General features: G+C 69.3%; 49 protein-coding genes, 2 tRNA genes and 1 rRNA gene. 19 read left to right on the top strand and 33 right to left on the bottom strand.

Annotation, left to right across the window (positions count from 1 at the left end; all coding sequences use genetic code 11):
* Positions 1-94: ribosomal RNA gene (gene rrf, locus G472_RS37535) — 5S ribosomal RNA — on the top strand; the annotation flags it as partial.
* A gap of 195 nt (positions 95-289) precedes the next feature.
* On the opposite strand, the gene G472_RS0122720 is transcribed toward rrf, so the two are convergent.
* Positions 290-366, bottom strand: a tRNA-Arg gene (locus G472_RS0122720).
* Positions 367-449: 83 nt separating this feature from the next.
* Positions 450-1,658, bottom strand: coding sequence for a D-alanine--D-alanine ligase (locus tag G472_RS0122715; RefSeq protein WP_029010208.1), 1,209 nt, complete (start codon positions 1,656-1,658; stop codon positions 450-452).
* A 184-nt stretch (positions 1,659-1,842) separates the two neighbouring features.
* Between G472_RS0122715 and G472_RS35065 the strand changes: the two genes are divergently transcribed.
* Together G472_RS35065 and G472_RS0122705 are read left to right on the top strand one after the other, a co-directional pair.
* Positions 1,843-2,628, top strand: coding sequence for an alpha/beta fold hydrolase (locus tag G472_RS35065; RefSeq protein ID WP_051341161.1), 786 nt, complete (start codon positions 1,843-1,845; stop codon positions 2,626-2,628).
* A complete protein-coding gene (locus G472_RS0122705; protein ID WP_029010207.1) occupies positions 2,625-4,247 on the top strand; it encodes a Mur ligase family protein in 1,623 nt (540 codons plus the stop codon). The genes G472_RS35065 and G472_RS0122705 overlap by 4 nt, the downstream gene beginning before the upstream one ends.
* Before the next feature lie 117 nt (positions 4,248-4,364).
* On the opposite strand, the gene glmS is transcribed toward G472_RS0122705, so the two are convergent.
* A complete protein-coding gene (gene glmS, locus G472_RS0122700) occupies positions 4,365-6,191 on the bottom strand; it encodes a glutamine--fructose-6-phosphate transaminase (isomerizing) (RefSeq protein WP_029010206.1) in 1,827 nt (608 codons plus the stop codon).
* A 51-nt stretch (positions 6,192-6,242) separates the two neighbouring features.
* Positions 6,243-7,595 (bottom strand): bifunctional UDP-N-acetylglucosamine diphosphorylase/glucosamine-1-phosphate N-acetyltransferase GlmU, encoded by a 1,353-nt coding sequence (gene glmU, locus G472_RS0122695; RefSeq protein ID WP_029010205.1) that lies wholly within the window; start codon positions 7,593-7,595, stop codon positions 6,243-6,245.
* Between the two features lie 247 nt (positions 7,596-7,842).
* On the opposite strand from glmU, the gene gph reads away from it, so the two are divergent.
* Positions 7,843-8,553, top strand: a complete 711-nt coding sequence (gene gph / locus G472_RS0122690) for a phosphoglycolate phosphatase (RefSeq protein ID WP_029010204.1) — start codon at positions 7,843-7,845, stop codon at positions 8,551-8,553.
* Between the two features lie 80 nt (positions 8,554-8,633).
* Positions 8,634-8,708, top strand: a tRNA-Val gene (locus G472_RS0122685).
* 308 nt (positions 8,709-9,016) lie between these two features.
* Here G472_RS0122685 and G472_RS0122680 read toward each other — a convergent pair.
* The gene (locus tag G472_RS0122680; RefSeq protein WP_029010203.1) at positions 9,017-9,313 is read right to left on the bottom strand and encodes a hypothetical protein; all 297 of its coding nucleotides are present in this window, start codon (positions 9,311-9,313) and stop codon (positions 9,017-9,019) included.
* A 423-nt stretch (positions 9,314-9,736) separates the two neighbouring features.
* Between G472_RS0122680 and G472_RS35060 the strand changes: the two genes are divergently transcribed.
* The gene (locus G472_RS35060; protein WP_051341160.1) at positions 9,737-10,255 is read left to right on the top strand and encodes a hypothetical protein; all 519 of its coding nucleotides are present in this window, start codon (positions 9,737-9,739) and stop codon (positions 10,253-10,255) included.
* 24 nt (positions 10,256-10,279) lie between these two features.
* Here the strand turns inward: G472_RS35060 and G472_RS0122670 are convergent, their stop codons facing one another.
* Together G472_RS0122670 and G472_RS0122665 are read right to left on the bottom strand one after the other, a co-directional pair.
* Positions 10,280-11,965, bottom strand: coding sequence for a methyl-accepting chemotaxis protein (locus G472_RS0122670; RefSeq protein ID WP_029010202.1), 1,686 nt, complete (start codon positions 11,963-11,965; stop codon positions 10,280-10,282).
* A gap of 345 nt (positions 11,966-12,310) precedes the next feature.
* Entirely contained in the window at positions 12,311-12,907 is a 597-nt protein-coding gene (locus tag G472_RS0122665) for a GNAT family N-acetyltransferase (RefSeq protein WP_029010201.1), read from the bottom strand.
* A 262-nt stretch (positions 12,908-13,169) separates the two neighbouring features.
* Between G472_RS0122665 and G472_RS35055 the strand changes: the two genes are divergently transcribed.
* The gene (locus G472_RS35055; protein ID WP_245593561.1) at positions 13,170-13,535 is read left to right on the top strand and encodes a hypothetical protein; all 366 of its coding nucleotides are present in this window, start codon (positions 13,170-13,172) and stop codon (positions 13,533-13,535) included.
* A gap of 3 nt (positions 13,536-13,538) precedes the next feature.
* Here the strand turns inward: G472_RS35055 and pssA are convergent, their stop codons facing one another.
* Together pssA and G472_RS0122650 are read right to left on the bottom strand one after the other, a co-directional pair.
* Complete coding sequence (pssA, locus tag G472_RS0122655) at positions 13,539-14,483, bottom strand: CDP-diacylglycerol--serine O-phosphatidyltransferase (RefSeq protein WP_029010200.1); 945 nt, start codon at positions 14,481-14,483, stop codon at positions 13,539-13,541.
* The gene (locus G472_RS0122650; RefSeq protein ID WP_029010199.1) at positions 14,480-15,178 is read right to left on the bottom strand and encodes a phosphatidylserine decarboxylase; all 699 of its coding nucleotides are present in this window, start codon (positions 15,176-15,178) and stop codon (positions 14,480-14,482) included. Before G472_RS0122650 ends, pssA begins: the two co-directional genes overlap by 4 nt.
* Positions 15,179-15,305: 127 nt before the next feature.
* Here G472_RS0122650 and G472_RS0122645 point away from each other — a divergent pair, with 127 nt between their 5' ends.
* A complete protein-coding gene (locus tag G472_RS0122645) occupies positions 15,306-15,797 on the top strand; it encodes a hypothetical protein (protein ID WP_029010198.1) in 492 nt (163 codons plus the stop codon).
* Positions 15,798-16,033: 236 nt separating this feature from the next.
* Here the strand turns inward: G472_RS0122645 and G472_RS0122635 are convergent, their stop codons facing one another.
* The 3 genes from G472_RS0122635 to G472_RS0122625 all read right to left on the bottom strand — a co-directional run bounded on the left by G472_RS0122635 (position 16,034) and on the right by G472_RS0122625 (position 18,946).
* Complete coding sequence (locus G472_RS0122635) at positions 16,034-17,131, bottom strand: LysM peptidoglycan-binding domain-containing protein (RefSeq protein WP_245593560.1); 1,098 nt, start codon at positions 17,129-17,131, stop codon at positions 16,034-16,036.
* 406 nt (positions 17,132-17,537) lie between these two features.
* Positions 17,538-18,473 (bottom strand): c-type cytochrome, encoded by a 936-nt coding sequence (locus tag G472_RS0122630; RefSeq protein WP_211100238.1) that lies wholly within the window; start codon positions 18,471-18,473, stop codon positions 17,538-17,540.
* A 5-nt stretch (positions 18,474-18,478) separates the two neighbouring features.
* Positions 18,479-18,946 carry a c-type cytochrome gene (locus G472_RS0122625; protein ID WP_029010195.1) on the bottom strand — a complete coding sequence of 156 codons (468 nt, stop codon included), beginning with the start codon at positions 18,944-18,946 and terminating at the stop codon, positions 18,479-18,481.
* A gap of 159 nt (positions 18,947-19,105) precedes the next feature.
* On the opposite strand from G472_RS0122625, the gene G472_RS0122620 reads away from it, so the two are divergent.
* The 3 genes from G472_RS0122620 (at position 19,106) to G472_RS0122610 (ending at position 21,650) form a co-directional block, all read left to right on the top strand.
* Positions 19,106-19,690, top strand: a complete 585-nt coding sequence (locus tag G472_RS0122620; protein WP_029010194.1) for an LOG family protein — start codon at positions 19,106-19,108, stop codon at positions 19,688-19,690.
* A gap of 218 nt (positions 19,691-19,908) precedes the next feature.
* The gene (locus G472_RS0122615; RefSeq protein ID WP_029010193.1) at positions 19,909-21,132 is read left to right on the top strand and encodes an NADP-dependent isocitrate dehydrogenase; all 1,224 of its coding nucleotides are present in this window, start codon (positions 19,909-19,911) and stop codon (positions 21,130-21,132) included.
* Between the two features lie 137 nt (positions 21,133-21,269).
* The gene (locus G472_RS0122610; RefSeq protein ID WP_029010192.1) at positions 21,270-21,650 is read left to right on the top strand and encodes an oxidoreductase; all 381 of its coding nucleotides are present in this window, start codon (positions 21,270-21,272) and stop codon (positions 21,648-21,650) included.
* On the opposite strand, the gene G472_RS0122605 is transcribed toward G472_RS0122610, so the two are convergent.
* On the bottom strand, positions 21,625-22,590 hold the full coding sequence (locus tag G472_RS0122605; RefSeq protein WP_029010191.1) for a carbohydrate kinase family protein: 966 nt from the start codon (positions 22,588-22,590) through the stop codon (positions 21,625-21,627). The genes G472_RS0122610 and G472_RS0122605 overlap by 26 nt on opposite strands.
* 92 nt (positions 22,591-22,682) lie before the next feature.
* On the opposite strand from G472_RS0122605, the gene G472_RS0122600 reads away from it, so the two are divergent.
* Positions 22,683-23,579 (top strand): ROK family protein, encoded by an 897-nt coding sequence (locus G472_RS0122600; RefSeq protein ID WP_029010190.1) that lies wholly within the window; start codon positions 22,683-22,685, stop codon positions 23,577-23,579.
* A gap of 13 nt (positions 23,580-23,592) precedes the next feature.
* Here the strand turns inward: G472_RS0122600 and G472_RS0122595 are convergent, their stop codons facing one another.
* The 7 genes from G472_RS0122595 to G472_RS0122565 form a co-directional block, all read right to left on the bottom strand.
* Positions 23,593-24,258 (bottom strand): HAD family hydrolase, encoded by a 666-nt coding sequence (locus tag G472_RS0122595; protein WP_029010189.1) that lies wholly within the window; start codon positions 24,256-24,258, stop codon positions 23,593-23,595.
* A gap of 60 nt (positions 24,259-24,318) precedes the next feature.
* Complete coding sequence (locus tag G472_RS0122590; RefSeq protein ID WP_029010188.1) at positions 24,319-25,092, bottom strand: SDR family NAD(P)-dependent oxidoreductase; 774 nt, start codon at positions 25,090-25,092, stop codon at positions 24,319-24,321.
* Between the two features lie 23 nt (positions 25,093-25,115).
* Positions 25,116-26,255: an ABC transporter ATP-binding protein gene (locus G472_RS35050; protein WP_035693460.1), complete on the bottom strand. Its 1,140-nt coding sequence runs from the start codon at positions 26,253-26,255 to the stop codon at positions 25,116-25,118.
* 27 nt (positions 26,256-26,282) lie between these two features.
* The gene (locus G472_RS0122580) at positions 26,283-27,101 is read right to left on the bottom strand and encodes a carbohydrate ABC transporter permease (protein WP_035693458.1); all 819 of its coding nucleotides are present in this window, start codon (positions 27,099-27,101) and stop codon (positions 26,283-26,285) included.
* 12 nt (positions 27,102-27,113) lie between these two features.
* Entirely contained in the window at positions 27,114-28,037 is a 924-nt protein-coding gene (locus tag G472_RS0122575) for a carbohydrate ABC transporter permease (RefSeq protein ID WP_029010186.1), read from the bottom strand.
* Positions 28,038-28,152: 115 nt separating this feature from the next.
* Positions 28,153-29,457 carry an ABC transporter substrate-binding protein gene (locus G472_RS0122570; protein ID WP_051341162.1) on the bottom strand — a complete coding sequence of 435 codons (1,305 nt, stop codon included), beginning with the start codon at positions 29,455-29,457 and terminating at the stop codon, positions 28,153-28,155.
* Positions 29,458-29,715: 258 nt separating this feature from the next.
* Positions 29,716-30,675, bottom strand: coding sequence for a sugar-binding transcriptional regulator (locus tag G472_RS0122565; protein WP_029010184.1), 960 nt, complete (start codon positions 30,673-30,675; stop codon positions 29,716-29,718).
* Positions 30,676-30,820: 145 nt separating this feature from the next.
* On the opposite strand from G472_RS0122565, the gene G472_RS0122560 reads away from it, so the two are divergent.
* Entirely contained in the window at positions 30,821-31,447 is a 627-nt protein-coding gene (locus G472_RS0122560) for an exopolysaccharide biosynthesis protein (protein WP_029010183.1), read from the top strand.
* An 83-nt stretch (positions 31,448-31,530) separates the two neighbouring features.
* Here the strand turns inward: G472_RS0122560 and G472_RS0122555 are convergent, their stop codons facing one another.
* Positions 31,531-31,896: a GcrA family cell cycle regulator gene (locus G472_RS0122555; protein WP_029010182.1), complete on the bottom strand. Its 366-nt coding sequence runs from the start codon at positions 31,894-31,896 to the stop codon at positions 31,531-31,533.
* 344 nt (positions 31,897-32,240) lie between these two features.
* Positions 32,241-33,704: an NADP-dependent isocitrate dehydrogenase gene (locus tag G472_RS0122550; RefSeq protein ID WP_029010181.1), complete on the bottom strand. Its 1,464-nt coding sequence runs from the start codon at positions 33,702-33,704 to the stop codon at positions 32,241-32,243.
* A 236-nt stretch (positions 33,705-33,940) separates the two neighbouring features.
* Here G472_RS0122550 and uvrB point away from each other — a divergent pair, with 236 nt between their 5' ends.
* The 3 genes from uvrB to G472_RS38335 all read left to right on the top strand — a co-directional run bounded on the left by uvrB (position 33,941) and on the right by G472_RS38335 (position 39,494).
* Positions 33,941-36,097 (top strand): excinuclease ABC subunit UvrB, encoded by a 2,157-nt coding sequence (gene uvrB, locus G472_RS0122545; protein WP_029010180.1) that lies wholly within the window; start codon positions 33,941-33,943, stop codon positions 36,095-36,097.
* A 573-nt stretch (positions 36,098-36,670) separates the two neighbouring features.
* Positions 36,671-38,836: a DEAD/DEAH box helicase gene (locus G472_RS38340; RefSeq protein WP_169732847.1), complete on the top strand. Its 2,166-nt coding sequence runs from the start codon at positions 36,671-36,673 to the stop codon at positions 38,834-38,836.
* Positions 38,823-39,494: a DUF2290 domain-containing protein gene (locus tag G472_RS38335; RefSeq protein WP_084536852.1), complete on the top strand. Its 672-nt coding sequence runs from the start codon at positions 38,823-38,825 to the stop codon at positions 39,492-39,494. Before G472_RS38340 ends, G472_RS38335 begins: the two co-directional genes overlap by 14 nt.
* Before the next feature lie 176 nt (positions 39,495-39,670).
* Here G472_RS38335 and fghA read toward each other — a convergent pair whose 3' ends face one another.
* Both fghA and G472_RS0122535 read right to left on the bottom strand, forming a co-directional pair.
* Positions 39,671-40,519: an S-formylglutathione hydrolase gene (fghA, locus tag G472_RS0122540; protein WP_029010179.1), complete on the bottom strand. Its 849-nt coding sequence runs from the start codon at positions 40,517-40,519 to the stop codon at positions 39,671-39,673.
* A 14-nt stretch (positions 40,520-40,533) separates the two neighbouring features.
* Complete coding sequence (locus G472_RS0122535; protein ID WP_211100239.1) at positions 40,534-41,649, bottom strand: S-(hydroxymethyl)glutathione dehydrogenase/class III alcohol dehydrogenase; 1,116 nt, start codon at positions 41,647-41,649, stop codon at positions 40,534-40,536.
* 180 nt (positions 41,650-41,829) lie between these two features.
* Between G472_RS0122535 and G472_RS0122530 the strand changes: the two genes are divergently transcribed.
* Complete coding sequence (locus tag G472_RS0122530; protein ID WP_029010177.1) at positions 41,830-42,918, top strand: alkene reductase; 1,089 nt, start codon at positions 41,830-41,832, stop codon at positions 42,916-42,918.
* Between the two features lie 7 nt (positions 42,919-42,925).
* Here G472_RS0122530 and G472_RS0122525 read toward each other — a convergent pair whose 3' ends face one another.
* Complete coding sequence (locus tag G472_RS0122525; protein ID WP_029010176.1) at positions 42,926-44,161, bottom strand: multidrug effflux MFS transporter; 1,236 nt, start codon at positions 44,159-44,161, stop codon at positions 42,926-42,928.
* Positions 44,162-44,351: 190 nt separating this feature from the next.
* Between G472_RS0122525 and G472_RS0122520 the strand changes: the two genes are divergently transcribed.
* A complete protein-coding gene (locus tag G472_RS0122520; RefSeq protein ID WP_029010175.1) occupies positions 44,352-45,626 on the top strand; it encodes a CynX/NimT family MFS transporter in 1,275 nt (424 codons plus the stop codon).
* A 62-nt stretch (positions 45,627-45,688) separates the two neighbouring features.
* Here G472_RS0122520 and G472_RS0122515 read toward each other — a convergent pair whose 3' ends face one another.
* The 4 genes from G472_RS0122515 to G472_RS35045 form a co-directional block, all read right to left on the bottom strand.
* The gene (locus tag G472_RS0122515; protein ID WP_029010174.1) at positions 45,689-46,318 is read right to left on the bottom strand and encodes a hypothetical protein; all 630 of its coding nucleotides are present in this window, start codon (positions 46,316-46,318) and stop codon (positions 45,689-45,691) included.
* Positions 46,315-47,100, bottom strand: a complete 786-nt coding sequence (locus G472_RS0122510) for a hypothetical protein (RefSeq protein WP_029010173.1) — start codon at positions 47,098-47,100, stop codon at positions 46,315-46,317. The genes G472_RS0122515 and G472_RS0122510 overlap by 4 nt, the downstream gene beginning before the upstream one ends.
* 22 nt (positions 47,101-47,122) lie before the next feature.
* A complete protein-coding gene (locus G472_RS0122505; RefSeq protein ID WP_029010172.1) occupies positions 47,123-47,542 on the bottom strand; it encodes a hypothetical protein in 420 nt (139 codons plus the stop codon).
* Positions 47,543-47,987: 445 nt separating this feature from the next.
* Positions 47,988-48,911 (bottom strand): amino acid ABC transporter substrate-binding protein, encoded by a 924-nt coding sequence (locus G472_RS35045; RefSeq protein WP_169732846.1) that lies wholly within the window; start codon positions 48,909-48,911, stop codon positions 47,988-47,990.
* Positions 48,912-49,107: 196 nt separating this feature from the next.
* Here G472_RS35045 and G472_RS37530 point away from each other — a divergent pair, with 196 nt between their 5' ends.
* Positions 49,108-50,970: a GGDEF domain-containing protein gene (locus tag G472_RS37530; protein WP_156927224.1), complete on the top strand. Its 1,863-nt coding sequence runs from the start codon at positions 49,108-49,110 to the stop codon at positions 50,968-50,970.
* Between the two features lie 28 nt (positions 50,971-50,998).
* Here the strand turns inward: G472_RS37530 and G472_RS0122490 are convergent, their stop codons facing one another.
* The 4 genes from G472_RS0122490 to G472_RS37525 all read right to left on the bottom strand — a co-directional run.
* Positions 50,999-51,265 carry a hypothetical protein gene (locus tag G472_RS0122490; RefSeq protein WP_156927223.1) on the bottom strand — a complete coding sequence of 89 codons (267 nt, stop codon included), beginning with the start codon at positions 51,263-51,265 and terminating at the stop codon, positions 50,999-51,001.
* A gap of 168 nt (positions 51,266-51,433) precedes the next feature.
* The gene (locus G472_RS35035; protein WP_084536851.1) at positions 51,434-52,351 is read right to left on the bottom strand and encodes a formate/nitrite transporter family protein; all 918 of its coding nucleotides are present in this window, start codon (positions 52,349-52,351) and stop codon (positions 51,434-51,436) included.
* A gap of 48 nt (positions 52,352-52,399) precedes the next feature.
* Positions 52,400-53,125: a pyruvate formate-lyase-activating protein gene (gene pflA, locus G472_RS0122480; protein WP_245593559.1), complete on the bottom strand. Its 726-nt coding sequence runs from the start codon at positions 53,123-53,125 to the stop codon at positions 52,400-52,402.
* Between the two features lie 58 nt (positions 53,126-53,183).
* On the bottom strand, positions 53,184-53,717 hold a 534-nt coding region (locus tag G472_RS37525), incomplete at its 5' end, for a glycine radical domain-containing protein (RefSeq protein WP_156927222.1).

Here is a 53,717-nt window from a genome sequence, read left to right as displayed (position 1 = left end):
CCTGCACCCGATCCCATCCCGAACTCGGCCGTGAAATCCCTCAGCGCCAATGGTACTGCGTCTTAAGACGTGGGAGAGTAGGTCGCCGCCGGGTCACCACGGCGCCCACACCGAAACGATCACCCCTCTTCAGAACCACCCGCAACGCCCGCACCGTCACCGGTGCGGGCGTTGCCGTGCGTGCGGAGTCATGCAAACGGAGTGGCTGGCCGTCACGCACCGTAGGTCTTCTGCTTGCCGGAAAAACAAAAGGCCCCGGCTGACGAAGCAGCGGAGCCTTTGAGAAGAATGGCGGACCCGACGAGATTCGAACTCATGACCTCTGCCTTCGGAGGGCAGCGCTCTATCCAGCTGAGCTACGGGTCCCCGTTCCAGCGGAAGCGCACCATAGCGCAATGCTTCCGCCGGAGCAAACACCGATTTGCGCCCGCGGCGCGATTTCTGTCCCCTCAGGGCCGGCGGAACAGGCGGGCGTCGGACGGCACCGGATCGGCCGGGAGCTGCGCCGCCTGCTGCAGCGTCACCGCCTCCTCGACCAACAGGGTGAGGAGTTGGGTGAACAGGATCGGCTCCTCCGCCGCCTCCCACAGAAAATAGCCCAGCGAGCCCGGACAGGGGTTCGCCTCGTTCAGCCAGACTTCGCCGGTCTCGCCGTTGGACAGGAAGTCGATGCGCGGCGCACCGCTGCCGCCCAGCAGGGTGAAGGCGGCGGTGGCGGCGTCGCGGATGCGCGTCTCCAGGTTGCCGGGCAGGTCGGGGTTGATGTCGCGGGTCAGCGACAGCATGCCTTCGCTGGCCGCGGCGCCGGGTGTCTTGCCGCCGCCGCCCTTGCCGCCGCCCGACAGGTACTTCTGCTTGAAGTCCAGCAGCTCCTCGGCGCGCTTGGGCCGTTCAATGGCCGACGTGCGCAGCCGTCCGCCCAGCGCGCAGACGCTGACGTTGTATTCCACCAGGTTGGGCACGAACGGCTCCAGCATGGCGGCGGAATCGAGGCGGAAGATGGCGGGCAGCACCGCCTCCAGTTCCTCCACCGCGGTGATGCGGGCCACCCCGATGGAACTGCCGAGGTGTACGGGCTTGACGATGCAGGGCAGGCCGATGCGCTCCACCGCCTCGGCCAGCACGGCACGGGGCAGCAGCAGGCCGGTGCCCGGGCGCTTCAGCTCCACGAACGGCAGCAGCGGAATCCCGGCCGACGCCAGCAGGCGCTTGGTGGCGATCTTGTCCATCAGCACCGCGGACGCCATCGGCCGCATACCCGTGTAGGGCACGCCGACCACGTCGAGGAAGCCCTGGAGTCGCCCGTCCTCGCCGCCGCCGCCGTGCAGAACCGGCAGCGCCACGTCGAACGGGATGTCGCGCGGCCGGCTCAGCAGGCCGCCGCCCGCCGGGCGCAGCACCGGCCGGCCGCCGGGCGGCGTCACCGGAACGGAGACCCGTTGCAGTTTGGCTCGTGTCGCCGCGTCGGGGATGTAGGTGGCGCGCTCCGCCAGTTCCTTGCCGGCCAGCCATTCGCCGTCGGCGGCGATGTAGACGGGGAAGCCCTCGAATCGCTCCCCGTCCAGGGCCCGCAGGGCCTGGAGGCCCGAGACGACGCTGACGTCGTGTTCCGGCGAGCAGCCACCGAAGATCACCGCCACCCTGGTCCTGTCCGCCATTCCCGTCTCTCCCGTTTGCCCGTCCGGCTGCAATATCCCATGCGCTTGCGGGGGGTCAACGCCCGCGGGGAAGCCGGCCCCGCCGATCCGCCCGTGCCAGTGGACGGGCGCGGCGATTTTGCCTATCACTGTCGCGCCCGGACCGCAGGCGGGCCGGCGGGGGACCATCGCAGGACCGGAACGCATGACGTCCATGCCGCGCTTCGAGGCTGGCGGAGCCACCTTTCACTACGCCGCGCTCGGTGTGCCGCCGGGGGAGGGGACGACCCACCTGGTGTGGGCACACGGCTGGGGGCAGGACCACCGCGCCTTCCTGGCGCTTGCCGCCCAGATGGAGCGGGCCGGCGCCCACACGCTCCTGGACTTCCCCGGTTTCGGCGCCTCGCCGCGCCCGCCGGCGGACTGGGGGACCGAGGACTACGCCGATGCCGTCGCCGGGTGGCTGGCCACCCTGCCGCGCGGCCGGCGGATCTGGATCGGCCATTCCTTCGGCTGCCGCGTCGGGCTCCAGCTCGCCGCCCGCCACCCCGGCCTCGTTGACGGGCTGTTCCTGGTGGCCGCGGCCGGGCTGCGCCGCCACCGGTCGCCGGCGCAGCGCCTGCGCATGACGGCCAGGGTCACCGCCTACAAGCTGCTGGGACGCCTGGCGGCGCTGGGACTGCCGGTGGAGGGCTGGCGCTCCCGTTTCGGCAGCGCCGATTACCGCGCCGCCGGTGCCATGCGGCCGATCCTGGTGAAGGTGGTGCGCGAGGACCTGTCGGCGGTCGCCGCCCGTGTGACCTGCCCGGTCCAGCTCGTCTACGGTTCGGACGACGACGACACGCCGCCCGAACTGGGCCACCGCTTCGTCGACCTGATCCCCGGCGCCCGGCTGGCGGTGCTGGACGGCTTCGACCATCACACCATCCTGGGTGAGGGGCGCCACCAGCTCCTCTTTCGGCTCAACCAATTCCTGAAGGCCGCGCCGTGAGCCTCGCTCCCATCGTTTCCGTTGCCCTTCTGGCGGCCGCCCTGGCGTTCGCCTGGTTCCGCAGCCTGACCTACCTGCACATCTTCCAGCAGGAGGAGTACGACGGCAGCCGCTTCCTGCCCTGGCTGGTGCGCACCCGCTCGTTCGACCGCACCCTATCGGCGGTCCTGGCGGTGCTCGGGCTGGCGGAACTGCTGGTGGCCGGCGGCCCCTCCCCGGCCTTCGCGGGTGCCGCGGCGCTGGCCTTCGCGTTCTTCGCGGCGCGCGAGCCGGCACGGCTGAAGGCGTCGAAGAAGAAGCTGGTCATGACCAGCCGCGCCAAGCGCGTGGTGGGCGGCGCCTTTGCCCTGACGGCGGTGGTCGTGGTGGTGTGCGCGCTGACCGCCATGCCGGTGCCGGTGTGGGTTCTGGTGGTGCAGGCGGTGCCGCTGACGCTGGTGCTGTCCAACCTGGCGCTGACGCCCGTGGAGCGCTCCATCCAGAACCGCTACTGGACGGAGGCGCACGAGAAGCTGACGCGGCTGGCGCCCACGGTGATCGGCGTCACCGGCTCCTTCGGCAAGACCTCGGTCAAGCACATCCTCGGCCACATCCTGGAGATGGCGGCACCGACCCTGATCACGCCCGGCAGCATCAACACCCCCATGGGCATCAGCCGCATCGTGCGCGAGCGGCTGACCCCGCGCCACCGCTACTTCGTGGTGGAGATGGGGGCCTACGGGCCCGGCTCCATCGCCCGCCTGTGCCGCCTGGCCCCGCCGGACACCGCCGTCGTCACCGCCATCGGCATGGCGCATTACGAGCGCTTCAAGACCCTGGACGCGGTGGCCGAGACGAAGTTCGAACTGGCCGATGCCGCCGTCGCCCGCGGCGGCAAGGTGATCGTCCCCGATCAGGTGCTGGAGTTCGCCCACACCCGCGCTTTCGCCGGCCGCCATCCGGACTCCATGATCGTCTGCGGCGCCGGCACCGGTCCTGGCCCGGGGAGCGGCCCCGACGCCCTGACCATCACCGCCATCCGCCAGGAGGCCGAGGGCACGGTGGTGGAGGTGCTGTGGCGGGGCACGCCCCACACCCTGCGCGCGCCCATTTACGGCGCCCACCACGGCACCAACATCGCCCTGGCCTTCGCCACCGCCTGCGCGCTGGGCATGGAGCCGGAGACGGTGGTGACCGCCCTGCGCACCACGCCGCAGATCGCCCACCGGCTGGAGGTGAAGCGCCCCGGCGACGGCTCGATCATCATCGACGACGCCTACAACTCCAACCCCATCGGCTTCGCCGGCGCCCTGCCGTTGCTGACCCTGCTGCGCCGCGCCGGCGGCCGCCGCATCCTGGTGACCCCCGGCATGGTGGAACTGGGCGCCGCCCACGAGTCCGAACACGCCCGCCTCGGCACGCTCGCCGCCGAACATGTGGACGTGCTGCTGCCGGTGCGGCCGGAGCGCATCCCCACCTTCGTGGACGCTTTCCGGACGGCCGCGCCGGCCGCCGCGGTGCACGCGTGCGCGACCTTCGCCGAGGCGCAGGACTGGATGCGGGCGAACGTCGCGGCCGGCGACGTGGTGCTGCTGGAAAACGACCTGCCGGACCTGTACGAGCGCAAGCTGGTGCTGTAGGCGAGTGGGCCCGACCCGACAGATCAATTCAAAGCATTGAACTATCGGGTTTCACGGCCGGAAAGCCGCTGGAACGGATCTTTTTCCGGCCGTATCACACCGCGTCCCGGCCCAACCTCACTCCACCGTCACGCTCTTGGCCAGGTTGCGCGGCTGGTCCACGTCGGTGCCCTTCAGCACGGCGGTGTGGTAGGCCAGGAGCTGCACCGGGATGGCGTAGAGCAGCGGGGCGACCAGCGGGTCGCAGGCCGGCAGTTCCACCGACCAGCGGACCTTGTCGGCCAGCTTGTCGATGCCCTTGCGGTCGGCGATCAGCAGCACCTTGCCGGAGCGCGCGCAGACCTCCTGCACGTTGGACACCACCTTCTCGAACAGGTGGTCGGACGGCACCAGCACGATGACGGGGACGTTGTCGTCGATCAGGGCGATGGGGCCGTGCTTCAGCTCGCCGGCGGCGTAGCCTTCGGCGTGGATGTAGCTGATCTCCTTCAGCTTCAGCGCCCCTTCCAGGGCCAGCGGGTACATGGCGCCGCGGCCGAGGTAGAGGACGTCGCGGGCCTCCGACACCTCGTGGGCCAGTTCGCGCAGCCGCTCGTCATGGGCCAGCACGTCGGCGGCGCGGGCGGGCACCTCGCGCAGGGCGTGGGCGATGGCCTGCAGGCGGTCGGGCGGGATGGCGCCGCGGGCGCGGCCGACGCTCACCGCCAGGCAGGCGAGGGTGGTGAGCTGGGTGGTGAACGCCTTGGTCGAGGCGACGCCGATCTCCGGCCCGGCCATTGTGTAGAGCACCGCGTGGCTTTCCCGCGCGATCGTGCTCTCCGGCACGTTGACGATGGACAGGATGTGCTGGCCCTGCCGCTTGCAGTAGCGCAGCGCCTCCAGCGTATCCAGCGTCTCGCCGGACTGGGAGATGAACAGGGCCACGCCGCCCTCGGGCATCGGCGCCTCGCGGTAGCGGAACTCCGACGCGATGTCGATCTCCACCGGCACGCGGGCCAGCGTCTCGAACCAGTACTTGGCGACCAGCCCGGCGTAGAAGGCGGTGCCGCAGGCGACGATGGTGATGCGCGGTGCCGCGGCGATGTCGAAGGGGAACTCGGGCAGGGTGAACTGCGACGTTTCGGGGTTGACGTAGGCGTTCAGCGTGTCGCCGATCACCTGCGGCTGCTCGTAGATCTCCTTCAGCATGTAATGGCGGTAGCCGTCCTTGCCGATCAGGGCGCCGGACACCGCCGTGGTCTTCACCGGGCGGTCGACCACCGCGTCGGTGGCGTCGTGGACGGTGCAGCCGGTGCGGGTCACCTCGACCCAGTCGCCGTCCTCCAGGTAACAGATGCGGTTGGTCAGCGGCGCCAGCGCGAAGGCGTCGGAGGCCAGGTACATCTCGCCGTCGCCGTAGCCCACGGCCAGCGGCGTGCCGTGGCGGGCGCCGATCATCAGCTCATGCTCGCCCGCGAAGATCAGCACCAGGGCGAAGGCGCCTTCGAACCGCTTGAAGGCGGCGCAGGCGGCCTCCACCGGCGTCATCTCGTGCCGGTCCAGGTAATAGGTGACGAGGTGGGCGATGACCTCGGTGTCGGTGGCGCTCTCGAACACATAGCCGTGGCCGATCAGCTCGGCCTTCAGCTCGGCGTAGTTCTCGATGATGCCGTTGTGGACGACCGCGACGCGCCCGGTGGCGTGGGGATGGGCGTTGTTCTCGGTCGGGCCGCCATGGGTGGCCCAGCGGGTGTGGCCGATGCCCACCGTGCCGGGCAGCGGGTCGTCCCGCAGCCGCATGTCCAGGTTGATCAGCTTGCCTTCCGCCCGCCGCCGCTCGATGCGGCCGTTCACCAGCGTCGCCACGCCCGCGCTGTCATAGCCGCGGTATTCCAGGCGGCGCAGACCTTCGACCAGGCGGGGGGAAGCCTCGTGAACGCCGATGATGCCGATGATGCCGCACATGTCGAACCGTTCTCCTGAAGGTGTCGCGGGTGGACGGAGGTCCGGACGGGCCTACGCCTTGTTCGCCTTCTCGTTGCGCTTGCGCTCGCGGAACGCGGCGGCCCGGCCGGGATAGGACTGCTGGCGGCCGCGGGCCACCGCCAGGGAATCGCCGGGCACGTCCTCGGTGACCACGCTGCCGGCGCCGACGATGGCGCCGTCGCCGATGGTGACCGGGGCCACCAGCGCGCTGTTGGAGCCGATGAAGGCCCCCGCCCCGATGTCGGTGCGGTGCTTGTCGAAGCCGTCGTAGTTGCAGGTGATGGTGCCGGCGCCCACGTTGGCCCTGGCGCCCACCCGGGCGTCGCCGATGTAGGTCAGGTGGTTGACCTTGGCGCCGGCCTCGATGCGGGCGTTCTTGACCTCGACGAAGTTGCCGATGTGGGCGTCCGGCCCGATCTCCGTCCCCGGCCGCAGGCGGGCGTAGGGGCCGACCAGCGCGCCGGAGTCGACGCGCACCTGCTCCAGATGGCAGAAGGGCTTGATCTCCACCCGGTCGCCCACCACGACGCCGGGACCGAACACCACGCAGGGGCCCACCACCACGTCGCGCCCCAGGCGCGTGTCGTAGGAGAAGGTGACCGTGTCCGGGTCCACCAGCGTGGCGCCGTTGTCCATGGCCGCCTTGCGCAGGCGGCGCTGCAGGATGCGCTCCACCTCCGCCAGTTCGGCGCGGGAGTTGACGCCGATCACCTCGGCCGGCGCACCCTCCACCACCGCGCAGCGCATGGCCTCGGAGCGGGCGATCTGCACCACGTCGGTCAGGTAATACTCGCCCTTGGCGTTGGCGTTGCCGACGCGGCCGATCAGCCCGGCCATGCGCGTGCCGTCGAAGGCCATCAGGCCGGCGTTGCACAGGGTGACGGCGCGCTCCTCGGGGGTGGCGTCCAGGTATTCGACGATCTTCTCCAGCCCGCCGCGGGCGTTCAGGATCAGGCGGCCGTAGGCGCCGGGGTCCTCGGGGCGCATGCCCAGCACCACCACCGCGGGGTCGCCCGCCTGGCGGCGCGCGTTGACCATGGCGCGCAGCGTGTCGGGGGTGACCAGCGGCGTGTCGCCGTACAGCACCAGCACATCGCCGCGGAAGCCTTCCAGAAGCCCGAAGGCGGCGCGCACGGCGTCGGCGGTGCCGCGCTGCTGCTCCTGCACGGCGGTGGGGTAGGGGGCGACGGCGGCGGCGACGTCATCCATGCCGGGGCCCACCACCACCACCACATGGTCGGGGTCCAGCTCGGCGACGGCGGCCAGGACGTGTCCGATCATCGGCCGCCCGGCGACGCGGTGCAGCACCTTGGGCATGTCGGACTTCATGCGCGTGCCCTTGCCGGCAGCAAGGATGACGCAGGCGAGCGGTCGTTGGGTCATGCGTGTCCCTGGTTTGACGTCGAGCGGCGCGCGGATAAGTGCCACAGTCCGTCGGCCTTCCCCAAGTCAACTTTTATGACAGGCCGTCACAGGCGAAGCCCCGCGGCACGGCCCTGTCCCGGAGGTATGGAGCGGCCCGGTGCACCGCAACACTTTCGGTCGGCGTACCGCCCCCGGTGCTTCTCCTTTGCGCCGGTTCTGCGCTACCACGGCACGATCCGCACCACGTCCCGGAGCCGCCTCCGCCATGACCGCCACCCTGCCGCCCGGCCTGCCCGCCATCCTGGTGTTCGACCTGGACGGCACCCTCATCGACAGCGCCCCCGACATCGCCCGCGCCGTCAACGCCACCCTGGCCGGCCATGGCCGCCGCGCGCTGTCGGTGGCGGAGGTGCGGGGCATGGTCGGCGACGGCTCGGCCAGTCTGCTGCGCCAGGCGTTCGCCGCCACCGGCGCCCCCCTGGACGAAGGCGGGGTGCAGGAGGCGCTGGCCCGCTACCTCGACATCTATTTCGCCCAGTCGGCGGAGCCGTCGTGCCTTTACCCCGGCGTGGCGCCGACGCTGGGTGCCCTGCACGCGGCCGGCATCGCTCTGGGCCTGTGCACCAACAAGCCGGAGCGGATCGCCCGCAAGCTCCTGGACCTGCTGGACCTCGCCCGCCTGTTCGGGGCGGTGGCCGGCGGCGACACCCTGCCGGTGCGCAAGCCCGACGGCCGCCCCCTTGCCCGGGTCATCGACGCCCTGGGCGGCGGCCCGGCCGCCATGGTGGGTGACAACGCCAACGACGTGAAGGCGGCGCGCGCCGTCGGCATCCCCGTGGTGGCCGTCAGCTACGGCTACCCGCGCATGGCCGTGGCCGATCTCGGTGCCGATCTGGTGATCGACCGCTTCGCCGATCTGCCGGCCGCCCTGGCCCGCCTGGGGACCCGGCCGGACAGCCCGCCGGCGGGCCGGTGAGGGGTGTGCGGGGCGGCCGATTTTTCGGTGTTGACAGCCGCCCCGCGACCCCTTAAATACGCCGCTCACCGCACGACGGCGGGCGCGTAGCTCAGCGGGAGAGCACTCCCTTCACACGGGAGGGGTCACAGGTTCAATCCCTGTCGCGCCCACCATCCTTCCCCAAGGATGTAAAGGACTCGGCTGGCACCGGCATCGCGTCGGTCATCCGGAACGTTCCAGGAACGCCCGGCCCGGTTGACACGTGGCTGGCACGCGTCGATCCGTCTCCGTTCCGTGCCGCGAATCGGTTTCGTCCCGGTGTTCTTCAAGCCAACGGGCCGCCGGCAGCACGTTCTCGCGATTGTCCGATCAGGAATGACCCACCCGACGCATCGCGGCCGGACGGGCGGTTGCCGTCCGGCTTCGCAACGCCTGCGGGGCGGCCTTGCGGCTGCGCCCCCGGGGTCGGCACGAGCCGCCGTCAGTTCGGGATCTGGGAAACCTTGATCGGCGCGGCGGGGGTGGGGAAGAGGCGGGACACGTCGACGTGGACGGTGAAGACCGGCGGCACCAGAAGCGCCGGGTGCAGCGGCCCTGCGACGGCCCGCTCCTTGCGGGTCGGCACCATCAGGCGGGACCCGTCGGCGTGCGCGGCGTAGATCGGGGCGGACAGCAGCGCCGGGTGCAGCGGGGTGGCGGCAGGGGTGCCGTCGGCAATGGCGGCGGTGGCTGCGGACAGGGTGATGGTTGCGGCAAGCGCGCAAAGCAGCGTTTTCATGGCGGTCCTGCGAGTGTCGTATGGCGCGGGCGCGGGATGGCGAAGCCGGCGATCACGGCATCAGGGCATGGAATGACCATGGAGTGATGACGAGCGCGCCCCGGCCCGAAAGCAAGACCGGACGATACTGCCCCTCACCTCACCGCGCAATCAAATGATGGCGCGGTCGACTGCGATATTGTCTCACATGCAGTCAAGGAAATGCTGAATTTGTTGGGCGGCCAATCATATTTGTTGTTGATGTCGCCTTCTGTCGGTGGTCATGATTGTCTGTGATTGGTCGTGTCCCGTCCGCTGTGTTGCCGGGCGCCTCCGCCGTCGGGGACATTGGTCCCGCGGCGGCGTTCCTCTATGGTGCGGGTTCGCACGCCCTATCGCCGCCGGTCCTTTCATGGCGCCGGTCACCAACAGAGGACTCCGCCGATGTCCGCCGCCGCATCCCGGTTCGCATCCGATTGCAGCCGGTGCCAGGCCCTGTGCTGCGTCGCCCTGACGTTCCGCAAGGGGGACGCCTTTCCCATCGACAAGGCGCCGGGGGAACCCTGCCCGAACCTCGACCCCGCGGGATTCCGCTGCCGGGTGTGGGCGGAGCGGCGCGGGCTCGGCTTCAACGCCTGCGCCCCGTACGAGTGTTTCGGCGCCGGCCCGGCGGTGTCGGCGGTGATGGCGGCCCGCGGACACGCCTGGCCGGACCTCGATCCCGCCACCGCGGCGGCGTACCAGGACGACATGCGCAGGCTCATGCGCGTCAGCGTCCTGCTCGCCTATCTCGACACCGGCCGCATCGCCGACCCGGCCCTGCGCGCCGAACTGGAGGCGATCCGGACCGACTATGAGCGCACGGGCACGCTCGCGTCCCGCGACCGCATCCAGCGGGTGTTGATCGACCACCGGGGCACGGTAGGGCGCATCCTCACCGCCATCGGCTATTCCGGCGGCTGACGGACGGACGCGCCCCGGCGGTCATCAGCCGGCGCGCACGCGGGTGAGGAAACGCCCCACCTCCTCGTTGAGGACGCCCGCCTGAAGGGAGAGCCGGCGGACCGATTCCAGCACCTCGTAGGCGGTGGTGGAACTGCCGGCCGCCGCCGTGCTCACACCGGATATGTTGGTCGAGCTGTCCTGCACGCCCCGTGCGGCCTGCTGGACGTTGCGGCTGATCTCCCGGGTGGCCGCCGCCTGTTCCTCCACCGCCGAGGCGATGGACGTGGCGACCTCGTTCACCTGGTTGATGACGCGGGTCACATCCTTGATCTCCTGCACCGCCTCGCCGGTCACCGACTGGATGGTGGCGACCCGGCCGGCAATGTCCTCGGTGGCTTTGGCGGTCTGGTTGGCCAGCGCCTTCACCTCGCTGGCCACCACCGCGAAGCCCTTGCCGGCCTCGCCGGCCCGTGCCGCCTCGATCGTGGCGTTCAGCGCCAGAAGGTTGGTCTGGCTGGCGATGGAGTTGATGAGTTGCACCACCTCGCCGATGCGCTCCACCGCCGTGGCCAGTCCTTCCACCTTGCCGTTGGCCCGCTCGGCGATGCTCAGGGCGTCGCGGGCGATCTGCGAGGCGGTGCCGACCTGCCGGCCGATTTCGCCGATGGAGCTGTCCAGCTCCTCGGTCGCCGCGGCGACGGTCTGGACGTTGGCCGAGGTCTGCTCGGTGGCGGCGGCGGCGTTGCCGGCGAGCTGACCGGTCCGGTCGGCGGCACGCGTCATCTCCTGCGCCCGCGCGTCCATCGCGTCGGCCTCCTTGCCGACCGTGCGGATCACGCCGCCCACGGACTGCTCGAAGCCGTCCGCCAGGTCCAGCATGGCCCGCCGCTTGTCCTCCTCGGCACGGCGTGCCAGCGCCGCCTGCTCCGCCTCCAGTCGGATCTTCGCTTCGGCGTTCTCCTTGAACACCCGGACCGCCCGTCCCATGGCCCCCAGCTCGTCGCCACGGTCGGCCTCGGGGAAGGTGACCGCCAGGTCACCGGAGGCCAGCGCCCGCATCTTCTCGGCCAGACCGTGGAGCGTGCGGCTGATGCTTCGGCCGGTCAGGGCGAGCAGGACGATGGCGGGCAGCCCCAGGACCGCGAGAATGCCCAGAAGAGTCCAAAGCTGCGCCAGGAACGCTTCCCGGATGTCCTCGATCAGGACCCCCGTGCTGATGAACATGCCCCAGGGTTCGAAGTTCTTCACGTATGACAGCTTCGGCGTCGTCTCGGTGCTGCCGGACGTGCGTGGCCAATCATAGATATGGGTGCCTTCGCCTTGCGTCCGGGCAATGGTCAGGAAGGCGTCGGTGACCGATCGGCCGCTGGCGTCCCTGGTTCCCGATACGTCCTTGCCGATCAGCGCCTCGTTGATGTGGACGAACATCACGGCGTTATGGGTGACCGCGAAGACGTACTCGTTCCCGTCGTAGCGCATGCCCCGCACGGCTTCCCGAAAGCGGTTCTGCGCCTCCTCCCGGGTGATCCGGCCGGCTGCGGCATCGGCTTCGTACCGGGACGCCATGCTGTGCGCCGCCTCGACCATGAACCGCAGCGTGGCAACCCGGTCCCCGTGCATTCGGTGGTAATTCATGTACAGTCCAGCACCGGCAATGGTGGCGAACGCCACCGTCGATATGAAAACCAGGGACCAGAGCTTGGCGCGGATCGAAAGGAATCGTGACATGGTAGTCCTCCTTGCTCCGGACATCTGTCTGCCGGGTAGCAGGGATAGGATGCATGAGAACTGCATAATGTCTATATGGAGAAAGCAAAGGGCCGTATCCATTGAAGGATATTGGGTTTTTATATTACTAGATTAGATTTTTATGTTATTTGGGGTGTGTGCGAATCGATGCGATCGGCTCCGACCAAAGGCGGAGAGCGTCGCCGCGCAACGTCTGTGACCAAGCCATAAGACGGCGGTGGCGGTGTATCTTTCGATGCACCGATTCCTCCGGCAAAGGACGCAATCCCCGTGGGGCGTCCGCCGGTCGACGGGCGGCATCAGTCGTAGGACGGTGCGGCGGAATTACGCAGCCGGCACGGGCCGACGCAGCAGCAGGCTGCCGCCCCGGTGGGGCAGGCGGGGGTGCCAGGGAATGGCCGCCGCCGCCGCCTCGGTGAAGCCCTCGGCGGCGTAGAGGGCGCGGGCCGCGGCGTTGTCGGCCCACACATGCAGGGTCACCCGGTCGTACCCCCCGTCGCGGGCACGGTCGTAGACCCGCGCCAGCAGGTGCCGCGCCAGCCCTTGCCGGCGCAGGTCCGGGGCGATGGCGAGCGCGGAGAGAAAGTAGCTGTCCCAGTCCTGGGTGGAGTCGAAGGCCGCGAGGTGGGCGATGCGGTCGGCGGGGATGAAGCTGCGGTCGGCGTCGCGCATCCAGTGGGTGGGGTGGGCGTGGGCCACGCCGATGACGCGCCCGGCGCTCTCGGCCACCACCATCTGCCGGTGGGAGAAGGAGCCGCTGCGCCCGGCGATGCCGGGGACCAGCATGTCCACCGTCTCGGCGCCCGGCACCAGCCCGCCGAGCAGGAATTCGTACACCCCGCCGCCGGCCATCAGGATCAGCGGCGCGATCTCCGGCGCATCATGGGCTTCGGCGGGGCGGAGGAAGGGATCGGAGGACATGACGGTTCCGGCGGTTGCTGGTCGGACCAATGTGGCGCACCCCGCCGCGGGAGCCAAGCGGCCATGCGCCGCATGCACCGCACGCCCCCTTGCAGCGCCGTTGACCGGGCCGGACCGGCTCGTTTAGGGTTGCGTCCATGATCGGACACCGCTTTCCGGCGCATCGGCGAATTATCGGCCCGGTCCTCGTGTGAGGGCCGGGACCCTGTCGTGACGGCCGCCCGTGCCGTCCCCGCCGAACGCTGATCCGGAGAGGACCATCATGTCCCCGAACGCCTTGTCCGTGAACCCCATGTCCGTGAAAGCCCTGCCCGCGCAGGCCGTGTCGCCCCTCGTTCCCGCCGCCGAGTCGCGGCCGGTCGATCCCGGTCGCTCCGTCACCTTTACCCTGCGCGCCGACGCCGATCCCGGCACCCTGCCACGGGTGCTGGAACTGTTCGCCAAGCGCGGGCTGGTGCCCGCCGCCCTGCGCAGCGACCGTCTCGCCGATGGCGAGACGCTGGCGGTCGAGGTGGAGGTGACCGGCATGGCGCGGGCCGAGTCCGACCACGTCGCCAACTGCCTGCGCCGCCTGCCGGTGGTGATGCAGGTGCTGACCGGCGAGCGCCGGCTGGACGCGGTGGCCTGACCCTCAGCCGTGCTTGCCCCGGGGCGGCTCCGGCTGCTCCGGCGCCCCGGCGTTCGGCGCCTCGTCCGCACCGGCCGGGGGCGGAGTCTCCGCATCCGCGTCCGGATCCTCCACCGCCTCCTGCTCCTTCATCCGTGCCGCGGCGTTCTGCAGCTTCGCGAACTGGGCAATCGAGAAGGGCAGGGAGGCGAGATAGGCGATGCCCAGCGCGGTCAACGTCCACCACGGCTGGCTGACCAGGAAGGCGGCCAGCAGGCCGACACCGACCAGTCCCGGCACGACGGCGCGCTGGGGTATGCGCACCCCCTTGAACGAGAAGGTGGGGATGGTCGACACCATCAACCCGCCGATGCCCAGCATCCACGGCACCACCAGTGCCGGGTGGCCGGTGATCTCCGGATCGGTGGCGAAGCCGGCGACCAGCGGCAGCAGCGCCAGGCCGGCCCCGGCCGGTGCGGGGATGCCCGTGAAGTAGTTGAAGGCGAAGGGTGGCAGGTCCGCCGCCCCGAGTCGGGAGTTGAAGCGGGCCAGCCGCAGGGCGGCGCACACCGGGAAGGCCAGGGTGGCGATCCAGCCCAGACTCCCCGCCCCGTCGAGCGCCCAGAGATAGATGGTGAGCGCCGGCGCCACGCCGAAGCTGATGACGTCGGCCAGGCTGTCCAGCTCCGCCCCGAACTTGCTCTGGCCGTTCAGCAGGCGGGCGATGCGGCCGTCCAGGGCGTCCAGCACCGCGGCGATGACGATGGCGATCACCGCCGGTTCCCAGCGCTCCTGAATGGCGAAGCGAATCGCCGTCAGGCCGGCGCACAGCGCCAGCACGGTCAGGACATTGGGCAGCAGGTGGTTGATCGACAGGCCTTTCAGGCGCGGATGGGGGCGGCGCGGCCGGCGGCGCTGGAACACCGTCGGCTTGAACACCCCCTGCTTGAACACCGGACCGCGCTTCATGGACGGACCTCGCCCAGCCGCTGCGGTTCGGCGCTGTTCAGGTCGGCCAGCACGGTCTCGCCGCCGATCGCCAACTGGCCGACGCACACCTGCGGCACCGCGCCGTCGGGCAGGTAGACGTCGGTGCGGCTGCCGAAGCGGATCAGCCCGAACCGTTCCCCCGCCTTCACCGCCTGGCCGGGCTTCAGGGTGCAGATGATGCGGCGCGCCACCAGGCCGGCGATCTGCACATAGGCGATCTCGCGTCCGTCGGGCAGGCGCTGGCGCACGGCCATGCGCTCGTTCAGGTCGCTGGCCTTGTCGAGGGCGGCGTTGAGGAAGGCGCCGGGGTGGTACTCCGCCGCCACCACCGTGCCGTCCGCCGGCACGCGGTTGACGTGGACGTTGAAGACGTTGAGGAAGATGGAGATGCGGGTGCGCTGTTCCGGTCCCATGCCCAGCTCGGGCGGCGGCACGGCGGGGACGATCATGGTGACCCGCCCGTCGGCCGGGCTGACCACCAACCCTTCGCGGGTCGGTGTCACGCGCTCGGGATCGCGGAAGAAATAGATGCACCAGGCGGTCAGCAGCAGGCCCAGCCAGCCCAGCGGCGCCGCCACCAGGAGGCCCAGCAGCAGGGACACCACGGCGAATCCGGCGATGAACGGCCAGCCGGCGCGATGGATCGGAACGAGTACGGTATCGATGGCGGTCATCGCCGGCCTTTAACCCTTCCTGTTCGAAAGCGGCGCATTCTAATCGCCGCGCCCCGGCCTTTACAGAATTTTAGCGTCCCGGGGAGGAATCTGCCTCAACCAGACCCTTGTGAATGGCCGGCCTCCCTTGTCCGTTCCGCTGACCGCCCGTCTCGATGCGATTCCGTCCCTGGCCGAGGTGGCCGCGGCGTCGCTGCCCCTCGGTGTGAACGCCGTGTTCACCACGCCCGAAGGCGTGCTCGGCATCGCCCGCCCACCGCGGCCGTCGCGGCTGAACTTCATCGTCGACGGCCTGCCGTTCCACGCCGCCGTCAGCCCCGAGGAGGGGGCGGACGGGCGCGACGGCGCGGTGTGCCAGATCTGGGCGGAGGTGGGGCACATCCCCTATAGCGCCCAGTCGCCGGAGCGCCGCCGCCGCCTGCTGGAGGCGTTGCGCGCCATCCAGGCGGTGGAGGGCCTGCAGCGCGCCCGCTTCCTGGTCCAGGAAGGGCAGAAGATCCTGCTGTTCAGCGAGACGCGGGTCGACGGTCACGTCACGCCGGAAGGGCTGATCCACGAAACCGTGCTTCTGGTGCAGGAGGCGCGGCCATTCCTGCGCATCCTCGCCGACTACATCTGACGCCGGCCGTCTCCGACGCCGGACGGGCACCGCCGGGTGTCCGGGAACACGGGGCGGTTCCGTCCGTTCGTATAGGGCACCGGCCCGATGCCCGCTGAAGGGCATGGTCGGGCGTCGGTGCGCCTTAGCGAAGGAGCCTCACATGCACAGCGTGTTCTACATCGTCGGCGTGGTGGTCGTGGTGATCGCGGTTCTCAGCCTGGCCGGCGTGGTGTGAGCATAGAGCGGTCGGCCGGTTATTGCCCCGGCGGCAGGGTGAAGATCTGGCCGGGGTAGATCAGGTCGGGATCCCGGATCTGCTCCCGATTGGCCCGATAGATCAGGGTGTAGAAGAAGCCGTCGCCGTAGGTGCGGCGGGCGATCCGCCACAGGCTGTTGCCGGGCTGAACGACGATGCGCCCGTCCCGGGGGAGATCGGGCGGTACGTCGGACACCTGCACCGGCAATTCCACCCGTGCGGTCACCCGGCCGGTGTCGGTGACCTGGTCGGCCCGCAGCGTGTACAGGCCGGGGTCGATCAACCGCTCGGGCTTCAGGCGCCACTGACCCGCCGGGTCGGTGTGCGCCCGCCCGACCAGCAGATTGTCGAGATAAAGCTGCACTGCCGCGCCCGGCGTCGCCCGTCCGCCCATGGCGACGTTGCCGGCGGCATCGTAATCCAGCGTTTCCACCGAGACGCCGCCGGCCGGCAGCGGCGGTACCATCGTCGCCGACGCACCGCCCGGTGCCGGACGGGCGGCAGCCGATTCCGCCGGGGGCGGGGTCGGCATCGCGGCCTCCTCCGCTGCCGGCGGATCCTGCCGGATCTCCGCCGTTTCCGGGACCGGTTCGGGTGCCGGAAGGGGCGGAGGCGGTGCCTGGAGGACGGTGGAGGCGCCCACCCCGTCGCGGGGAACCGCCACGGCCAGCGGCTCCGCCGGGCCGTCCGTCGGGCGGCCGGCCACGTCGCGGGCGGGTTCGGGGACCACCAGGACGACCACACGGTCGGACGCGAGGGTTGCGCCCTCCGGTGCGCCGGAGGCCGGGCGGGCGAGCAGGCTGAGTTCGCGCGACCCCGGTGGCAGCGGCGCGGTTGGCAACAGCACCCATTCGCCGCGCCGGTCGGCGGTCACCTCGCCCAGCACCCGGTCGCCGTCCAGCACCGTCACCCAGGAACCGGGGTGCGCCCGACCGGCCAGTACCGCCTCACCGTCCGGCATGATCCGAACCACGTCGAATCGCGGCGGCTCCGCGGCGTCGACGGCCTGTACGGTCTCTGCCGGGGGTGCCGGCGCGGTGGCGGGTACCGGCGGTTCCGGCTCCGGCTTGGGCGTCGGGGCGGGGACCGCGGACATCATCGCATCCGTTGGCGGGGTGTCCGGTGGCGGTAGGTCCGATTCGGCATCCGGTACCGCCGCCGTCGGCGGCCCGGCGGTGACCGGCACGGTGGTCTCGGCCGCAGTGGTTTGGGTCACGGTGGTCTCGGTCACCGGGACATCGGCCGGGCGCACGGTTACCGGCACCGGTGCGGGCACCGGTTCGGGTTGCCGAATGGCGATGACGCCGACCCCCGCCAGTAGCGCGGCCGCGCCGCCCAGTATGATGTATGCTTTCACCGCCGCAGGTCCGCACCGGAACACCGACCGGGACGGTCGATTCACTCATGAACTATCGACCGTTCCGCGCGCGGGATCAACAGCGCAATACGGCGCCGGGTGGCGGTGGCGTACGCCTTCCGGGCGGCGGTGCGGCGGTGCCGTCTCAGGGTTGCGGTGGCAGCGACTTCAGGTACACGGCGATGGCGCGGCGGTCCTCCGCTGTCAGTTTGGACGTGGAGTTTGTGATGACTTCGCCCATGGAGCCACCGGCAAAGTCGCCGTCGGGCATCATGCCGATTTCCAGGAACAGTTCGATGTCGCCGATGGACCAGGCGCCGATTCCCCGTTCCGGGTTCGGGGAGATGTTGGGCACGGCTTCGCCCTCCGGCCCGGCGCGGTTGCCGGCCATGTGCGCATCGCGGTCCAGGCCGCCCAGGCGGGAGCGCGGGGTGTGGCATTCGCCGCAGTGGCCCAGCACGTCCACCAGATAGCGGCCGCGGTTCCACTCCGGCGGCTGCGAGGGATCGTCGGCCAGCGGGCCGCGCTCCAGGTACAGCCACTGCCAGACCGGGAGAAGGAACCGCCAGCCGAAAGGCGGGTCCAGATCGTGCGGGCGGTTGGGTGTATCCGCGGCGGGCAGGGAGAACAGGTACGCCCTGAGGTCCAGGAGGTCCCGCTCGGTCATCCCCGTGTAGGACCCGTACGGGAAGGCCGGGAACAGGGCGTCGCCGTCCGGCCGGCGGCCGTCGCGGAAGGCGCGCACGAAGTCGGCCTCCGACCAGGCGCCGATGCCGTGCTGCGGGTGCGGTGTGATGTTGGGCGAGTGAAAGGTGCCGAACGGCGTCTCCAGCGCCCGCCCTCCGGCCAGGAGGGTGCCGCCGCCCTTCACGTCCGTGTGGCAGCCCAGACACCCGGCGGCGGCGAACACGTACGCTCCGCGTGCGACGGGATCGTCCGATGACGGGTCGGCGGCCGGCGGGTCCTGCCCGGCGGCCGGCAGGGCCATGGCGCCGGCGACGGCGATGACGGCGCCGGCGAGGGTGGCGCGGACGGCGGCGCGGACGGTGGCTCGGGCTGCGGCGGGGGCGGCGGCGCGCATGGTGCTCACTTCTTCAGGCGGAAATCCTCGTGGCAGGTCTGGCAGACCTTGCCGACCGCCTGCATGGCGCGGGCAACCTGCGCCCGGTCGCCGCTGCCGGCCGCGGCGGTCAACTGCTCCGCCGCCGGCTTCAGGTCGTTCCAGTACCCTTCCGCCGTGGTCCAGTTCTGCCAGAGTTCGGGCTTGGCCTCGCTGTCGCCGACGCCGATGGCGGTTCCCTCGGGGAACACGGTGCGGGGGTCCACGGTCGACACCTCGGTGATGGCGGCGGCGGCGGCCTGCACGTCGGCGGCCGTCGGGCCCTCGTTCTTGACGAAGCCGCCGACGGCCTTCATGCCGCCGCCCAGCTTCTTCATCAGCGTCTCGCGTTCCTTGACCTGCGCCAGCGGGTCGGCGGCGAGCGCCGGCGCCATGCTGCCGGCGTGGGCGATGCAGACCGCTGCGGCGGCGGCCAGGATGGTGAGCGTTCGCATGGACGGTGGTCCCTTCCCTGTTCGGTCCCGGTTGGCGGGGCGGATGGCCGGCGGGCGGGAACCGGCCGGCCTTGTCAAACCCCCGGACGATGGTGTAACGGGCAGCGGTTTCCCGCCAGTCACAGGATCGTGAAGCCGAACGTGAGGAAGGGTTCGCCGATGAAGGCCCCGGGTTCCGTGTGCGTCTATTGCGGCTCCTCCAGCCGTGTCGCCGACAGCTACAAGGAGGCCGCCCACGCGCTCGGCGCGGGGCTGGCGGAGCGCGGCATCCGCGTCGTCTACGGCGGCGGCCGTGTCGGCCTGATGGGCATCCTGGCCGACGCCGCCCTGGCCGCCGGGGGGCAGGTCGTCGGCATCATCCCCGAGCACATCCAGTCGCTGGAGGTGGAACACATCGGCCTCACCGAACTGCACGTCGTCGACAGCATGCACACGCGCAAGCGCATGATGGTCGACCGTTCCGACGCCTTCCTGGTGCTGCCGGGCGGGCTCGGCACGCTGGACGAGACGTTCGAGGTGCTGACGTGGCGGCAGTTGCGCCTGCACGACAAGCCGATCGTGGTGGTCAACGTCGACGGCTACTGGGACCCGCTGGTGACGCTGGTCGACCGCATGACCGATGCCGGCTTCTGCCGGCCGGAGAACCGCGGCCTGTTCACCGTCGTCGACAGCGTCGCGGACGTCTGGGACGCCCTGGCCCGGCAGCCGGAACCGGCCGTGCCCCCGGCGACGGGGCGCCTGTGATCCTTTTGGCGTGAACCGGGCGTTCCGGGGCGCGCCGCGCCCCCGCCGCGCCTTCCTTTCTGCAACGCGGCAGTCTATAAAGCCGCCGTTGCCTCACGTCCGGGACCCCGGATTTGCGCTGAAGACGCCGGACGCGGGGGGAAACTCCCGCCGAACGGCGCGCCCGGCGCCCAAGGACAAACACGACGCCCACACCCCAAGGGGGAGAAACCGCACCCATGACCAAGATCAAGGTAGCCAATCCGGTCGTCGAACTCGACGGCGACGAGATGACCCGCATCATCTGGCAGTTCATCAAGGACAAGCTGATCCTTCCGTACCTCGACGTCGACCTGAAGTACTACGATCTGGGCATCGAGGAGCGCGACCGGACGAACGACCAGGTCACCATCGATTCGGCGAACGCGATCAAGCAGTATGGCGTCGGCGTGAAGTGCGCGACCATCACTCCGGATGAGGCGCGCGTTCAGGAATTCAACCTCAAGAAGATGTGGAAGTCGCCGAACGGCACGATCCGCAACATCATCGGCGGCACCGTCTTCCGCGAGCCCATCGTCTGCAAGAACATCCCGCACTATGTGCCGGGCTGGCAGAAGCCGATCATCATCGGCCGCCACGCCTTCGGTGACCAGTACAAGGCGACCGACTTCCTCATCCCCGGGGCCGGCTCGCTGACCATCAAGTGGGTGCCCAGGGACGGCGGCGAGCCGATCGAGCACGAGGTATTCGATTTTCCCGGCGCCGGCGTCGCCATGGGCATGTACAACCTGGACGACTCGATCGAGGGCTTCGCCCACTCCAGCTTCGTCTACGCCCTGGAGCGCGGCTACCCCGTCTACCTGTCGACCAAGAACACCATCCTCAAGGCCTACGACGGGCGCTTCAAGGACATCTTCCAGGCCGTCTTCGATGCCCACTACGCCGACAAGTTCAAGGCGAAGGGCCTCACCTACGAGCACCGGCTGATCGACGACATGGTCGCCTCGGCGCTGAAGTGGGAAGGCGGCTTCGTGTGGGCCTGCAAGAACTACGACGGCGACGTGGAGTCGGACGTGGTGGCGCAGGGCTTCGGCTCGCTGGGCCTGATGACCTCGGTGCTGATGACGCCGGACGGCAAGACGATCGAGGCCGAGGCCGCCCACGGCACGGTGACCCGCCACTACCGCGAGCACCAGAAGGGCAAGGAGACGTCGACGAACCCGATCGCGTCGATCTACGCCTGGACCCAGGGCCTGGCCTTCCGCGGCAAGTTCGACGGCACCCCCGACGTCACCCGCTTCGCCCAGACGCTGGAGCGCGTCTGCGTCGAGACGGTGGAATCCGGCTACATGACCAAGGACCTCGCCATCCTCATCGGTCCGGAGCAGCCGTGGATGACCACGCGCCAGTTCCTCGACAAGCTGGACGAGAACCTGCAGAAGAAGATGGGTGCCTGGAGCTGAACGTTCCGGGTGCGACACCACACCGCTTTCCCCGGACGGTGCGTTTCGGGGACAGTGCCGGGGGAGCGCAAGCTCCCCCGGTTCCGTTTCCGGGACCGGGTGCGCGACCGAGGTCGAGTCCAGTGTCAGGAAACCCAATGCCCAACACCATCTTCCGCGTCGCCGTCATCGGTGCCGGCGAAACCGGCACGCCGCTTCTGCGTCAACTGCTCGACGCCCCCTTCGTGGAGGTGCTGGGGGTCGCCGATCTGGACGCCGATGCCCCCGGCATGCGGCTGGCCCGGGACGCCGGCGTCACCACCACCACCGATTTCATGGAGCTGGCCCGCCTGGGCGACACGCTGGACCTGCTGATCGACGTGACCGGCGTCGCCAAGGTGCGCGAAGCGTTGCGCCGGCACATGCAGGACACCGACAACCACCACACCATCATCGTGCACGAGGTGGTGGTGCAGCTCATGCTGTCCCTGTCGCAGGGCCGGCTGGTCCGCTTCAAGCACGATTCGTCGGAGTACTGAGGGCCGCGGCCTCCTGCCGCGCCACCTCGTCCCGCCGCGGCGGGTCCGCGCCGGGCCGGGCGCACGTCAGCGCGGCGACGCGGTTTGCAAAGCGCAGGACCGCCGCGAGTTCGGCGTCGGGCATCGCTCCGAGGGTGCCGGACCCGAGGCCGCCGCGCTCGTGCAGGCCGGCCAGCAGGCCGGCCATGAAGGCATCGCCGGCGCCGACCGTGTCGACCACGGTCACCGGATCGGCCGCGACGGCCAGCGAGCCGCCGCGGCGGTAGGCCCGGGCTCCCCCGGCGCCGCCCGTCACCACGACCAGGTGCGGGCCGAGGCCGAGCCAGCGCTCCGCCACCGCCTCCGGGGGGAGCCCGGGATCGAGCCAGTCGAGATCGGCGCCGCTGACCTTGACGAGGTCGACCAGCCCCAGCAGCCCGTCGAGCCGCCGCCGGAAGGCATCGCGATCGCCGATGATGGCCGGCCGCACGTTGGGATCCAGCGACAGGAACCGGCGGCCGCGTTCGCGCGCCAACAGGGTGCCCAGCGCCGTTCCCACCGGCTCCACCGCCAGGCTGAAGGACCCCGTATGGATGGCGCGGACGGGGCCGAGGTCGGCGGGAAGTGCTGCCGCTTCCAGCGCCCGGTCGGCTGCACCGGTGCCGTAGAAGGCGTAGCGCGGCTCGCCGCCGTCGGGCAGGCTGACGAAGGCGAGCGTCGTCGGTGCGCCGGACCGCACCACGAAACGCCGGTCGACGCCGTCGCGCGCCAGCGCCCCGACCAGCAGGTCGCCGAAGAAGTCGGTGGAGACACCGCCGAGGAAGCCGGCCGGCGCCCCCAGCCGGGCGATCCCGACGGCGACGTTGAACGGGCTGCCGCCGGGGTGCGGCACGTAACCGGCCGCACCGCCCGTCGGGGCGGGCAGGAAGTCGATGAGGGCTTCGCCGCACGAAAGGATCATGGCCGTCGTCCTGTACCCCGGGTGGGTGGCGGGGGCTGGTCCGCCCCCGTTCGTTTGCATAAGATCGATCCGACCGGAGCGGGCGGACAGCGATGCGGATCGGTGTGGATCTCGGCGGGACGAAGATCGAGGCGGTCGCCATGGACGCTCTGGACCATGAGCGCCTGCGCCGCCGCGTGCCCACGCCGCGCGGTGACTACGCCGCCACCCTCGCCGCGGTCGCCGCCCTGGTGGACGGCATCGAGGAGACGCTGGGCGAGCGCGGCACGGTCGGCGTGGGCATGCCAGGCTCCATCTCCCCCGCGACCGGGCTGGTGAAGGGCTGCAACTCCACCTGGCTGGTCGGCCATCCCATCCGGCGCGACCTGGAGGCCGCCCTCGGCCGTCCGGTGCGCTGCGCCAACGACGCCAACTGCCTGGCCGTGTCGGAAGCGATGGACGGGGCCGCCGCCGGTGCCGGCGTGGTGTTCGCGGTGGTGCTGGGGACCGGTTGCGGCGGTGGACTCGCGCTGGCGGGGGTGATGCACGAGGGGCCCAACGGGGTGGCCGGCGAGTGGGGCCACAACGCGCTGCCCCGGTGCGACGGCGACGCCATGGTGCCGCGACCCTGTTTTTGCGGTCGCCACGACTGCATCGAAACCTACCTGTGCGGTCCGGCTTTCGAGGCGGAGTACGTCGCCGCAGCCGGCCGCGCCCTGCCGGCCGCCGCCATTGCCCGGCAGGCCGCCGCCGGCGATCCCCTGGCCGACGCGGTGCTCACCCGCTACGAGGAGCGGCTGGCCCGGGCTCTGGCCCACGCGGTCAACCTGCTGGACCCCGACGTCATCGTGCTGGGCGGCGGCCTGTCCAACATCGACCGGCTCTACCGCACCGTGCCTCCGCGGATGGCGCAGTGGGTGTTCGGGGGCGAGTGCCGCACCCCGGTGCGCCGCGCCCGCCACGGCGACGCCAGCGGCGTGCGCGGGGCGGCCCGGCTGTGGCCGCCCTGAGGCCGGCGCGGCGTCACGGCACGGCACGGATCGCCTCCTCCAGCTCCGCCATGCGGCGGAACACGCGGTGGGCCCCGGCCTCGTACAGGCCGGGGCCGTCCACCGCGGGATCGAGGTGGCTGCCGCCGACGAACCCGAAGACGGTCATCCCCGCGGCCCGTCCGGCCCGCACGCCGGCGGGGCTGTCCTCCACCACGATGCAGTGTGCCGGCGGCACCGCCCCCATCCGCGACGCCGCCAGCAGGAACAGGTCCGGCGCCGGCTTGCCGCAGGCCACCATGGTGGCGCTGAACAGGTTGGGTGCCAGCCGGTCGATCAGCCCGGTGACGGCCAGCGCCATATGGATGCGCTCGGGAACGCTGCTGGAGGCGACGCACGCCGGCCGGTCCAGCCGGTCCAGCAGGCCGGCCACCCCGTCCATGGGCCGCAGCTCGCGTTCGAACGCAGCCAGGATGGCGTGGCGCAGGCCGTCGACGAACCCCGGCGGCATCGGCCGGCCGGTGTCGCGCTCCACCTCCCGCACCATGGCGGCGGTGCTGATGCCGAGGAACCTGTGCCTCACCTCGCCGACCCCGATCGGATAGCCGGCGGCGGTCAGCGCGGCGGCGGTGCAGCGCAGGCTGATGGGCTCGCTGTCCACCAGCACTCCGTCGCAGTCGAAGATGACCGGTCCGTTCATGCGACCCTCCCGGTGCCGCCCGGCGGCCGGCGGCAAGCGAGCCCGTCCATCGCCGTCCCCTCACCAGCAGGTGTAGCCGCCGTCGGCCAGCACGATGCTGCCGGTCATCAGGCTGGCCGCGTCCGAGGCGAGGAACAGCACCACCGACGCGATCTCGTCGGGCTGGCCGACGCGGCGCATCGGCGTGTTCTCCAGCCACACCGGGTACATGCGCGGGTCTTCCATGCCGAAGCGGGTCAGCGACGTCTCGATGTAGGTCGGTGCCACGGCGTTGACGCGCACGCCGCGCTCCGCCCACTCCGCCGCCAGCGACCGGGTCAGGTGGTGGACCGCCGCCTTGGACGCGTTGTAGTAGCTCTGCGGTTGCGGCTTGTTGACAATGAAGCCGGACATGGAGCCAACGGTGACGATGGCGCCGGCGCGGCGCGCCAGCATGTGGCGGCCGAAGGCGCGGCAGGACCAGAAGACGCCGTTCAGGTTGATGTCGATGACGTTGCGCCAATGCTCGTCCGTCACCTCTTCGGCCGGAACGTCGCTGCGGGCGATGCCGGCGTTGCACACGAGGATGTCGACGGCGGCACCGTCGGCGTTCAGCCGATCGGCGGCGGCGGTCACCGCGTCGGGGTCGGTGACGTCCAGCACCAGCCCTTCGGCGGCGTACCCGGCGCGGGCGAGCGCGTCGCAGCCCGACGCCACCAGCTCCTCGGTCAGGTCGGCGACGACGGGGCGCGCGCCGGCTTCGGCCAGCGCCAGGGTGCAGGCCAGCCCGATGTTGCGGGCGCCGCCGGTCACCAGGGCGGTGCGGCCCGACAGATCGTATTTCTGCATGTACATGGGTGCTCTCCCGGTTCCGGCGGTCAATGGGTGAGGGGGCGCGGCGCGCGCGTGACGTCGGCCAGCGGGTGGCGCCCGGTCCGCTCCAGCGCCAGGCCGTCGGCGCCGAACAGATGGCAGCGGTGGCCGTCGACGGGGACGAGGACCCGGTCGTGCACGTGGACCGGCGTGTCGCCGTCGACCTGCACCACCAGCATCGTCCCCCCGCCCGCCCGGACGTGCAGGTATGTGGCGCCGCCCAGCCGCTCCGCGACCAGCACCTCGCCGGCGACACCGGAGGCGCCGTCGGCGCCGAGGTTCAGATGCTCCGGCCGCACGCCGAGCGTCACCGCGTCGCCCGGACGCAGCGGGCCGGCCAGGACCGGCACGGCCACCTCCGTGCCGGTGGCGAGGCGGACGGTGACGGTGGCCGGACCGACGGCGGTGACGGACGCCGGCAGCAGGTTCATGGTGGGGGAACCGATGAAGCCGGCAACGAACAGGTTGCGCGGGTGGTGGTAGAGATCGAGAGGGCTGCCCACCTGCTCGATGACGCCGCCCTGCAGGACGACGATCTTGTCGGCCATGGTCATCGCCTCCACCTGGTCGTGCGTCACGTAGATCATCGTTGCCGCCAGGCTTTCGTGCAGTTTGGCAAGCTCGATGCGCATCCGGACGCGCAGGGCGGCGTCGAGGTTCGACAACGGCTCGTCGAACAGGAAGACCTTGGGCTGGCGCACGATGGCGCGGCCGATGGCGACGCGCTGGCGCTGGCCGCCCGACAGCTCCCCGGGTTTGCGGTGGAGAAGCGGACCGAGCTGGAGGATGCCGGCGACCTCGCGGACCTTGCGCTCGCGCTCCGCCGCGGGCACGCCGGCGAGGCGCAGGCTGAAGGCCATGTTGTCGGCCACGCTCATGTGGGGGTAGAGCGCATAGCTCTGGAACACCATGGCCAGGCCGCGGTCGGCCGGCCCCACCTCGTTCATGCGGCGGCCGTCGATCTCCAGATCCCCGCCGGTGATGCTTTCCAGTCCGGCGATCATGCGCAGCAGCGTGGACTTGCCGCAGCCCGACGGCCCGACGAAGACGACGAATTCGCGGTCGCGAACGTCCAGACTGACACCCTTGATCGCCTCGAAACTGCCGTAGTCCTTGCGCACCTCGCGCAGGCTGACGTTGGCCATGGCACGATGCTCCCGTGGATGGGGTGGTTATTTGACGGCGCCGAAGGTGAGGCCGCGCACGAGCTGGCGCTGGCTGAACCAGCCCAGCACCAGGATCGGCGCGATGGCCATGGTCGAGGCGGCCGACAGCTTGGCCCAGAACAGCCCCTCCGGGCTGGAGAAGGAAGCGATGAACGCGGTGAGCGGGGCGGCGTTGGCCGCCGTCAGGTTCAGGCTCCAGAAGGCTTCGTTCCAGCACAGGATCAGCAGCAGCAGGGCGGTGGATGCGATGCCCGGCACCGCCAGCGGCAGCAGCAGATGCACAAGCTCCTGCCGCGGTCCGGCGCCGTCCATGCGCCCGGCCTCCAGGATCTCGTGCGGCACCTCCTTGAAGAAGGTGTAGAGCATCCACACCGCGATCGGCAGGTTGATCAGCGTGTAGATGATGACGAGGCCCGTGCGCGTGTCGAGCAGCCCGCTGTCGCGGGCCAGCAGGTAGATCGGCACCAGCACGCCGACCGGTGGCAGCATCTTGGTGGACAGCATCCACAGGAGCGTCGAGCGGGTCCGCTTCGTGGGAAAGAAGGCCATCGCGTAGGCGGCGGGTACCGCCAGCGCGATCGCCAGGGCCGTGCCGGCGAAGGAGATGACGACGCTGTTGCCGGCGAACCTCAGGTAGTCGGCGCGTTGATGCACCTCGGCATAGTTTTCCAGCGTCGGCGCGAAGAACAGGGTGGGCGGGGTGGCGATCGCGTCCATCTCCGTCTTGAAGCCGGTCAACAGCATCCAGAAGATCGGGAAGAACATGACGAGCGCCACGGTCCAGCCGAGCGCGGCGTGGACGATGCGGCTGCGGGTGCTTTGCATGCTCCGCCTCCCCTAGGTTGCGAGGTTGCGCGCGATCGCGCGGACCAGGAAGAACGCGACGATGTTGGCCAGCACGATGGCGATGACCCCGCCGGCCGAGGCGCCGCCCACGTCGAACTCCAGCAGCGCGCGCATGTAGATGAGGAAGGCGAGGTTGGTGGTGGCCAGGCCGGGGCCGCCGGAGGTGGTCACCAGGATCTCGGCGAAGACGGTCAGCAGGAAGATGGTTTCGATCATCACCACCACGCCGATGGCGCGCCCGAGGTGGGGCAGGATGATGAAGACGAACATCGACACCGGTCCGGCGCCGTCCATGCGCGCCGCCTCCCGCTGCTCGTGGTCGAGCGACTGGATGGCGGTGAGCAGGATCAGCAGGGCGAAGGGCAGCCATTGCCACGCCACGATGATGATGACGGACGTCAGCGGGAACTCCGCGAACCAGTCCACCGGCGTGAAGCCCAGGCTGCGGCTGACGAAGGCCATGACCCCGTTGATCGGGTGCATCATCAGGTTCTTCCAGATCAGCGCGCTGACCGTGGGCATGACGAAGAAGGGAGCGATGACCAGCAGGCGGGCGATGCCGCGCCCGGGGAAGTCCTGATCGAACAGGACGGCCAGCAGCGTGCCGAGCCCCACCGTGATGACCAGCACCCAGCCCACCAGCAGCAGCGTGTTGGCCAGCGCCGTCCACAGCGCCGGGTCGGTCAGCAGGAACTCGTAGTTGCTCCACCCGGCGAAGCCGCCGAGCGCCGGGTTCAGCAGGTTGTAGCGGATGAACGAGAAGTGGAGCGTCATCGCCAGCGGCACGATCATCCACAGCAGCAGGACGATGACCGATGGCGCCAGGAACGGCAGCGTCGACAGCGAGCGGCGGGCCGGACGGCGCGCCGGGGCGTTCGCGGTCGGGGCGACGCCGAGAGCGGCGGAGGACGGCATGGGTAGCCTCCTTCTGGCGTGGAGCGGGCGGGCGACGAGCGGCGGGGAACCGGCGGCGGGCCCCCCCCCGGGGAGGAAGGGACGCCCGCCGCGACGGGGTGCCGGTCCGCCGCGCTCAGCGGTAGCCGGCCTGCCGCATGGTGCGTTCCGTCGCCGATTGGGCGCTCTTCAGGGCTTGCTCCACCGTGACCTGTCCGGTCAGAGCCGCCGCGATGGTCTGTCCGACCTGGGTTCCGATGGCCTGGAACTCGGGAATGCCGGCGTACTGGATGCCGATGTAGGGCTTGGGATCGCGCGTGGTCTTCACCGGATCGGCGGATTGGATGGCGGCCAGCACGAACTCGGCGAAGGGGGCGACGGCGGTGTACTCGGCGCGGGCGTAGGTGGAGGCGCGGGTGCCGGGCGGCACCGCCACCCAGCCTTCCTCCTCGGCCACCAGCCCGACATAGTCCGCCGACGTCGCCCAGGTGACGAACTGCCGCGCCGCGTCGGCCTTCTGCGAGGTGGACGGGATGCCGAGCGCCCACGACCACAGCCAGGCATTGCCCTTTTCCCAGGAGCCGACCGGGGCCTGCGCGAACGCGACCTTGTCGTGCACCCGCGACTGGCCGGGATTGTAGAGCATGCCGGCGGCCACCGTGGCGTCGATCCACATGGCGCACTGGCCATTGGCGAACAGCGCCAGATTCTCGTTGAAGCCGTTGCTGGACGCGCCCGGCGGGCCGTAGTTCCGCAGCAGGTCGATGTAGGTCCCGACCGCCCGGTGCCATTCCGGCGTGTCGATGGCGGGGTTCCACTCCATGTCGAACCAGCGGCCGCCGAAGGTGTTCACCATCGTGCTGACGAAGGCCATGTTCTCGCCCCAGCCGGGCTTGCCGCGCAGGCAGATGCCATACCGCTGGTTGGCGGGATCGTGCAGGGTCCGGGCAAATTCCGTCACCTGCTCGTAGGTCGGCTGGGCCGGCATGGTCAGGCCGGCGTCGTCGAACAGATCCTTCCGGTAGAAGGTCATCGAGCTTTCGCCGTAGAAGGGCAGGGCGTAGAGCCGGCCATCGTGCGACAGCCCTTCGCGGATCGGCGTCAGCACGTCCTCCACCGCGTACCCGGCCGGCAGATCGTCGAGGGGCGCCAGCCAGCCCTGCTTGGCCCAGATCGGCACTTCGTACGTGCCGATGGTCAGGATGTCGAACTGGCCGCCCCTGGTGGCGATGTCGGTGGTGACGCGCTGGCGCAGCACGTTCTCCTCCAGGACCACCCAGTTGAGCCTGATATCCGGGTGTTGGCGTTCGAAGTGCGACGACAGCCGCTGCATGACGATCATATCGCCGTTGTTGACGGTGGCGATGGTCAGGCGCGTCTCCGCCCGGGCAATTGCGGTGGAGGCGAGCAGGGCACCGGCGACCACGCCGGCGACGAACATCTTGGTCACGGTCCTTCCTCCCATGGGGCGCCGGGTCATTCGAGCATTTGCCCGGCCATCGAGCAAATGATGAACCCAACAATCCGCCTCGTCAACCCTGCGGAAGGGATGGCGGAGAGGGGTAGGACTTATGGGAGATCGTCGTTCCCGTTATCCGGATCGGGCGCGGGCCGGCGCTGCCCTGCCGCGCCGGCGCGGCAGGGCGGTTACAGCGGCGGGAATTGCGGCGCCAGGGGGGGTGGGCTGCGGTGGCCGAGGTCAGTCGGCAAGGATCGCCGCGGCGGTGGCTTCGTCGGTAATCAGGCCGCTGGCGAGGCGGCCGTGCAGGGCCGCGCGCAGGGCGGGCAGCTTGCCGGGGCCGGCGCCGACGATGATGATGGGGCGGTCGGCGGGAGGCGGGAGGCGGTGCGCCGTCAGGCGGGCGTTCGATCCGGTTGCGAGCAATCGCCCGCCATCGTCGAACGCCCAGCCCAGGATTTCGCCGACCGCCCCGGCGTCCATCAGCTCCGACAGTTCGGCGTCGGTAATGAACCCGTCGGCGTGCAGCGGCATGTTCCAGCCGATGCCGCCGATTCCGACGAACACCGCGCGCGCCTCGGCCACCAGTGCGCCGACCTTGGTGTAGGAGCGCTGGGCCTGCAGCATGCGCCGCTCCTCCTCGCTGTCGGCAACCACGGGCAGCGGCAGCGGATAGCATTGCGCGCCGACGCGGTCGGCCAGGCGCATCACAACCTCATAAGGGCTGGCGCGTCCGTCGCGGGTGAGATTGCCGACCAGCGAGATGATCTTGTGCTGCGGCCGCTCCATGGTCGGGACCTCGGCCACGGCCGCCAGCAGGGTGCGGCCGGTGCCGAGGGCCAGCGTGGCCGGTGCCTTCTGGGACAGGTACGCTTCGATCCGGTCGGCGGCGGCGATGGCAATTCCCGCGGCCGTGTCCGGGGCGTCGCGGTCGGTCGGCGTGACATCGCAGCAGAGCAGCCCGAAAGCGTCGGTCAGCCGATCGGCCAGTTCCGCGCAGGCGGCGACGGGATGGTCGAGGCGGAACTTGATCAGCCCTTCCGACAACGCCAGGGCAACCAGCCGTTGCGCGTTCTGGCGCGACACGTTGAGCACGGCGGCGATCTCGTCCTGGGTGCGGCGGCGGATGTAGTAGAGCCATGCGGCCCGCGCCGCCAGGTCGAGCCGGCGATCCGCCGTGTCGGAGGGAGGCTTGCCCAAGATTGTCACCGTGGAATTGTGACCGGGAACCGGGCCATTGTGCGCGTCGCGCGGCGTACGGGGCAAGCCGTGCGTTCTCCCTCTTTCCGTATGCACCGCGCACCACCACATACACGGCGGGTTACCGCGGACGGTGGGGGCGGGTATGGAGCGGCATCGGGGCGAGCGGCGGCGCAGAACGGCGGCGTCCGCTTTGCTGAGGCGTATCCGCGACGGGATGACCGGGAACGAGACCACGCTGGGTGACCTGCTGGTCCATCTCGGACCCCGCGCCCCGGGATTCCTGCTGCTGGCCCTGACCATCCCCGCGGTGGTGCCGACGCCGGGCTTTCCGTCCGGGCTGGTCTTCGGTGCGGCGCTGGTGCTGGTGGCGTTGCAGATGATGGCCGGGCGGGAGCAGGTGCATGCGCCCGGCTGGCTGACCCGCCGCCGCGTGCCGCCGGCGTTCACCATGGCCGTGCTGGACCGCGCGGCACCGCTGCTGGAGCGCATCGAACGGCGCACCGCACCGCGGTGGCGGAGATTGACCCGCCGGGCCATGGAACGTCCGTTGGGGCTGGTGGTGCTGGTGATGGGGCTGCTGATCACTCTGCCGATCCCGTTCGGCAATCTGCTGCCGGGATTGGCGGTGCTGGTCCTGGCTCTGGGGCTGGTGGTGCGCGACGGCGCGGCGGTGGTTGCCGGCATCGGGCTGTCCCTGGTGGCGGTCGTCGGCACCGCCGGTCTGGCCGCCGTCAGCGTGCGCATGGTCGGCGTTGCCATGGCGGGGTAGATCCCCGCGCCACGCCATCCCGCCGCCCATCCGTCCCCTGCGGCACACGCGAACCGATCGCCGGGCCGCGGCCCGGCGCCGGGTCAGGCGGCGCCGACGTTGCGATCCTCGTCCCGCTTCTTGGTGTTGCTGGGCTGGTAGGCGATCGCCGCGTGCTCCGCACAATAGGGCAGGCCCGGCAGCGACGGCTTGCCGCAGAAGTGGAAATCCTGGTGCTTGGGGTCGCCCACCGGCCATTTGCACATGCGCTCGGTCAGGCTGAGGATCGTGGCGCCCCTTGTGGGCTTCTTCTTGATGGGCGACGGGCGCCCCGACAGGCCAAGGCGGTGTGCCTTGCCGATCACGGCGTTGCGGGTGATGTCGCCGAGAAGGTCGGCAATCTCGCTGGCGCTGAGCCCCTTCGCCCACAGGTCCTTAAGCTGTTGAACCCGTTCGTCCGTCCAACTCATCCCCTGTCTCCACTGGTCCGGTTCCCTCGGCCCGGCCCGGCCCCCGTGCGCAGGCCGTTCGGCAGCCGCCCGTTTTCCATAAACCGCAACATTTTGTTGCTTGGTGTTGAGGAAGCTACCAGATGGACGTCTTCAGGGATAGAGGGGAGAGGCGAACTTTCTGTGCATAAGTCCCCGCGCAGGCGCGGTACGCCGCCGCAGCCACCCCGTTTTCGGCGTGCCTGTGCACGCTTCGCGTGCGACGACGCACCGAATCCGCGGCCTAACCCTTTGATTCTGCGCGAAGGGAGTACAACCGATCGGCCCGGCCGAACCGCCTATGATGCGGCGACCGGCCGCATGGCCTATGTGGCGGAAAAGCCAGGGGTGCCGTCAAAATCGCACAGGTTTTCGGTCTGGATGAAGTCCAGTCCGGCCTCGGCGGCGCGCGCCAGCAGGTCGACGATGGCGCGGTGGGAGACGGTCGCCCCCTCGGGGCGGGCGCGGAAGCGGCAGCGCCAGTGGTCGGTGCACAGGACCGAGGGGTTGGGCTCCGGCCACACCGACTGGCTGCGGTTGGAGATGCCGGTGAGGCGCAGCGCCTCGCCGCCCAGCGGCGCCACCAGTGCGGCCAGCTCCTCGGGCCGGTCGCCGCCCCAGTGCAGGAAGACGTCGACGCCGACCAGCGTCTTGACGGCCGGCACGCGGGGGGTGGCCCGCACGGCCCGTCCCGGGGCCACCCGGCCGCTGGCGTAGCCGACGGTGGGCAGGGTGCGCGGCAGGTCGCCCAGCCGTTCCACCACCGCGTCGGCGAAGGCGCGGGTTCCGACGCGGTAGCGGCTGAGCCCGCGGGCGAAGAGATCGGCGGTGTGCACCCCGTCCTCGATGGTCTTGAGCCAGGCGTTGTGCACCCGCGCCGCCGCTTCGCCCTGGCCGATGTGCACCAGCATCATCACCGCCGCCATGAGCAGGCCGGACGGGTTCGCCACGCCCTGCCCGGCGATGGCGGGGCCGGAGCCGTGCAGGGCCTCGAACAGGGCGCAGTGCTCGCCGACGTTGGCCGATCCGGCCAGCCCGACCGAGCCGGTGACCTGGGCGGCGATGTCGGAGACGATGTCGCCGTAGAGGTTGAGGGTGACGATGACGTCGAAGCGTTCGGGCTGGTCGGCCAGGCGCGCGGCACCGATGTCGACGATCAGGTGGTCGGCGCGGATCTCCGGATACTCGGCGGCGACCTCGCGGAAGATGCGCAGGAACAGCCCGTCCGTCAGCTTCATGATGTTGTCCTTGACGAACGCCGTCACCTTCTGGCGGTGGTTGGTGCGGGCGTACTCGAAGGCGTAGCGGACGATGCGTTCCGATCCCGGGCGCGAGATCAGCTTGACCGACTGGATGACGTCGTCGGTCTGCCGGTGCTCGATCCCGGCGTACAGATCCTCCTCGTTCTCGCGGACGATGACCACGTCCATGCGCGGGTGGCGCGTACGCACGTACGGATGATAGGACACGCAGGGACGGACGTTGGCGAACAGCCCCAGGCGCGTGCGCGCCGCCACGTTCAGGGACCGCTGCCCGGCCCCGTGGGGCGTGGTGACCGGCCCCTTCAGCAGCACGCCGGTGCGCCGCACCGATTCCCACCCCGCCGGCTCCAGCCCCGTGTCATGCCCCCGCCGGTATGCGGCGTCCCCGGCCGTCACGTGCTCCACGGCCAGACGCGCCCCGGCGCGTTCCAGCACCTCCAGAACCGCCTCCATGACCTCGGGCCCGATGCCGTCGCCGGCGGCGGCGGTGATGGGGGTGGGCGGCGGGCTGTGATCGGACGATGGCATGGCGGCGGCTCCCGGTCAGGGGCCGAGCCTAGATCGGATCGCGCGAAACCGGAATCATTTTGACGCGTGACCGCGCTCGGCGAACACGGTCCGGGGGGCTGTTCATGTCAGGAGGGATGGGCGTCGGCAGGCCGCCGGGCAAGCCCGCGCTCGACAGGGTGGGGCGGACGAGCCATATAATCGGTTCCCGTTCCGTACCGTATCCCCCGCCTCTTCTGCCGGAAGTGCTCCCTGCCATGGCTCATCCCGTCCTGTCCGCCATCCCGCAGCGTCCGCTGGCCAAGCTCGAAGCGGGGAGGGCGTTCGAGATCGTGTCGGATTTCCAGCCCGCCGGCGACCAGCCCCGCGCCATCGAGGAGCTGGTGGCCGGCATCACCGGCAACGAGCGCGACCAGGTGCTGCTGGGGGTTACCGGCTCCGGTAAGACCTTCACCATGGCGCACGTCATCCAGCGCGTGCAGAAACCCACGCTGGTCCTTGCCCCGAACAAGACGCTGGCGGCCCAGTTGTACGGGGAGATGAAGTCATTTTTTCCCAACAACGCCGTGGAATACTTCGTATCCTACTACGATTACTACCAGCCCGAAGCCTACGTGCCGCGCACCGACACCTATATCGAGAAGGAGTCGTCGATCAACGAGCAGATCGACCGCATGCGCCACTCGGCGACGCGGGCGCTGCTGGAACGGGACGATGTGGTGATCGTGGCGTCGGTGTCGTGCATCTACGGCATCGGCTCGGTCGAGACCTATTCGGAAATGACGGTCGACCTGCGCAAGGGACAGGTGATCCGCCAGCCCGACCTGCTGCGGGCGCTGACCGAGCTGCAGTACAAGCGCAACGACGCCGCCTTCGGCCGCGGCATCTTCCGGGTGCGCGGCGACACCATCGAGCTGTTTCCCGCCCACATGGAGGACCGCGCCTGGCGCCTGTCCCTGTTCGGCGACGAGATCGAGGGCATCCACGAGATCGACCCCCTGACCGGCGAGAAGCTGGCGGGGCTGGAGGCCGTGCGCGTCTACCCCAACAGCCACTACGTGACACCCAAGCCGACGCTGAACCAGGCGATCGAGCAGATCAAGCGCGAGCTGAAGGTGCGCCTGGACGAGTTCGCCCGCGACGGCAAATTCCTGGAGGCGCAGCGGCTGGAGCAGCGCACCACCTTCGACATCGAGATGATGGCGGCCACCGGCGCCTGCGCCGGCATCGAGAACTACAGCCGCTACCTCACCGGCCGCGCCCCGGGCGAACCGCCGCCGACCCTGTTCGAGTACCTGCCGCCCGACAGCCTGCTGATCGTCGACGAGAGCCATGTGATGGTGCCGCAGATCGGCGGCATGTACCGCGGCGACTTCATGCGCAAGTCGACCCTGTCGGAGTACGGGTTCCGCCTGCCGTCCTGCGCCGACAACCGGCCGCTGAAGTTCGAGGAATGGGAGGCGATGCGGCCGCAGACGGTGTTCGTCTCCGCCACCCCCGGCAACTGGGAGATGGAGCGCACCGGTGGCGTCTTCGTGGAGCAGGTGGTGCGCCCCACCGGCCTGATCGACCCGGAGGTGATCGTCCGCCCCACCGAGACCCAGGTCGACGACCTGATCGCCGAGTGCAAGGAGGTCACGGCCAGGGGGCACCGCGTGCTGGTCACCACCCTGACCAAGAAGATGGCCGAGGCGCTGACCGAGTACATGCACGAGGCGGGCCTGCGCGTGCGCTACATCCACTCCGACGTGGAGACGCTGGAGCGCATCGAGATCATCCGCGACCTGCGGCTCGGCGCCTTCGACGTGCTGATCGGCATCAACCTGCTGCGCGAGGGGCTGGACATCCCGGAGTGCGCCCTGGTCGCCATCCTGGATGCCGACAAGGAAGGGTATCTGCGCTCGAAGACCTCGCTGATCCAGACCATCGGCCGCGCCGCCCGCAACGTCGAGGGCCGCGCCATCCTCTACGCCGACACCGTCACGGCCAGCATGCAGTACGCCATCGACGAGACGGCGCGCCGCCGCGAGAAGCAGGAGGCGTATAACGCCGAGCACGGCATCACGCCGGAGTCCGTGCGCAAGAAGATCGGCGACATCCTGGAGAGCGTCTACGAGCGCGGCGACCACGTCACGGTGGACACCGGCGCCGGCAACCTGGTGGGCCACAACCTCAAGACCGTCCTGGCCGATCTGGAAAAGCGCATGCGCACCGCCGCCGCCGACCTGGAGTTCGAGGAGGCCGCCCGCCTGCGCGACGAGATCCGCCGCCTGGAGAACCTGGATCTGGGCATCGAGGGGCAGGGCAGCATCGGCATCTCCACCAACCGCCTGGGCCGCGGTGTGCCCGAGAGCCGGGACAACCCCAAGCGCAAGTCGGGCAAGCCGTCGGGGCGGCGGCGCAAGGGGCCTTGACGCCCGCTGCGCGGAGGTGCGCGGGGTTCCGGATGCGACGATTCGAAGAAGGCGTCAAAGACCCCTCCTTGCCCTCGGCGGAGGAGGACGAGATTGGCGGTGGGATGGAACCCGTCCGGTGTCATGGCAGGGAAAATGGCAGGCGGACGACTACGCCATCTCCGACACGCGCCAGATTTCGTCGATCAGCACTTCGCCCAGCGTGCCGGGCTGCGCTCCAGCAACCCCCGTCGCCGCCTCAGCTCAGTAGAGATGTTCCGCTATTGCGTCCTGCGCATCCGATTCGTGCGCGTATTACTTCCAGGTCCGACGTTATCACCTCCTGTGGCAATGCGGTGTGCCGTCTGAAGCCTCTTCCACTAGCGTCCCGGCACCAGTTAGCAAAGTCAGCCATGACAGAGGCGCACATGTGCTATACTCCCCCCTAGCTGCGGCCCAAGCTACCTAGAACCTGGACCGTGTGAAGGAAATTTGGGAGCTCTAGCCTTGGCGGGCATGATTTGAGATGCCGGTAGGTTTCGCCTGTTGAAGTGGGAGCATACCTAAAAGGTAAGAATGGGATTGAGTGGGATTATGGACAAGAAAACTGCTGCCATTGAACTGGATGTAATTTACGGTGAGTACAGAGACCATACGGTCGTACATGACTTTGTTAGCGCTGTCAGGGGTGCCAAGTTTGCAGGCACATTGTATATCGGATACCCCGTTCTATCTATAGATGATGGTAGGGTTGAGTATGATGCTGTTTTGGTGTCACCCGATCACGGGGTGGTGATATTTGATCTTTACTCATACCAGGGCGAGGGGGTTAGCTCTCCTGATGCCTCTGCTATTCCGGATCAAGTATCGTCAAAGCAAGAACAGCTATATGCTGCTCTATACAACAAACTAAATTCATTTAAAGATCTGCGCCGAGGTAGAAACCTTCTTGTTGAATTGTTAACTGTCACTATCTTCCCACTAACCGATACTGTAGTTGAGGAGGACGGGGCATGGCTCCTTTCTTTGGAGTGCCTTGACAAGCTGCCTCTTTTGGACGCTGATGAAAAACTTGACGAGAGTGCCGTCCGACATCTGAATGCAGCAATTCAAAGAATTTCAAATTTGAGGCCGGCTAAGAAAAGAGAAAATGTGACACGCCCGGACTCAAAGGGGGCAATAATAAAGAAGATTGAGGCACAGATCGCAAATCTTGATTTGTGGCAAAAGCGCGGATCTATTGAGTATGTGAATGGGCCTCAGCGAATTCGTGGGCTCGCTGGTTCGGGAAAGACGGTTGTCCTTGCTCTAAAAGTTGCTTACTTGCATGTAAAAAGACCAGATTGGAAGATTGTTGTTACATTTAACACTCGGTCTCTCTATCAACAGTTTGAGGCATTGATAAGAAGGTTTGTTTTCGCGCAGGTGAATGATGAGCCAGACTGGGAAAAAATTCTCGTAATGCATGCCTGGGGCAATTGGGAGCGCCCCGGCGTATACTCTACAGCGGTTTCGATGTCAGGTAGTCCCTTTAGAGACTTTGGAACGGCTGCAAGGATGTTCGGGTATAACTTGGCCTTTGATGGCGCGTGCAAAGAGGCTTTGAGCGCAATCGGAAACGGAACATTGGATTTATATGATATGATTCTTATCGATGAAGCACAAGACTTGCCGACATCATTCTTTCGACTTGTATACAAAATGGCTCGATATCCAAAGCGCATTGTATGGGCATATGATGATTTGCAGAACTTAGGCGAGTATCAGATGCCATCAGAGGTGGAATTGTTCGGAATGGATAAAAATGGGAAAGCTCTTGTCACTCTCAAGAATAAAGTCGATGAGCCTCAGGAGGATATAGTTCTTCCTCGATGCTATAGAAATCCTCCATGGACTCTTGTGACAGCGCACGGACTTGGATTTGGTATATATAGATCGAAAATGGTGCAAATGTTCCCTGACCCAATAATATGGCGTCGCCTCGGTTATCGTGAGATAGCAGGGAGTCTTTCGTTCGATAGTGACGTTACAGTGGAGCGGGATCCGCAAAGTGTACCAGAATTTTTCGATCGATTGTTGGCCCCGCAGGACTCACTACAGTTGCGTGTTTTCAGGGATCGGGAACAGCAGTTTTCCTGGATTGCGAAAACAATTAGCCAGCTTCTAGAAGAGGAAGAGCTTCAGCATTCAGATTTTTTGATTGTGCTGCCCGACGTTATGACCAGTAAATCAACCGGTGCGCTGGTGCTGAAATCGCTTCTGGCGGCGAATTTGCGGGGTCACATTGCCGGAGTTACATCGTCGAAAGATGAATTGTTCCGGGAAAAATCGATTGCAGTCACCCATATATTCCGCGCCAAGGGCAATGAGGCTCCTGTAGTATTTGTAGTTGATGCTGATTTTTGCGAAGGGCCGGAAATTAAAAAGAGAAGGAATGTTCTTTTTACCGCCATTACGCGATCTAGGGCTTGGACCTATGTCTGTGGTGTTGGCAGTGGTATGGAGAAGCTCAGAGATGAGATGACGCGTATTCGTGAAGCTCGATTTAGGCTAGAATTCCATTACCCCTCTAAAAATCAACTTAGGACTTTATCAGTGTCCTCCGACGGCGGAGAGGGTGGAAGCGTGGGTGCCAAGGATGACGAGGAGGTCCGCGCTCTAATCAGGAAAGTCAGAATGAGAGGATTCGATCAGTTGCCTTCAGATGTTCAGCAGGAACTAATTAACCTGTTTGGGCAGGACCCCGATGAATCCGCGTAGCCTTTGTGGTAAGCTAAATGAGTTTTTTATCAATGGCTTTGGCGAAGGAGTGTTCCGAGATATTCAACATCATTCGCTTTCTGGCAGTGCGGGCGCGCTTGCCCTTGGACCCTCCGTTGGAATCGGGATGTATCCTTCTGACGGAATCTCGATTGACGAGTATCTTGATATTCTCGAAGCACGGCGTTTTTCCGCTCTGCTCTATGACTATGCTCTTGTTTCCGTTGAGTGTATATTTTCTGGAAAGGATTTGATAAAACATCGATATATCTATTTTCCATGCCCTGTCGCTCAGTACATGATGCATCAATGTCCAGAAAGCATGCCCACTGCTGACTGGGTGCGAGAGGCTGTTATGGGACAAGGTGTGAAAATAGCACGCAGCCTTGGCTTCTTTAGATTTGATTATGCACCGAAACAAAAAGGAGAAATGCATCCAGCTTCTCATTTTACGTTTATGTCATCTGGTTGCCGAATACCGGTACAATCGCCAATGGGGCCGGCGGATTTCTTTAACTTCGTTTTTGATAACTTTCACCCAAAATATTCGGGATTTTGGCGCCAATACGCCTCTTTTCTTGGTTGCGCTGGCGTCCAACACAGCATCGAGAGAGATGAAATGATCAGGCAACACATTAGTTGGGTGGACGATCTTTAGATCGTAGCGAATAAATACCCTTTTATAAATGGAGAGATATCTTTACTAGAAAAATTTAGCATCCCCCCAATTTGCAAGGGTATCTGAAACATTCAAATTTATATCATCCTGCATGATGGTGTCCTCTTGGCTCGCAGCAAGGATACTCCCCCGCGTCGCGGGGGAGTAAGAAACGTTCAGCACTTCAGCGCCGCCGCGTGGTGGCGCAGGTGGTCGTCGATGAAGGATGCGATGAAGTAGTAGCTGTGGTCGTAGCCCGGCTGCATGCGCAGGATCAGCGGGTGTCCCGCCGCCTCGGCCGCCCGGCGCAGGGCGTCGGGCCGGAGCTGCGTGTCGAGGAACGAGTCCCCGTCGCCCTGGTCCACCAGCAGGGGCAGGCGCTCCGTCGCGTCCCCGATCAGCGCGCAGGCATCCCACTTCGCCCACGCCGCGCGGTCCGGTCCCAGATAGCGGCCCAGCGCCTTCTCGCCCCACGGCACCTGCGAGGGGTTGACGATGGGCGCGAAGGCGGAGACGGCGCGGTATCGGCCGGGGTTGCGCAACGCGCACACCAGGGCGCCGTGACCGCCCATGGAGTGGCCGGCGACGCTGCGCCGGTCGGTGACGGGCAGGGTGCGCTCCACCAGCCCCGGCAGCTCCCGCACCACGTAGTCGTGCATGCGGTAGTGCTTCGCCCACGGCTCCTGCGTGGCGTTCACGTAGAAGCCGGCGCCGTGGCCGAAGTCCCACGCGCCGTCGGGATCGCCGGGCACGTCGGGGCCGCGGGGGCTGGTGTCGGGGGCGATGATGGCGATGCCCAGCTCCGCCGCCAGCTTCTGGGCGCCGGCCTTCTGCATGAAGTTCTCGTCCGTGCAGGTCAGGCCCGACAGCCAGTAGAGGGCCGGCACGGGGCCGGCCTCCGCTTGCGGGGGCAGGTAGGCGGCGAACACCATGTCGCAGCCCAGCACCGTGGAGCGGTGCCGGAAGCGCTTGTGCCAGCCGCCGAAGCTCCTGTTGGCGGCGACGGCGGTGAGTTCGTCGGTCACCTCGGTCTCCCGGCTCACTGGTTGTAGAGGATGACGGAGCGGATGCTCTTGCCCTCGTGCATCAGGTCGAAGGCGTCGTTGATGCGGTCCAGCCCCATGGTGTGGGTGATGAAGGTGTCCAGCTCGAACTCGCCCTTCATGTAGCGCTCCACGTAGTCCGGCAGCTCCGAGCGGCCCTTGACGCCGCCGAAGGCGGAGCCGCGCCAGACCCGGCCGGTGACGAGCTGGAAGGGCCGGGTGCTGATCTCCTCGCCGGCCCCGGCGACGCCGATGATCACCGACTCGCCCCAGCCCTTGTGGCAGCACTCCAGAGCGGCGCGCATGACCTTGACGTTGCCGATGCACTCGAACGAGTAGTCGACGCCGCCGTCGGTCATCTCCACCAACACCTCCTGGATCGGCCGGTCGTAATCCCCGGGGTTCACCAGGTCGGTGGCGCCGAGCTGGCGGGCGATCTCGAACTTCGACGGGTTGATGTCGATGCCGATGATGCGCGACGCTTTGGCCATCGCCGCGCCGATGATCGCCGACAGACCGATGCCGCCCAGGCCGAAGATGGCCACCGTCGAGCCCGGCTCCACCTTCGCGGTGTTCATCACGGCGCCGATGCCGGTGGTGACGCCGCAGCCCAGCAGACAGACCTTTTCCAGCGGCGCCGCCTTGTTGATCTTTGCCACCGCGATCTCCGGCAGCACCGTGTATTCGGAGAAGGTCGAGGTGCCCATGTAGTGGAAGATCGGCTGGCCCCCGACGGAAAAACGCGTCGTGCCGTCGGGCATCAGGCCCTTGCCCTGGGTGGCGCGGATCGCCTGGCACAGGTTGGTCTTGCCGGACCGGCAGAACTTGCAGGTGCCGCATTCGGGCGTGTAGAGCGGGATGACGTGATCGCCCACCGCGACCGAGGTGACGCCCGGCCCCACCTCGACCACCACGCCCGCCCCCTCGTGGCCGAGGATGCAGGGGAACACGCCCTCGGAATCGGCCCCCGACAGGGTGTAGGCGTCGGTGTGGCACACGCCGGTCGCCACCAGCTTCACCATCACTTCGCCCTGCCGGGGCGCCGCAACCTGGACCTCTTCGATCTCCAGCGGGCGCTTCGCCTCCCGGGCAACGGCGGCTCGCGATGTGATCATACCCAACTCTCCCGTTCATCCAATGGCCGGCAGGCAACGAAGTCAGCCGCGCCGGCGCGTCGTCAAGCCACCCCCGGCGGGATGGCGCCATGCGCCGATGGTACGGTGGGCGCCGGAGCCATGCACCTTATACTTTGGACCGGTTCGATCCATGCACCCCACACATGAGAGGCAGGAATGGCCGACGCGAGGACGCTTTTCGACACCGTCACCACGGGGGCCCTGACGCTGCCCAACCGCATCGTCATGGCACCGCTGACGCGCAGCCGCGCCGACAACCCCGACCACGCCCCCACGGCCATGCACGCGGAATACTACGCCCAGCGGGCGAGCGCCGGCCTGATCATCGCCGAGGCGACGCAGATCTCGCCGCAGGGCCAGGGCTACGCCTTCACGCCGGGCATCCACAGCGAGGCGCAGGTGGCCGGCTGGCGCGCCGTGACCGACGCAGTGCACGCCGCGGGCGGGCGGATCGTCCTGCAGCTCTGGCACGTCGGGCGCATCTCCCACCCCTCGCTCCAGCCCGGCGGCGGGTTGCCGGTGGCGCCCTCGGCGGTGCGGCCGGCCATGAAGGCGTTCACCCCCGACGGATTCGTGGAGATCCCGACGCCGCGGGCGCTGGACATCGGCGAGATCCCCGGCATCGTCGAGGACTACCGCCGCGCCGCCGCCAACGCGCTGGCCGCCGGCTTCGACGGGGTGGAGGTGCACGCCGCCAACGGCTACCTGATCGACCAGTTCCTGCGCGACGGCACCAACACGCGCACCGACGCCTACGGCGGCAGCGTGGACAACCGCGCGCGCTTCCTGTTCGAGGTGCTGGACGCCGTGGTGGCGGAGGCCGGGGCGGGGCGCACCGGCATCCGCCTGTCGCCCCTCAGCCCGAGCAACGACGCGCACGAGAGCGACCCGGTCGGCACCTTCAGCCCGGTGATCGAGCGCCTGAACGACTACGGACTCGCCTACCTGCACATGATCGAGGGGCAGACGCGCGCGCCGCACCCCGGGTTCGGCGGCGACCTCGCGGCCCTGCGCCGGCTCTACCGCGGCACCTACATGGCGAACAACAGCTACGACCGCGCCCTCGCGATCCGGGCGGTGGAGAGCGGCCACGCCGACCTGATCGCCTTCGGCCGTCCCTTCATCGCCAACCCCGACCTGGTGGAGCGCCTGCGCCGCGACGCGCCCCTGGCCGAACCCGATCAGGCCACCTTCTACGGCGGCGGCGCCCGGGGCTACACCGACTATCCGGCCCTGGCCGGGTAGGACCGGGTCAGGCGGCGTCGCGCGCCTGCATCAGCCGCCCGCGCTCGGTCACCAGCACGGTGGCCAGCGCCAGCAGGCCGCAGGCGACGATGCCCATGGTCAGCGGCCGGATGGAATCGTCGAACGCCTGGCCGATCAGCCAGCCCAGGATGGCGCCCGCGGCGGTGGAGTAGAAGCCGATGAAGGAGGAGGCCATGCCCGCCACATGGCCCAGAGGCTCCATGGCCAGGGCGTTGAAATTGGGGGCGATCAGGCCGAAGGCGAAGAAGATGGCGGCCAGGAAGGCGCAGAACAGGGCCAGCGACGGCTGCGGCGGGAACCCCGCCAGCACGGGGACGGCGCACACCGCCACATAGCCCAGCAGCGCCGCGTGGGACACCCGGCGCATGCCCAGCCGCCCGACCAGCCGGGCGTTGGTCAGCGAGGCCAGCGCCATGGCCCCGGCGATGGCGCCGAAGACCAGGGGGAACAGCTCCCCCAGCCCGTAGACGTCGACGAACACCTGCTGGGCGCTGCCGATGTAGGCGAGCAGGCTGCCGAACAGGAACCCCATGGCCACCGTGTAGCCGACGCTGCGCCGCGTCGTCACCACCTTGGTGAAGGCATTGGAGAGTGCGGCCACGGACAGCGGCATGCGGTCGCCGGGGGGCCGTGTCTCCGGCAGCCGCAGGGCCGACCACGCAAACGCCGCGGCTCCGGACAGGAACAGCACGCCGAAAATCCACGGCCAGGGACCCAGGCGCAGGATTCCCTCGCCCATCGCCGGGGCCAGCACCGGCACGATGATGAAGATCATCATGACGAAGGACATCACCCGGGCCATGTCGCGCCCGGCGAAGCGGTCGCGCACGATGGCGATGGCCACCACCCGCGGCGCCGCGGCGCCCAGCCCCTGGACGACGCGGGCCGCCAGCATCCAGCCGAAGTCGGGCGCCACCGCGGCGGCCAGCGCGGCCAGCGCGAACACCACCAGGCCGAAGGCCAGCACCGGCTTGCGCCCGAACCGGTCGGACAGCGGCCCGTGCACCGGCTGTCCCGCGGCGAAGCCCAGCATATAGGCGGTGACCACGAGCTGCCGGTCGTTGGGTGAGACGACGGCGTAGCTGGCCGCGATGTCCGGCAGGGCCACCAGCATGATGTCGATGGACAGCGCGGTCAGCGCCATGAGAAGGGCGATGAGGGCGACGAACTCCGCAAAGCGGATGTCCTTCGCCCGCGCGGGCGGGTCGGAAGCGTAGGGCATGGCGGCGACTGTGCTGCAACCCTTTTGCATCCGCAACATGAACAGCCCTGCGCCGGGTGCGGTTCGGGATTGCGGCTGATCCGCGGGAACCGCCGCCGCCGCATGCCTGATGCGTGGGCATACGGTCTTTCCGTGGGGCGGAGCGCACGCTAGGGTGGCGCGCTCGCCCGTCATCCGCGGATTCCCCCCTATGCCCGATTCCTCCGTTCCGCCGCATCCACCCGCGGCGGACCGCCCGCTTCCGGCCGGTGACCTGCTGATCGACGCCGAGGACACCGCCGGCCCCGCGCCGCGCCCGGCACACCCGCTGCTGGTGGCGGCGGGGCTGGTGCTGGTGGCGCTGAACCTGCGCCCGGCCCTGAGCAGCGTCTCCCCGGTGCTGGCGGAGCTGGTGCGCGACACCGGCGTCTCCGCCACCGCGGCCAGCGTGCTGACCACCGTGCCGGTGCTGTGCCTGGGCGTTTTCGGCCTGCTGGCGCCGCGGCTGGCGCAGCGTCGGGGGGCGGAGCGGGTCGTGCTCGCCGCCGTGGCGGTGCTGGCGGCGGGGCTGGCCCTGCGCCTGGTGCCGTGGTACGCGGCGCAACTCGCCGCCTCCGTCATTGCCGGGGCGGGGATCGGCGTTGCCGGGGCCCTGCTGCCGGGCATCGTCAAGCGCGACTTCGCCGACCGGCCGGCGCTGATGACCGGCGTCTACACCATGGCGCTGTGCGCCGGCGCCGCCATCGCCGCCGGGGCCACGGTGCCCCTGGCGGGGGGGCCGGACGGCTGGCCGGTGGCGCTGGCCTTCTGGGCGTTGCCGGCGGCGGTGGCGGCGCTGGTCTGGCTGCCGCTGCTGCCGCGCCGGACCCCCGGGGCGGCACCGCCGCCGCGGCAGCCGGTGCGCGGCCTGTGGCGCGACCCGCTGGCCTGGCAGGTGACGCTGTTCATGGGGCTGCAGTCGTCGCTGGCCTACATCGTGCTGGGCTGGCTGGCGGTCATCCTGCGCGACCGCGGGTTGGGGGCGACGGCCGCCGGGCTGGTGGTGTCCGTTTCGGTCCTGGTCCAGGTCGCCGCGGCCCTGATCGGGCCGGTGCTGGCGGCCCGCCGCCGCAGCCAGGGCGGGGCGGCGGCCATCGCCCTGGTCCTGACGGTGGCAGGGATGCTGGGCTGCCTGTTCGCGCCGGTCGGCACGGTGTGGCTGTGGGCGGTGCTGCTGGGCCTGGGGCAGGGCGCCAGCTTCGCCATCGCGCTGACGCTGATCGTCCTGCGCGCCGGCGATTCCCACGTCGCGGCCCATCTGTCGGGCATGGCGCAGAGTGTCGGCTACACCCTGGCCGCCGCCGGACCGTTCGCCGTGGGGCTGCTGCACGACCGGACCGGCTCGTGGGCCGCGACCGGCGTGCTGACGGTGGTGGTGGGGGCCGCCGCCATCGCCGCGGGCTTCGGCGCCGGCCGCGACCGGGTGGTGCTGTCCGGCGTGCGCTGACACCCGAGGGGAGCGGACGGCGGACGATTGACCGCGCGTCCCTTCCCGACGTGGCTGTACGCCTACCGGCCCGTCGTGTCGTGCCCCGCCGCCGGGTAGCCGGGCTGCGGCCGCCGCGGCCGGAAGCGGAAGGCGGTGCGCCCGTTGGTGCGGTCGCCGAGGAAGTGGCGGCGCAGGGCGAGGGTGGCGGCGATGCGCGCGCCCCAGCCCAGCAGCGGCGGCAGCAGCGGCCACATCAGGCCGCCGGCGGTGGCGTTCAGCAAGGGGGCAGCGGCGGTCAGCGCGGCGGCGGCATCGCCGGCGGCCAGGGCGCGCAGGGCGGCGACCGCGGCGCCGGCGCTGTCGGGCAGCCGATCCCCGGTCAGGGCGAGCAGGGCGACCTCCGCCGCCACCACCGCACCGGCCAGCCCGGTGCCCAGATGGCGCAGCGCCAGGGCGAGGGCATCGAGGCGCCGCCGCACCTCGGCGAAATGCAGGGCGGCCAGGCGGGCCGCATCGTCCGGCGAGGCGGCGGCCAGCCAGCGCCGGTCGACGCACACGGTGGTGTCGCCGGTGACGCGCACCAGGGTCAGCAACGCCGGCGGCCCGGCCGCAGCCCCCTCCGGCGGGGTGGCGACGCGCAGGCCACCCTGGCCGCTCATCTCCCGGATGTCCCGCAGCGCGGGCAGGTGCCGGCCGAGGGGCGGGATCACGACCGGGTCAGGACCTTCCTGAAGGCGCCCAGCGCGCCTTCCGCCACCTCCTGCACGATGTCCAGCAGGTGGCGCCAGGTGCCGACCGAAACCTTGATGCCCAGTTCGTGCAGTGCCATCAGGGTGGGCGCGCCGGGGTCGCGCAGGTGCGCCTCGCGGATGCGGGTGACCACGTCGCCGTCGAGCTGGATGACGGTCTGCATCACCACGTCCTCGACCCCCACCTCCCAGATCTTGCGCACGGTGAGGTAGTCGGCGCCCGGCAGGTCGGCGGCGAAGCGAGCGCCGCCGTCGGTCTCGCCCACCAGCGCCGCCCGGTTCAGCGGCGTGCCCGTGCCCGCCAGCGCCGGCGTGCGGTCGAACACGGCCTTGATCGCGTCGCAGTTGTTGCAGATGCGCGAAGCCATCACCAGGGAACTGCTGTCCAGCGGCGGCAGCCGGCGGCCGCCCGCCACCATGGCCGCCTTGGCGGCCCGGCGCAGCCGGTCGAACGTGTCCCTGCTTACGGTCAGCGCGTCGGGATCGACGCAGCGGTCCGCCGCTGTCAGCCACGGGGAGACGTCCACCGTCCGGGCATCACCCGCGGCGGCCGTGAAGAACCGGTCGACGTTCACCCCCATGCCTTCCAGCGCCTGCGTGTACTCGCCGGCGACGTCGAGCAGGGCATGAGGGACCGAGGGCATGGGCTCCGCCGTCATGTTGTCCTTCAGGATGGTGTTCACTTCCAGGGTCAGCAGGTTGCGCTTGAGATCCCGGATGAACCCGTCGATGCCGTCGGCCACGGCGTCCGCCCCCGCCGGCCGGTCAGTCCGCCGGCGTGACGGTGATGGGCTTTTCCGCCCGCGCCGAAGGGGCCGGCAGCTCGTTGCCCTTCAGCGAGCCGATCAGCCCCAGCAGCGCGCCCACGGTGTCGCGCACCGACTGGTTGGCGGCGGTCACTGCGGCGTAGTGCCTTTCCACCAGGTCCTTGTAGGTGTCGTTCAGCAGCTCCCGGCTGACCACGGTCGTGACGTCGCCGGCCACCAGGTTGGTGTTGGTGATGATGGTCGTGGCGGTGGCGGGGACGGTGACCTGCATGTCCTCGATCCGGCCGGTCATGGTGACGTCGCCGATGATGGTGGCGACGCGCAGGTTGACGGCGCTGGTCAGCAGGTCGCTCAGCATCTGCACCGGGCTCAGCTTGGCCGGAGCCGCCGGGACGGCGGTCTGTTGGGTGTCACTCATGTCCATGTTTCCTTCAGGATCGAGGCGCTGCGGACCCGCCGCCGGCCATGGGCAAGCGGCCGGTTCCGCCGGGCGGCGGCGCATCCGCAGGCCATCGACATGCGGCCGGCATGGCAACCGATCCCGGTCCGGGGATGCCCGCTTCATCGCCCGGGCTTCCGATCGTCGGTCCCGATCATGCGAATTCAATATTCGCCCGCCGAAATGCAAAATGTCGAGGCGCGGCCGATGATATATATCGGCGGCACATTGGTCAAATCCATTCTTCACTCGTCGCGAATACAGGACTATTAATATGAATGTATGCGCGGCGGGTCCTTGCGGGATTCGCCGTTCAGCGCAGGGGCGGCGCGTAGAGCAACCCGCCGTCGGTCCACAGGGCGTTCTGGCCGCGCTCCAGTCGGAAGGGGGAATCGTCACCGAGGTTGCGGCGGAAGATCTCGGCTTAGTTGCCGACACCGGCGATCACCCGCTGCGCCCACCGGGGGTCCAGCCCCAATGCGGTGCCGAAGCCGGGGTCGCCGCCGGCCAGACGGCGGATCTCCGGATCGGGGCTGTCGGCGAGCGCGGCGATGCCGGCGGAATCGACCCCCCGCGCCTCCGCCACCAGGGTGGCCAGCACCACCCAGCGCACCAGGGCGTACCACTGCGGATCACCGGCCGCGACGGCGGGGCCCAGGGGTTCGCGCGAGTTCACGTCGGGCAGGACGATCCATTGGCCCGGCCCCGGCGCCATGGTGGCGGCGCGCACCGCCAGTTCGCTGCGGTCCCCGGTGACGAGATCGCAGCGCCGCTGGGCGAAGGCGGTGAACTTCTCTTCCGAACTGCCGGTGGCCAGCGGCTGCAGCGCCACGCCGTCGCGGCGGATCACCTCCTCCAGCCCGGCCGCCGAGGTGGTGCCCGCCTGCACGCAGACACGGCGCGGCCCGGCGTCGGCCAACCGGCGCACGCCGGTGTCGGCCCACGCCATGAGGCCCTGGCCGTCGTAGAACAACACCACCGGGAAGGCGGTGCCGAGCGCGGTATCGCGGGTGAAGGTCCAGGTGGTCATGCCGAACGCCACGTCAATCTCGCCGGCGACCAGCGCGGTGAACTTGTTGGCGGTGTTGACCCGATGGACGGCGATGGCGTCGGGCGTGCCCAGCGCGGCGGCGGCGATGGCGCGACAGAAGTCGACCTCGAAGCCCCGGGCGCGGCCTGTGGTGTCCATGGCGCTGAATCCCGGCGTCAGGTCGACGCCGCAGTTCACCTCGCCGCGCTCCCGCACCCGCTCCAGCACCGGGCCGGCGCCGGCGGCCGGCCCCGCGGCCTGCCAGGCCAGCATTGCGGCCACACCCAGGCGCCCGAGCCATCCGGAAACGCGCGTCATGGTGACCGGCTCCATCTTTAGTCCTTCCGGTTCCCATTCAGACCATGCGATCCTGCCCCGATCAAGGCGTAAGACAACACCGGCGCGGATCTGAATGAAACTCCTTGGCAGATCGTCCGGAAATCATTCGTCTACAGACGGTGACGGGTCGATCTCCTTCGGCATACGGTCGCGATTCCTCGTGAGCGCAGGCGCTTTGGCAGCACTCTCGGCCGTCGTCGGAGGCGGGACTCTGTGGCAGCTTCGCGTCATCGAGCGCGAATCGCGGGTGATCGAGCGGGTGCATCTGCCCCGCGTCGCCGTCGCCCAGCGGATCATCGAAGACGCCGGTGCCGTGGCCAATTATGGCTCCCAGTTCGCCAGGGCGCCGACCCGGGGCGAGCGGGCCACCCTGGAGGAGCGCATCGAAGGGCGCATCCGGGCCATGGAGGAAGGGCTGGACACGCTGCGCGGCAGCGGCGAGGAGCCGGCCGTGCTGCATGCCCTGCGTGATGCGCTGGACGAGGTGGCCGCCGGCACCGCGACCCTGCGCGCCCTGACCGAGGCGCACGCCGACGCCACCCGGCGGTTGGACCGGCGGCTGGCGGATCTGCGCCGCGCTGCCATGGACCCCGCCGGCCCGCCGCCGGACGGGGCGGCAACGCTGCGGGCGCTCGCCGCCACAGCCCCGTCGCGCCTGCTGCTGGACCGTCTGGCCGCGGCGCTGGAGGCGCAGGCGGCGGAATCGGGCCGTGATCCCGCCGCCGACGAATTGATCGCCGCGCGGCGCGACCAGCTCGACCCGGGGGTGCGAATCGCCAACCTCGACCGCGCCCGCTGGGAATCGTCGGCGCGGCTCGGTGCGCTTGCCGCCGGCTATGCGGCTGCGGCGCGCGCCGGCCATGACCGGCAGAGCGCGCACGTTTCGGAGCTGATCGACCGGCTGATGGCCGGGCTGGTGGCGTCGCTGGCGGCGGCGGTGCTGCTGATCGCGGCGTTGTCGCGCTGGTTCGCCCGGACGGTGATCGTGCCCATCGAGCGGCTGGCCGCGGCCACCCGGCGAATCGCCGCCGGCGATCTGGCGGTCGGCGTGCCCCATCCCCCGGCGGTCACCGAGGTCTGCGAACTGGCCGCCGCGCTGGCGGCGTTCCGCGATGGCACGCGTGAACTGCGCGACCAGCGCGACGCCCTGGCGTGGCGGACGGTCGCCCTCGACGCGGCGGCGGAGGCGGTGATCATCACCGACCCCCGCGGCATCATCGAATACGTGAACCCCGCCTTCACCACCCTGACCGGCTATGCCGCCGACGAGGCGATCGGCCGCTCCACGTCCTTTCTCGGCAGCGGCCGGCAGGATGCCGCCTTCTACGGCGACCTGTGGAGAACCATCAGCCGCGGCGAGACCTGGCGCGGCGAGATGGTGAACCGGCGGCGCGACGGCACGCTCTTCACCCAGGCGACCACCATCGCGCCGGTGATGGGGGCGGACGGCACACCGGTGCGCTACGTCGCCGTGGAACGCGACGTCAGCGACACCAAACGCCTGCAGGAGGAGCTGCGCCGCCTGGCGGTCACCGACCCGCTGACCGGCCTCCACAACCGCCGCCATCTCATGGAGATCGGCGCCGCCGAGGCCGACCGGGCGCGGCGCTACGGGCAGCCCCTGTCGCTGCTGATCATCGACCTCGATCACTTCAAGACGATCAACGACCGCTACGGCCACGCCTTCGGCGACCGCGCCCTGCGCACCGTCGCCGAAGCCTGCCGCGCCCTGGTGCGCGGTGTCGACGTGGTGGCTCGCCTGGGCGGTGAGGAGTTCGTGGTGGTGCTGCCGCAGACCGACGCGGCCGGTGCCGCCGACCTGGCGGAACGGCTGCGCCGCGCCATCGAGGGCGTGGCCCTGCCGGTCGGGGACGGCGGGGCGGTGAGGCTGACCGCCAGCATCGGCGTGGCCGCTCTGGCCGGGGTCGCCGGCGGCTTCGAGGATCTTCTGCTGGCGGCGGACCGTGCGCTCTACCGGGCGAAAGGGGAGGGGCGGAACCGCGTGTGCCCGGCGGAGCCGGCGTACGGATCGGCGTGACGGGCGGATCGGCGGACCGGCCGGTCCGTCAGGCGGCGTCGGTCACCACCAGGCGCAGGGTGGTGACGGGGCCGAAGACCTCCTCGACCTCGCCGTTCAGGATGGCGCCGATGCGGTCTTCGCATCGCACGGCCGACCCGCAGACGGAACAGGACGACGTCATGGCGCAGCGGGGCTGACGAATCTCCCGAATGCGCGCGATCAACCGCGGCTTGTGCCGCTCGGCGATGATGTCCGATGCCTGGATGCACGCCACGGCGTCGTCGATCATCTGGTCGTCAAAGTGTTTCGGCATGCGCATCCCGCAGGTCATCACCCCCTGGTGTCCCCTTTTTTACGGCAGGATGGCCTCGGGAATCCATGGTGAAACGCGCGGTGTCGAGAGTAAATTGTAACAAATTGAGTCATCGGCAGTCCCGGGAACAATGCTGAGTTCGGTTCTGCCGATGCTTATTTGCGAATGTTACTTTATTCGTGTGCCTTCCATTTCCGCCGATGCCCAGCCGGCGGGGCGGACCTGCGGTGCCGGCGGCCGGCGGAAGGCGAACCACACCATGCCGCCGACGAACAGCGCCCCGCCGACCCAGTTGCCGAGCGTCACCAGGGCCAGGCGCAGGGCGAAATTGGCCAGCGTCACCGTCGAGTCCGGGTCGGGGCCGGCGGTGCCCAGGGCTGCCCAGAACGATTCCGGCGCCCCCCACTCGATCAGGGCCCCCAGCGGGATGAAGTACATGTTGGCGATGGAGTGCTCGAAGCCCGCCGCGGCGAAGGCGGTGACGGGCAGGGCCATGGCCACGACCTTGTCGGTCACGCTGCGCGCCCCCAGCGTCATCCACACCGCCAGGCAGACCAGCACGTTGCACAGGATGCCCAGGAAGAAGGCGTTGACCGGTGGCAGCGCCGTCTTGGAATGGGCGATGTAGAGTGCGGTGCGCCCCACCTCGGCGTGGCCGAAGCCGTACTGGCCGGACAGGAAAACCAGCAGCGCCGTGCCGGCGGCGCCGATGAAGTTGCCGACCCACACCAGGCACCAGACCCGCACCATTTCGGACACCCGCAGCCGGTGGCTGGCCCAGGCCATGACCATCAGCGCGTCGCCGGTGAAGAGCTGCGCACCTCCCACCATCACCAGCACCAGCCCCAGGGAGAAGGTGAGGCCGCCCAGCAGGCGCGTGACGCCGTAGGGCAGGGCGTCGCCGCCGGACATGGCGACCGTGGAGAACAGCGCCCCCAGCGCGATGTAGGCGCCGGCCAGCACGGCCAGGGCCAGCAGGCCGGCGGTGTCGCGGTGCGCCTTCTTCAGCGCCATGTCCTCCGCCTTCAGCGCGACGGCTTCCGGGGAAAGCGGATCCGGTGACGAATCGGGGGTCTGCGGGTCCATCGGGTGGGGTCCTCGGAAGGGAACGCCGGTGCCGTAAGGGACTGATCCTTACGGCACGGTCAGGCCGGCCGTGCGGAAGATGTCGCGCACGCGGGCCGTCAGGTCGGGGGAGGGCGGTTCGGTGTTGGCAAGCGTGTAGCGCTGGCCCAGCGCCCGCCACTTGTGCTCGCCCAGCTTGTGGAAGGGCAGCACGTCGACGCGGGACACCACGCCGAGCCCGGCCGCGAACTCGGCCAGCCCGGCGATTTCGTCGGGATCGTCGGTGATGCCGGGGACCAGCACGTAGCGCAGCCAGACGGGCTTGTTCAGGAGCGACAGCCGCTCGGCGAACTCCAGCGTCGGGCGCAGCGGCGCGCCGGTCAGGGCGCGGTAGGTCGATTCCCGGAACGCCTTGATGTCGAGCAGCACCAGGTCCACGTCGGCCAGCAGATGGTCGTCGGCGTGAGCGCCGAGAAACCCCGAGGTGTCCAGCGCGGTGTGCAGGCCCATGGCCTTGCACCCGCGCAGGATGGTGGCGGCGAACTCCGGCTGCACCAGCGGCTCGCCGCCGCTCAGCGTCACCCCGCCGCGGCCGTGGCGCAGGAAGCCGGCGGTGGCGGCGATGTCGTCCAGCACCTCGCCCGCCGTCGTGCGGGTGCCGTCGTGCATGTGCCAGGTGTCCGGGTTGTGGCAGTAGCGGCACCGCAACGGGCAGCCGGCCATGAACAGGACGTACCGTATGCCGGGGCCGTCGACGGTGCCGCCGGTTTCCACCGAGTGGATCCAGCCGGACACCGGCACCGCCCGGACGGACGTCCCCGAAGGGACGGCCGCGCCGGAACGGACCCGTGGGTCAATGCTTGTCATGGAAGGTCCTGGAGATGACGTCGAGCTGCTGCTCGCGCGTCAGCTTGATGAAGTTGACCGCGTAGCCGGAGACCCGGATGGTGAGCTGGGGGTACAGCTCGGGGTGGTCCATGGCGTGCAGCAGCGTGTCACGGTCGAAGACGTTGACGTTGATGTGGTGGCCGCCCTGGGCGAAGTAGCCGTCCAGCAGGCCCACCAGGTTGTCCACCCGCTCGCCCTCGGTCGGGCCCAGCGCGCCGGGCACGATGGTGAAGGTGTAGGAGATGCCGTCCTGGGCGTCCCGGTAGGGCAGCTTGGCGACGCTGGCCATGGAGGCCACCGCCCCCTTCACGTCGCGCCCGTGCATCGGGTTGGCCCCCGGCGCGAAGGGCTGGCCGGCCTTGCGGCCGTCGGGCGTGTTGCCGGTCTTCTTGCCGTACACCACGTTCGACGTGATGGTCAGCACCGACTGGGTCGGCACCGCGTTGCGGTAGGCCTTCTGCTTGCGCAGGGCGGCCATGAAGGTCTCCACGATCCACAC

This window comes from Azospirillum halopraeferens DSM 3675 (genome assembly GCF_000429625.1).
Classification (GTDB): Bacteria; Pseudomonadota; Alphaproteobacteria; order Azospirillales; family Azospirillaceae; genus Azospirillum; species Azospirillum halopraeferens.
This window is presented reverse-complemented; position numbering and strand designations above follow the sequence as displayed.

What these genes read in the sequence shown, in the direction of transcription:
- G472_RS0122715 (WP_029010208.1), bottom strand. Translation starts at nt 1,658, where the DNA reads ATGGCGGACAGGACCAGGGTGGCGGTGATCTTCGGTGGCTGCTCGCCG.
- G472_RS35065 (WP_051341161.1), top strand. Translation starts at nt 1,843, where the DNA reads ATGACGTCCATGCCGCGCTTCGAGGCTGGCGGAGCCACCTTTCACTAC.
- glmS (WP_029010206.1), bottom strand. Translation starts at nt 6,191, where the DNA reads ATGTGCGGCATCATCGGCATCATCGGCGTTCACGAGGCTTCCCCCCGC.
- glmU (WP_029010205.1), bottom strand. Translation starts at nt 7,595, where the DNA reads ATGACCCAACGACCGCTCGCCTGCGTCATCCTTGCTGCCGGCAAGGGC.
- gph (WP_029010204.1), top strand. Translation starts at nt 7,843, where the DNA reads ATGACCGCCACCCTGCCGCCCGGCCTGCCCGCCATCCTGGTGTTCGAC.
- G472_RS0122680 (WP_029010203.1), bottom strand. Translation starts at nt 9,313, where the DNA reads ATGAAAACGCTGCTTTGCGCGCTTGCCGCAACCATCACCCTGTCCGCA.
- G472_RS35060 (WP_051341160.1), top strand. Translation starts at nt 9,737, where the DNA reads ATGTCCGCCGCCGCATCCCGGTTCGCATCCGATTGCAGCCGGTGCCAG.
- G472_RS0122670 (WP_029010202.1), bottom strand. Translation starts at nt 11,965, where the DNA reads ATGTCACGATTCCTTTCGATCCGCGCCAAGCTCTGGTCCCTGGTTTTC.
- G472_RS0122665 (WP_029010201.1), bottom strand. Translation starts at nt 12,907, where the DNA reads ATGTCCTCCGATCCCTTCCTCCGCCCCGCCGAAGCCCATGATGCGCCG.
- G472_RS35055 (WP_245593561.1), top strand. Translation starts at nt 13,170, where the DNA reads ATGTCCCCGAACGCCTTGTCCGTGAACCCCATGTCCGTGAAAGCCCTG.
- pssA (WP_029010200.1), bottom strand. Translation starts at nt 14,483, where the DNA reads ATGAAGCGCGGTCCGGTGTTCAAGCAGGGGGTGTTCAAGCCGACGGTG.
- G472_RS0122650 (WP_029010199.1), bottom strand. Translation starts at nt 15,178, where the DNA reads ATGACCGCCATCGATACCGTACTCGTTCCGATCCATCGCGCCGGCTGG.
- G472_RS0122635 (WP_245593560.1), bottom strand. Translation starts at nt 17,131, where the DNA reads ATGTCCGCGGTCCCCGCCCCGACGCCCAAGCCGGAGCCGGAACCGCCG.
- G472_RS0122630 (WP_211100238.1), bottom strand. Translation starts at nt 18,473, where the DNA reads ATGCGCGCCGCCGCCCCCGCCGCAGCCCGAGCCACCGTCCGCGCCGCC.
- G472_RS0122625 (WP_029010195.1), bottom strand. Translation starts at nt 18,946, where the DNA reads ATGCGAACGCTCACCATCCTGGCCGCCGCCGCAGCGGTCTGCATCGCC.
- G472_RS0122620 (WP_029010194.1), top strand. Translation starts at nt 19,106, where the DNA reads ATGAAGGCCCCGGGTTCCGTGTGCGTCTATTGCGGCTCCTCCAGCCGT.
- G472_RS0122615 (WP_029010193.1), top strand. Translation starts at nt 19,909, where the DNA reads ATGACCAAGATCAAGGTAGCCAATCCGGTCGTCGAACTCGACGGCGAC.
- G472_RS0122610 (WP_029010192.1), top strand. Translation starts at nt 21,270, where the DNA reads ATGCCCAACACCATCTTCCGCGTCGCCGTCATCGGTGCCGGCGAAACC.
- G472_RS0122605 (WP_029010191.1), bottom strand. Translation starts at nt 22,590, where the DNA reads ATGATCCTTTCGTGCGGCGAAGCCCTCATCGACTTCCTGCCCGCCCCG.
- G472_RS0122600 (WP_029010190.1), top strand. Translation starts at nt 22,683, where the DNA reads ATGCGGATCGGTGTGGATCTCGGCGGGACGAAGATCGAGGCGGTCGCC.
- G472_RS0122595 (WP_029010189.1), bottom strand. Translation starts at nt 24,258, where the DNA reads ATGAACGGACCGGTCATCTTCGACTGCGACGGAGTGCTGGTGGACAGC.
- G472_RS0122590 (WP_029010188.1), bottom strand. Translation starts at nt 25,092, where the DNA reads ATGTACATGCAGAAATACGATCTGTCGGGCCGCACCGCCCTGGTGACC.
- G472_RS35050 (WP_035693460.1), bottom strand. Translation starts at nt 26,255, where the DNA reads ATGGCCAACGTCAGCCTGCGCGAGGTGCGCAAGGACTACGGCAGTTTC.
- G472_RS0122580 (WP_035693458.1), bottom strand. Translation starts at nt 27,101, where the DNA reads ATGCAAAGCACCCGCAGCCGCATCGTCCACGCCGCGCTCGGCTGGACC.
- G472_RS0122575 (WP_029010186.1), bottom strand. Translation starts at nt 28,037, where the DNA reads ATGCCGTCCTCCGCCGCTCTCGGCGTCGCCCCGACCGCGAACGCCCCG.
- G472_RS0122570 (WP_051341162.1), bottom strand. Translation starts at nt 29,457, where the DNA reads ATGTTCGTCGCCGGCGTGGTCGCCGGTGCCCTGCTCGCCTCCACCGCA.
- G472_RS0122560 (WP_029010183.1), top strand. Translation starts at nt 30,821, where the DNA reads ATGGAGCGGCATCGGGGCGAGCGGCGGCGCAGAACGGCGGCGTCCGCT.
- G472_RS0122555 (WP_029010182.1), bottom strand. Translation starts at nt 31,896, where the DNA reads ATGAGTTGGACGGACGAACGGGTTCAACAGCTTAAGGACCTGTGGGCG.
- G472_RS0122550 (WP_029010181.1), bottom strand. Translation starts at nt 33,704, where the DNA reads ATGCCATCGTCCGATCACAGCCCGCCGCCCACCCCCATCACCGCCGCC.
- uvrB (WP_029010180.1), top strand. Translation starts at nt 33,941, where the DNA reads ATGGCTCATCCCGTCCTGTCCGCCATCCCGCAGCGTCCGCTGGCCAAG.
- G472_RS38340 (WP_169732847.1), top strand. Translation starts at nt 36,671, where the DNA reads ATGGACAAGAAAACTGCTGCCATTGAACTGGATGTAATTTACGGTGAG.
- G472_RS38335 (WP_084536852.1), top strand. Translation starts at nt 38,823, where the DNA reads ATGAATCCGCGTAGCCTTTGTGGTAAGCTAAATGAGTTTTTTATCAAT.
- G472_RS0122530 (WP_029010177.1), top strand. Translation starts at nt 41,830, where the DNA reads ATGGCCGACGCGAGGACGCTTTTCGACACCGTCACCACGGGGGCCCTG.
- G472_RS0122525 (WP_029010176.1), bottom strand. Translation starts at nt 44,161, where the DNA reads ATGCCCTACGCTTCCGACCCGCCCGCGCGGGCGAAGGACATCCGCTTT.
- G472_RS0122520 (WP_029010175.1), top strand. Translation starts at nt 44,352, where the DNA reads ATGCCCGATTCCTCCGTTCCGCCGCATCCACCCGCGGCGGACCGCCCG.
- G472_RS0122505 (WP_029010172.1), bottom strand. Translation starts at nt 47,542, where the DNA reads ATGAGTGACACCCAACAGACCGCCGTCCCGGCGGCTCCGGCCAAGCTG.
- G472_RS35045 (WP_169732846.1), bottom strand. Translation starts at nt 48,911, where the DNA reads ATGACGCGCGTTTCCGGATGGCTCGGGCGCCTGGGTGTGGCCGCAATG.
- G472_RS0122490 (WP_156927223.1), bottom strand. Translation starts at nt 51,265, where the DNA reads ATGCCGAAACACTTTGACGACCAGATGATCGACGACGCCGTGGCGTGC.
- G472_RS35035 (WP_084536851.1), bottom strand. Translation starts at nt 52,351, where the DNA reads ATGGACCCGCAGACCCCCGATTCGTCACCGGATCCGCTTTCCCCGGAA.